The organism is Verrucomicrobiia bacterium, assembly GCA_035946615.1.
Classification (GTDB): domain Bacteria; phylum Verrucomicrobiota; class Verrucomicrobiia; order Limisphaerales; family UBA8199; genus DASYZB01.
Genome location: DASYZB010000096.1, coordinates 1 through 43,635 on the forward strand (window position 1 = coordinate 1; position 43,635 = coordinate 43,635).

The 43,635-nt window shown below is 58.3% G+C and carries 35 protein-coding genes and 2 pseudogenes; 14 read left to right on the plus strand and 23 right to left on the minus strand.

The window, feature by feature from the left end; all coding sequences use genetic code 11:
- Nucleotides 1-869: 869 nt before the first annotated feature.
- On the plus strand, nucleotides 870-2,657 hold the full coding sequence (locus VG146_13640; protein ID HEV2393390.1) for a malectin domain-containing carbohydrate-binding protein: 1,788 nt from the start codon (nucleotides 870-872) through the stop codon (nucleotides 2,655-2,657).
- Between the two features lie 30 nt (nucleotides 2,658-2,687).
- Nucleotides 2,688-4,208: an alpha-L-arabinofuranosidase C-terminal domain-containing protein gene (locus tag VG146_13645; GenBank protein ID HEV2393391.1), complete on the plus strand. Its 1,521-nt coding sequence runs from the start codon at nucleotides 2,688-2,690 to the stop codon at nucleotides 4,206-4,208.
- A gap of 174 nt (nucleotides 4,209-4,382) precedes the next feature.
- Here the strand turns inward: VG146_13645 and VG146_13650 are convergent, their stop codons facing one another.
- The 5 genes from VG146_13650 to VG146_13670 form a co-directional block, all read right to left on the minus strand.
- On the minus strand, nucleotides 4,383-4,736 hold the full coding sequence (locus tag VG146_13650) for a hypothetical protein (GenBank protein ID HEV2393392.1): 354 nt from the start codon (nucleotides 4,734-4,736) through the stop codon (nucleotides 4,383-4,385).
- Between the two features lie 243 nt (nucleotides 4,737-4,979).
- Nucleotides 4,980-6,257 (minus strand): Gfo/Idh/MocA family oxidoreductase, encoded by a 1,278-nt coding sequence (locus VG146_13655; protein HEV2393393.1) that lies wholly within the window; start codon nucleotides 6,255-6,257, stop codon nucleotides 4,980-4,982.
- A 118-nt stretch (nucleotides 6,258-6,375) separates the two neighbouring features.
- The gene (locus VG146_13660; protein ID HEV2393394.1) at nucleotides 6,376-7,575 is read right to left on the minus strand and encodes a hypothetical protein; all 1,200 of its coding nucleotides are present in this window, start codon (nucleotides 7,573-7,575) and stop codon (nucleotides 6,376-6,378) included.
- A 1-nt stretch (nucleotide 7,576) separates the two neighbouring features.
- On the minus strand, nucleotides 7,577-9,178 hold the full coding sequence (locus VG146_13665; protein HEV2393395.1) for an MBOAT family O-acyltransferase: 1,602 nt from the start codon (nucleotides 9,176-9,178) through the stop codon (nucleotides 7,577-7,579).
- Between the two features lie 34 nt (nucleotides 9,179-9,212).
- Nucleotides 9,213-10,148 carry an SUMF1/EgtB/PvdO family nonheme iron enzyme gene (locus VG146_13670; GenBank protein HEV2393396.1) on the minus strand — a complete coding sequence of 312 codons (936 nt, stop codon included), beginning with the start codon at nucleotides 10,146-10,148 and terminating at the stop codon, nucleotides 9,213-9,215.
- Between the two features lie 137 nt (nucleotides 10,149-10,285).
- On the opposite strand from VG146_13670, the gene VG146_13675 reads away from it, so the two are divergent.
- The 4 genes and pseudogenes from VG146_13675 (at nucleotide 10,286) to VG146_13690 (ending at nucleotide 14,852) form a co-directional block, all read left to right on the plus strand.
- A complete protein-coding gene (locus tag VG146_13675; protein ID HEV2393397.1) occupies nucleotides 10,286-11,362 on the plus strand; it encodes a hypothetical protein in 1,077 nt (358 codons plus the stop codon).
- 49 nt (nucleotides 11,363-11,411) lie between these two features.
- The gene (locus tag VG146_13680; GenBank protein ID HEV2393398.1) at nucleotides 11,412-13,319 is read left to right on the plus strand and encodes a hypothetical protein; all 1,908 of its coding nucleotides are present in this window, start codon (nucleotides 11,412-11,414) and stop codon (nucleotides 13,317-13,319) included.
- A gap of 2 nt (nucleotides 13,320-13,321) precedes the next feature.
- Nucleotides 13,322-14,209: a formylglycine-generating enzyme family protein gene (locus VG146_13685; GenBank protein HEV2393399.1), complete on the plus strand. Its 888-nt coding sequence runs from the start codon at nucleotides 13,322-13,324 to the stop codon at nucleotides 14,207-14,209.
- Nucleotides 14,210-14,234: 25 nt separating this feature from the next.
- Nucleotides 14,235-14,852, plus strand: a pseudogene (locus tag VG146_13690) (HipA domain-containing protein).
- Between the two features lie 27 nt (nucleotides 14,853-14,879).
- On the opposite strand, the gene VG146_13695 reads toward VG146_13690, so the two are convergent.
- The 4 genes from VG146_13695 to VG146_13710 form a co-directional block, all read right to left on the minus strand.
- Complete coding sequence (locus VG146_13695) at nucleotides 14,880-16,607, minus strand: GAF domain-containing protein (GenBank protein ID HEV2393400.1); 1,728 nt, start codon at nucleotides 16,605-16,607, stop codon at nucleotides 14,880-14,882.
- A gap of 7 nt (nucleotides 16,608-16,614) precedes the next feature.
- Nucleotides 16,615-17,718, minus strand: a complete 1,104-nt coding sequence (locus VG146_13700; protein ID HEV2393401.1) for an LptF/LptG family permease — start codon at nucleotides 17,716-17,718, stop codon at nucleotides 16,615-16,617.
- 227 nt (nucleotides 17,719-17,945) lie between these two features.
- Nucleotides 17,946-18,815: a TIM barrel protein gene (locus VG146_13705; GenBank protein ID HEV2393402.1), complete on the minus strand. Its 870-nt coding sequence runs from the start codon at nucleotides 18,813-18,815 to the stop codon at nucleotides 17,946-17,948.
- A gap of 47 nt (nucleotides 18,816-18,862) precedes the next feature.
- Nucleotides 18,863-19,252, minus strand: a complete 390-nt coding sequence (locus tag VG146_13710) for an RbsD/FucU family protein (protein ID HEV2393403.1) — start codon at nucleotides 19,250-19,252, stop codon at nucleotides 18,863-18,865.
- Between the two features lie 130 nt (nucleotides 19,253-19,382).
- On the opposite strand from VG146_13710, the gene VG146_13715 reads away from it, so the two are divergent.
- Nucleotides 19,383-21,758 (plus strand): transferrin receptor-like dimerization domain-containing protein, encoded by a 2,376-nt coding sequence (locus tag VG146_13715; protein HEV2393404.1) that lies wholly within the window; start codon nucleotides 19,383-19,385, stop codon nucleotides 21,756-21,758.
- A gap of 38 nt (nucleotides 21,759-21,796) precedes the next feature.
- On the opposite strand, the gene VG146_13720 is transcribed toward VG146_13715, so the two are convergent.
- Nucleotides 21,797-22,066 carry a DUF4190 domain-containing protein gene (locus VG146_13720; GenBank protein HEV2393405.1) on the minus strand — a complete coding sequence of 90 codons (270 nt, stop codon included), beginning with the start codon at nucleotides 22,064-22,066 and terminating at the stop codon, nucleotides 21,797-21,799.
- A gap of 398 nt (nucleotides 22,067-22,464) precedes the next feature.
- A complete protein-coding gene (locus VG146_13725) occupies nucleotides 22,465-24,048 on the minus strand; it encodes an ATP-binding protein (GenBank protein HEV2393406.1) in 1,584 nt (527 codons plus the stop codon).
- A 614-nt stretch (nucleotides 24,049-24,662) separates the two neighbouring features.
- Between VG146_13725 and recQ the strand changes: the two genes are divergently transcribed.
- Nucleotides 24,663-26,846 (plus strand): DNA helicase RecQ, encoded by a 2,184-nt coding sequence (gene recQ / locus VG146_13730; protein HEV2393407.1) that lies wholly within the window; start codon nucleotides 24,663-24,665, stop codon nucleotides 26,844-26,846.
- A gap of 106 nt (nucleotides 26,847-26,952) precedes the next feature.
- Here recQ and icd read toward each other — a convergent pair whose 3' ends face one another.
- The 4 genes from icd to VG146_13750 all read right to left on the minus strand — a co-directional run bounded on the left by icd (nucleotide 26,953) and on the right by VG146_13750 (nucleotide 30,910).
- Nucleotides 26,953-28,206 (minus strand): NADP-dependent isocitrate dehydrogenase, encoded by a 1,254-nt coding sequence (icd, locus tag VG146_13735; protein HEV2393408.1) that lies wholly within the window; start codon nucleotides 28,204-28,206, stop codon nucleotides 26,953-26,955.
- Between the two features lie 110 nt (nucleotides 28,207-28,316).
- The gene (locus VG146_13740; GenBank protein ID HEV2393409.1) at nucleotides 28,317-29,546 is read right to left on the minus strand and encodes a hypothetical protein; all 1,230 of its coding nucleotides are present in this window, start codon (nucleotides 29,544-29,546) and stop codon (nucleotides 28,317-28,319) included.
- Between the two features lie 242 nt (nucleotides 29,547-29,788).
- The gene (locus tag VG146_13745) at nucleotides 29,789-30,337 is read right to left on the minus strand and encodes a hypothetical protein (GenBank protein ID HEV2393410.1); all 549 of its coding nucleotides are present in this window, start codon (nucleotides 30,335-30,337) and stop codon (nucleotides 29,789-29,791) included.
- A gap of 117 nt (nucleotides 30,338-30,454) precedes the next feature.
- Entirely contained in the window at nucleotides 30,455-30,910 is a 456-nt protein-coding gene (locus VG146_13750) for an acetolactate synthase (protein ID HEV2393411.1), read from the minus strand.
- A 256-nt stretch (nucleotides 30,911-31,166) separates the two neighbouring features.
- Between VG146_13750 and VG146_13755 the strand changes: the two genes are divergently transcribed.
- From VG146_13755 to VG146_13775, 5 genes are all read left to right on the plus strand, one after another.
- Nucleotides 31,167-32,441: a type II secretion system F family protein gene (locus VG146_13755; protein HEV2393412.1), complete on the plus strand. Its 1,275-nt coding sequence runs from the start codon at nucleotides 31,167-31,169 to the stop codon at nucleotides 32,439-32,441.
- Between the two features lie 5 nt (nucleotides 32,442-32,446).
- A complete protein-coding gene (locus VG146_13760) occupies nucleotides 32,447-33,082 on the plus strand; it encodes a type II secretion system protein (protein ID HEV2393413.1) in 636 nt (211 codons plus the stop codon).
- The gene (locus VG146_13765) at nucleotides 33,079-33,513 is read left to right on the plus strand and encodes a hypothetical protein (protein ID HEV2393414.1); all 435 of its coding nucleotides are present in this window, start codon (nucleotides 33,079-33,081) and stop codon (nucleotides 33,511-33,513) included. The genes VG146_13760 and VG146_13765 overlap by 4 nt, the downstream gene beginning before the upstream one ends.
- Nucleotides 33,510-34,331 (plus strand): prepilin-type N-terminal cleavage/methylation domain-containing protein, encoded by an 822-nt coding sequence (locus VG146_13770; GenBank protein ID HEV2393415.1) that lies wholly within the window; start codon nucleotides 33,510-33,512, stop codon nucleotides 34,329-34,331. Before VG146_13765 ends, VG146_13770 begins: the two co-directional genes overlap by 4 nt.
- An 89-nt stretch (nucleotides 34,332-34,420) precedes the next feature.
- A complete protein-coding gene (locus VG146_13775; GenBank protein HEV2393416.1) occupies nucleotides 34,421-35,500 on the plus strand; it encodes a general secretion pathway protein GspK in 1,080 nt (359 codons plus the stop codon).
- Here the strand turns inward: VG146_13775 and VG146_13780 are convergent.
- The 3 genes and pseudogenes from VG146_13780 to VG146_13790 all read right to left on the minus strand — a co-directional run bounded on the left by VG146_13780 (nucleotide 35,485) and on the right by VG146_13790 (nucleotide 37,676).
- Nucleotides 35,485-35,940: a hypothetical protein gene (locus VG146_13780; GenBank protein HEV2393417.1), complete on the minus strand. Its 456-nt coding sequence runs from the start codon at nucleotides 35,938-35,940 to the stop codon at nucleotides 35,485-35,487. The genes VG146_13775 and VG146_13780 overlap by 16 nt on opposite strands.
- Nucleotides 35,941-36,274: 334 nt before the next feature.
- Nucleotides 36,275-37,465, minus strand: a complete 1,191-nt coding sequence (locus VG146_13785) for a nucleoside-diphosphate kinase (GenBank protein HEV2393418.1) — start codon at nucleotides 37,463-37,465, stop codon at nucleotides 36,275-36,277.
- A gap of 70 nt (nucleotides 37,466-37,535) precedes the next feature.
- A pseudogene (locus tag VG146_13790) lies at nucleotides 37,536-37,676 on the minus strand (DUF5679 domain-containing protein).
- Nucleotides 37,677-37,968: 292 nt separating this feature from the next.
- On the opposite strand from VG146_13790, the gene frr reads away from it, so the two are divergent.
- Entirely contained in the window at nucleotides 37,969-38,523 is a 555-nt protein-coding gene (gene frr / locus VG146_13795) for a ribosome recycling factor (protein HEV2393419.1), read from the plus strand.
- Between the two features lie 38 nt (nucleotides 38,524-38,561).
- On the opposite strand, the gene phoU is transcribed toward frr, so the two are convergent.
- From phoU to pstS, 5 genes are all read right to left on the minus strand, one after another.
- The gene (gene phoU, locus VG146_13800) at nucleotides 38,562-39,242 is read right to left on the minus strand and encodes a phosphate signaling complex protein PhoU (GenBank protein HEV2393420.1); all 681 of its coding nucleotides are present in this window, start codon (nucleotides 39,240-39,242) and stop codon (nucleotides 38,562-38,564) included.
- A gap of 6 nt (nucleotides 39,243-39,248) precedes the next feature.
- On the minus strand, nucleotides 39,249-40,061 hold the full coding sequence (pstB, locus tag VG146_13805) for a phosphate ABC transporter ATP-binding protein PstB (protein ID HEV2393421.1): 813 nt from the start codon (nucleotides 40,059-40,061) through the stop codon (nucleotides 39,249-39,251).
- 74 nt (nucleotides 40,062-40,135) lie between these two features.
- Nucleotides 40,136-41,005, minus strand: coding sequence for a phosphate ABC transporter permease PstA (gene pstA, locus VG146_13810; GenBank protein ID HEV2393422.1), 870 nt, complete (start codon nucleotides 41,003-41,005; stop codon nucleotides 40,136-40,138).
- Entirely contained in the window at nucleotides 41,002-41,973 is a 972-nt protein-coding gene (gene pstC, locus VG146_13815) for a phosphate ABC transporter permease subunit PstC (GenBank protein HEV2393423.1), read from the minus strand. Before pstC ends, pstA begins: the two co-directional genes overlap by 4 nt.
- Complete coding sequence (gene pstS, locus VG146_13820; GenBank protein HEV2393424.1) at nucleotides 41,973-42,983, minus strand: phosphate ABC transporter substrate-binding protein PstS; 1,011 nt, start codon at nucleotides 42,981-42,983, stop codon at nucleotides 41,973-41,975. The genes pstC and pstS overlap by 1 nt, the downstream gene beginning before the upstream one ends.
- Nucleotides 42,984-43,635 lie beyond the last annotated feature (652 nt).

Here is a 43,635-nt window from a genome sequence, read left to right on the forward strand (position 1 = left end):
GGTTCTTCAGATCCTTCGGAAAACCGAAGGTTCACGCTCGAATTTTGTCGCTTGTGGGATGCCAGTGTACCGTTTTTGCAATAATTTGCCATGAAAACCCTGCGTATTGGTACCGGACTATGCCACTCACAGTGGTCCTCAAAGAGCCCGGAATGGTACCTAGTGTCACCTAGTGTCACGAAGCATTCGGTTCAAGGCTGTTTCGAATCCCTTCGCTCGCTCCACTCCTGTATAGCGGTTTTCTCACCAACACCCCCGTGGCAACACGGTGGCAACAGGCACCCCCCTCCCGGCGCCTGCGTCCTGACCCGCCTCCGGGTTCGCGTCCAAGCATTTCCTTCTCTGACGCCTTCGTGCCCCCCGGTGCGGTGGTGGCCTCATTTTTCGCAAAGAAAGTGAGGGCCGCTGCTTGAATTCGAAACAAAAAGCCTTCAGATCAAGAGTGGCGACTGGTGCCGAAAACGGGAATGAAGGAAACAAAGTTGCTGAGATCAAAAAGGGCTCAGTAGTCATCAACGTTTTTAAATCCCAGAACAGCCGCAAGTTTCCCAAGGAGCCGGTCGCCGGGACGATGGCCGCTGAATGAATGTCCAAAAGCCGCATTTTGCCGCAAGTACCACTAAAGTCCGACGAATGTCACTAAACCCAACTCGTCGCTTGGATTCAAGCGTCGCGCACAATCGCTTACTGTGCTGTGTGCCTGCGAAGGGCCGGGGCAGAGCCGTATTTGGTTCTTGTGGGGTTTGTTCCAGGCACTCCGCACCGACTCAGGGCTTGACCTGGTGCAGCTTCGGATGTAGCCCACCGCAATTACCGTAAGACACCAACGGCCCTGAAGAAATGACCACCACCCATAACCTCACAATTCTATGAAAAAAGAACCATGCTTCGTGCTCGTGGCGTGCGCCTGCTTATTCATTGGTACCGTAAGCAACGTGCTCGCGGCCGATGTCACCGGCACTTGGAAATCCGAGTTCGATTCACAAATCGGTCACCAGAACTACATCTTCACGTTCAACCAGGATGGTGGGAAGTTGACCGGGAAAGCCAATTCAGAGGCTGGCGACCGGAAGCGCGAAGCCGAGCTGAAGGAAGGGAAGGTCGAGGGCGATACGATTTCGTTCGTCGAGCTATTGAGTATCCCGGATCGAGAAATTCGCATCAGCTACACGGGCAAGCTCTCGGCTAACGGCAATGAAATCAAGTTCACACGCGAGGTCGGTGACTTTGCCAAAACGGAAATTGTGGCCCAACGCGAGCCGGCGTTGCGTTCCGAAACTGCGCCGACGGCGAAGGATATCCGCATCAAAGCTGGCAAATCCGAGCCCGTCAAAGATGCTGAGGGTAATGTCTGGTTAGCCGACCAAGGCTTCGAGGGCGGCCAAACCATCGAGAGGCCCGATATTCAGATTGCCAACACCAAAAGCCCGGACCTCTACCGAGCGGAACGCTACAGTATGGATGCCTTTTCGTGGCCGGTGCCCAACGGGAAATACCTGGTGAAACTGCATTTCGCAGAGACTTTCGACGGCATCACCGGACCAGGCCAACGCGTGTTTTCCTTCAATGTCCAGGGGCGCGAGTTTAAGGATTTCGACGTCTGGGTCAAAGCCGGCGGGCCTTTGAAGGCCTATATTGAGGCGGTCCCGGTTGAAGTGACCGACGGCAGGATCAAGGTCACCTTCACCCCGAAGGTCGAGAACCCTCAAATCTGCGCGATCGAGATTATTCCCCAGGGAGGTGGTGAGGCAGCCAGTGCTCCAGCGCAAGCTGGGGGACTCGGCCCGCGCACAGGAGGAGGCCGCGGCGGATTTGGCGGTCCGATCGAGTTGGGACCTGACGACAAGCCAGCGTTTCCCGAGCCGCCGGCTGGGTTTAACGCGAGGCGTGACAACGTTCCCCATGGCGACGTGATCCTCATCGAGTACGACTCCAAGACGCTCGGCACGCGTCGGCAGATGCGTGTCTATACGCCGCCCGGTTATTCATCCGGTCGGAAATACCCGGTGCTGTATCTCCTCCACGGCATCGGCGCCAACAACCGCCAATGGCTGGAAGGTTGCCGCGCCGCCAACGTGATAGACAACCTGTTGGCCGATGGAAAGATTCAGCCCATGGTCATGGTTTTTCCCAATTGCGATGCCAATATCAACGCCACCAACGCCGCAGCCAGTGCGCGCCCGCGAGATGGGGGCAGGCGCGTCGGTTTTGAAGGCTATGGCGCGCCTTTCGAGAGCGACTTGCTCAACGACATCATCCCCTACATCGAGTCCCATTATTCCGTGTTCGCCGACCGCGAACACCGCGCCTTGGCGGGACTTTCTATGGGTGGCGGCCAATCTTTAAACATCGGCCTCTCGCACGTCGAGACGTTTGCGAATATCGGCGGCTTTTCCTCCGCGCCCAATACGTATGAATTCGGCGGGCTCTCTCCCGACACCAAGCTCCTGGCTGACCCGGCAGATGCCAAAGAGAAGCTGAAGGTGCTGTGGATCGCTTGCGGGAACAAGGATGGCCTGATCCGGGTCAGCCAGGGCGTTCACAAGATGCTCAAGGAGAATGGCGTCCCGCACGTCTGGCACGTGGATTCACACGCACACGACGACCCCGAATGGTCAAGCAACCTTTACCTTTTTGCACAACACATCTTCAAGTAAAGACGGAAACGCCCGGACCACTTCGTGCCAATGAAAACGCCAAAGCTTCTTCTCAGTTGCGTAGTTCTCACCGCTTTGATGACCCTGACTCTCCGGTCACAGCCGCGGGCGGTCATCAAGGTTGATCTGGACCGCAAGATCGCGCAGATCGATCCGAACATCTACGGCGCCTTTGTGGAGCCCATCCGTACCGTGGTGTATGGCAGTATTTACGATCCCAAGTCTTCCTTTGCTGATGAGAACGGATTCAGAAAGGATTTTGTCCAACTGGTCAAGGAGCTCAAGATTCCCGTGGTCAGGTGGCCCGGCGGAAATTTTGTGTCGGGCTATAACTGGGAGGACGGGATTGGCCCCAAAGATCAGCGGCCAGCCAGACTCGACCTCGCATGGCACCAGGTCGAAAGCAATCGGATGGGAACCGATGAGTACGCAAAACTATGCAGCCTCATCGGAGCCGAGAATTTCATCTGTATCAACGCCGGTTTGGGCACGCTGGATCAGGCGAGAGACTGGGTCGAGTACTGCAATTATCAGGGCGGAACCTATTACTCGGATCTCCGCAGGAAATACGGGAACGAAAAGCCTCTCAACATAAAGTACTGGGCGCTGGGCAACGAGATTGATGGGCCGTGGCAAATGGGGCAGAAAAGCGCCGAGGACTACTGCAAATTTGCCTTGGAGGCGGCCAAGCTCATGCAGTGGGTGGACAGGGATATCAAGCTCATCGCCTGCGGCGCCTCAAATTACGGGCGTGGCACCAACAATGCCTGGATCGATTGGAACGATTATGTGTTGGAACACATGATCGGCAAAATCGATTATCTCTCAGTCCACAGATATGTCAGGGAGGTCCTGGGAGGCGAAACAAATTTCCCTGCGATAATGTCCCGCGGACTGGACATTGATGAAAAGATCGAAATCGTGAAAGCCCTGATTAAGAAAGCCACGGCGAAGTCCGGCTCCGCCAGGCCGGTGTATATCTCTTTTGATGAATGGTCAGCCGGAGGCCCCGGTGCAGGCAGCACTCTCCTCGGCTCACTGATGGTGGCCCAGCACCTGAATTCATTTATCAGACACGCCGACATTGTCAAAATGGCGAACATCACCATGCTTTCGAGCCTGGTGGGGAATTCACCGGAAGGCGATTTCAAGAATGCGTTGTACCAGGCATTTTATTTATATTCGAATAACTCGCGCGGCACGGCTCTGGACGTGTATGACGAATGCGAGAGGTACAGCAATCGGGCGTTTCATGACATTCCTTATCTCGATGTCACCGCTGTATTGAGCGAGTCCGCCAAAGCAGTGGTTTTGAATGTGGTAAACCGGAATGAAAAGAATCCCATCACTAGCGATGTTATTTTGCAGAGCGGGGCATGTACGGGGAGTGCTACTGTAAAAGAGATTAACGCTGAAAGTGTGGATTCGAGCAATTCCAGGACCAGGGAAGGCGTAGCAATCACCTCAAAGGAGATTCAGTTTCAGGGCAGTTCCATCAATTACAGCTTCCCCGCGCATTCCTTCACACAAATGATGATCCCGATAAAATAGCCGGCGCAACCCACGAAGCGTTTCCCCAATCGAAGTACATCATGAAGATTCTTCGGCTTTCTTTGCCTCCAGCTCCAAATCCCCCAGCGGATACCCTGGGTTGATGCATTCCTGTGACAAATGCAAAGTTCTTGGGCCAGCACTGGTTTTGCAGGAACTCCTGCGCGTGGGCTTTCAGGTCCTCTGCCGGCCCGGGATAAACCATGAGCACTTGTGCTTTTTGCGCGGCGAAAGCGTCGGCGGGAGCAATGAAATCGCCAAGTTGCCGTGTGCAATGGGGCATTGGTAGCCAGGCCACCCGCGCAAAACAACTACTACGACAGGTTTGTTTGCGTAAAGCTGCTTCAGTTCAACCGGCTTGTATTCCAGCGTTTTTAATGTGAAATCCGGCGCGGCATCTCCGGGCTCCGGAGGGGTCGCGGACCGGCCAATGCCCGCCGTAAGCAGGGTTAGCATAATAGCCGGGCACAAACACACGAATGCGCTCGTCTTAGGTGCGGAAGGTTTAACCGAGATCTTGCGTTTCATCGATTTGTTCCTCTTAATTCAAAGACCAGTTTGATCACCCACTTCGGTTTCCAAAAGCAAACTTGCGAGCGCGGTGGGTTGGTCGTGATGTGCAACTATTCCGCGAGCAGCGTCCGACGGGGCGCCAATTGAAAATCATCTCTCTGAGGCCGTCCCCCGCCCGAAGTGCGCCTGGCGCCCTCGAAAGACATAGGAACAGCGAAGGGGTCCTGATAATAACCAAGACCTTATCGCTAAGGGCAGCTATGGATGCACCCAAGGCGCGCGGTAGTCGCGTTTGAGGAGACGGGCTGCCTCGGCATTGCCGGGAATGGTTTCAGTCTGGGCATCCCACGCGATCTTGCAACCGGTATCATAGGCGATCATGGCGAGCTTCACCGCAGCCGTGGAGCGGTACGCATCTTCGATCATGCAACCGGCGGGTTGGCGGGTGCGCGCGGCATTCAGGAATTCGGCCATGTGGAGGCCCCCCATATCGGCTCCGGCTTCATAGGTGTGGCGTTCCTTGTTTTTGCCCCGCGGAATCACTTCGTAGCGATCGTCAGTGACGAAAATGGTTTCCTTCTCGCCATATAAAGTGATGCCGTTCGAGATTTGCGGATTGTATTCTTCGGCTCCCCAAATCCGATGGTGCCAACTAAGCGGACAAGAAGCGAAATCGAAATGCGCGGCGAAGACGTCCGGGGTTGTGATGCCTTTCAGGCCATAGAGGCCGCCTGCAGCGCTGACCGTTTGCGGCAGGCCCTCGCCGAGGATCACGCGGGCAGCGTCGATGAGATGAATGCCCCAATCCACGAGGTGCCCTTGGCCGCTGGTTTTTTCGAGGCGCCAGTTCATGTGGCCGACCTGCGGGCTGTACGGGATCTTGGGACCCGGCCCGCACCAGAGGTCCCAATCGAGCGAGGCGGGTGGTGGTTGCGGGGTGGGGTCTTTCGTGCCGGCAGAATAGTTGATAGTGGCTTCGGCGCAAACGATCCGGCCAGGATCGCCGGCCTGCACCCGCTGGCGCACGGTCTGGAAGGCGGGGCTTTGGCGGCGTTGAAAGCCGACCTGAATGATGCGCCCGCTTTCCTTGGCAGCCTCGACCATCGCGCGGCCTTCACGGATGTCATAGCTGAGCGGTTTCTCCTGGTACACATCTAACCCATGATCGAGCGCTGCGAGGAATTGCAACGCGTGCCAATGCGGCGGGGTGGCAATGATCACGGCATCCAGGCCGCCGGCCTTGAGCATGTCCTCATAGAGCTTGAAGGTCTGCGGGCGTTTGCCCTGGAGCTTCTCGACATCGTTGGCGCTTTGCTGGAGATGGTCGCTATCGACGTCACACAGCGAGATCACGTCGATGCCACCGCACTTGACCGCGGCCTTTAGGTCAACCATCCCGTACCAGCCGCACCCGATTAGGCCAAGCTTGATCTTGCGGTCGGGTTCGGCGGAACGGAGCAGGGCGGGCAATTGGGAGAGGGCCACAGCGCCAACGGTCGTGCTTTGGAGAAAATGACGGCGAGTGCTTGCGCTCATGCGGCGACAATGCCCGGAAGGCAGCCAAATTGCAATTCCGTTTAAGTCCGAGGGCGCAGAGAGAGGCGAAACATCGTTCGTCGTCTGTGGGATTGCCGGCAAGATGCCACGGGAGCGCTCATGGGTGGGGCGACTCCAGCCAATTCTGGAAAGTGGCATTCGCGAGGAGTCGTTTGGCTAGTAATTCGTAGCCCGCGGTCAACGGGTGGCTGGCATCCGCGTAAAGAGCGCTGGGCAAGACCTCAGGAATAACCACCGGCGTGCCTTCCTGCCGGAGCCAGGCCGCAATACCGGCGCGAATTTCCCGATAGGGCTCCAGATTGTCCTCCGCCACCATGTGCTCGTTGAAGGGGCCCAGCACGACCAGTACGTCGTTCCCTCTGGCGCGCAACCTGGCGACGACTCGCTGGAAGGCGCGCCACTGAAGCGAGCGGTCGAGGCCCACCCACTCAAAACTCGTTGTGCCCCGGCCCTCAGAAGACCAGGGTTTGTGCCGCGGGCTGTCAGGTCCGCGTTGCGGGTCGTGCGCCGGCGCCGAGGGCACGCGGAATGTGATCTGGGTGAGCGGATTCTTCCAGCAGTGCGGGTAGTGCGGTGGATACGCACCATCGTCCTCAAGTGTCCAGTCCAGGATGCTCTTCTGTCCGAAATAGGCGTCCTGGAGGTGGCCGACCCAGGAAAGGAATTCCACATGGCGCTGCAAGACCGCGCTCAAGCGTTCGTTGGCGTCCGCCCGATAGCAGGGAATGCGCGGATAAAACTGCGGCACAAGGCGCGAGTGGTTGAACTGTTGCTCCTTGCCGGCACTCAAATCGGCTTTCGGACTGGTCATCCAGAGCACGTTGCAGTGGAGGACCACTTTTCGGTTCCGAAGCGAGGCGGCGTAATGGTCGATGAGGCCCTCCTGGGCCAGTGGGAAAAGACCGTTCAGGCCGCCATTAACGAAGCGATTGGTTTCAACCGTGGTCACATTCAAAAAATGCGATAACGTGCCGTTCGGAAGCACGTATTCGCCCCAGACCACGGAGTCGCCGAGTACGACGATCTTGGCCGGTTGGGCCGCATGGCGGAGCCACCGGCTGTACAGCCAGTAATCCTTGCTGAGCTGGTAAGTGATACGGTAGTCGGGGCCGGTTTCAAACCGTTCGATCCTTTCCCACACCCGGGGCGTCAGCAGCACGAAGAGGCCCGTGATGAGCAACGTGAACACCCATTGGCGGCGGTTCAGCCTTACGTCGTTCACCCCCAACGGGGGTTCCTTCTCCGCTCCAACCTGGTGGCGGACGGCGGGCGCTGCGGCGATGGGCGGGGTTTCCATGCTAGAACTGGAAGTAGATGAAGGCGCCGCCCCCTGAGGAACAAACGCAGAGGTACAGCAGCATGCAGACGGCCACCCCCACGCGAACCAGACGTGTCTGCAAAATATCCCGGAACCTGGATTCGTACACAAACTCGTAGAGCCACACCAGCGCCACCATGGCCAGCATCAAGGCCGGGATCTGCGGGTCATGCCAGGCCGCAGTGCAGAGCCGCCGCACGATCAACAGAGCGTCGGCCAGCGAATCGGCGCGGAAGAATATCCACGTGAAAGTAACAAACAGAAATACCCCGCCTTGCTTCAGGATTTTCGGCACTCGCTCCCGGTACACCGCGGAGCGCTCCAGTTCGCGTGTCACCAGCACGCCCAGGCCATGCAACGCGCCCCAAATGACAAACGTCCAGGCAGCGCCGTGCCAGATGCCGGAGATGAAAAACGTGAGGAACAGGTTGCGATAGGTATTGAACGCGCCACGCCGGTTGCCGCCCAGCGGGATATAAACGTAATCCCGGAACCAGGTGGAGAGGCTGATGTGCCAGCGGGACCAGAAGTCGCCCAGCCCGGTGGCGAGGTACGGGTTGTTGAAGTTCAGAATCAGGTTGAAGCCCATGAGCTTGGCCACGCCGCGCGCCATGTCCGTGTAGCCGCTGAAGTCGAAAAATATCTGCCACCCAAACGCGACCGTGGCCAGGAAGAGCGCCGGCGCGCCGAACTCCCCCGGGTTGTCGTACACGCGTTCGACGTAGAAAGCCAGGTAGTTGGCCAACGCCAGCTTCTTGAACAGGCCCACCAGGAAAAGCGAAGCCCCATCGGTGAAGTTTTGCAGGCGCACCGGCGGGAATTGGGCGAACTGCGGCAACAGGTGCCGTGCGCGCTCGATGGGCCCGGCCATGAGCTGCGGGAAAAAGCAGACGAAGGTGGCAAAGCGCAAAAAGTTGCGCTCGCGCTGACACTTGCCGAAATAAAAGTCGATGGTGTAGCTGAGCGACTGAAACGTGAAAAAGGAGATGCCGACCGGCAGGAGGTACTCGAATCCCAGAGGCATCAGGACGGAAGGATCGGACAATCTGAAGGGCAGATGGACCCAGGCCAGGACGGCATTCAGGTTGGCCGCCACGAACCGGGCATACTTGAAGAAAAGCAGCAGCGCCAGGTTATTGACCAGGCTGATCAGCAGCCATATCCGCCGGCTGCCATAGAGCGCGCCCAGGCTCATGAGCAGCACGATCACTCCCAGCATTCCCATCGCGGCGCGCAGCGTCCTGGGACCGAACGCCGCCACCAAAGCAATGCCGACTGTTGCCGTGGCGCAACTCAAGAATGATGTCTTGAGCACGCGATCCTCAAACTCCAGTCGAAACAGACGGTGAAAAACGTTGACCTTCGTTCCCTCGCGCGGACAGTGATCCATCAGCGCCACCAGGCAAAAGTCCAGCACCGTCGAGTACAGAACCAGGAACAGGTAGTAAGGATTCCACCACCCGTAAAAGAAATAGGATGCCAATGTCAGCCACGGCAACCACAGCCCCGTTTTGCGCAAGGCGAAAAACACCGGCAAAACCACCGAGAGAAAAATCAAAAAGGGCCAGGTATGGAAAAGCATGCGCGCGGGTGGCTCAGGGTGAAGAAAATCGGTTTTATCCGGGCCGCGAAGACTTCCGCAGCTCCTCCAACTGACCCGGGGCGGCCCGGCGCACACAGCGGAAGCCGCAAAAGTCTGTCGAAAAGCACGCGTCGGTATCGCCGGTTCGTTCGCCCTGGCGCGCCGTCGCGCGGCATTGCTCCGCGCTGGATTTCCAACTCCCGCCGCGGATGACCCGCTTGACATCCTTGCCGGAGCTGGGGGGGCCGAGCGGATCGGTCAGCGGGCTGGCTTTATAGTAGATGGGGCTATAGACGTCTTCGCACCATTCGGACACATTGCCGTACAAATCGCAAATCCCGAACCCGTTTGGTTTTTTCTGGCCCACGATGTGGGTCATCCGCTCGGAGTTATCCGCAAACCAGGCATACTGCCGGAGTTTGTCGGGCCGCTCAAAATCGTAATCGCCGCTCGTCCCGGCGCGGCAGGCATATTCCCACTCCGCCTCCGTTGGCAGGCGGTACCCATTGGCCGAGTAGTTGCACTTCCAGTCCGGCGTCTTTTCGTTGTAGCAGGGTTGGAGTTGCTCGAGCAGCGAGCGCTCGTTGCAGTACCGCTTGGCGTCCAGCCAGCGTACCTGCTCGACCGGTTGCTGCGGGTTTTGCTGCCAATGAGACGGATTGGGCAACTGCGCCTCTTTGAACATCGCCTGTGTCACCTCGAATTTATCCATGAGAAAGGGGCTCACCCGAACCTTGTGGGCGGGCGCCTCGTCGGGATTGCCGCGCTCCGAGCCCATCAGGAATTCTCCTCCCGGCAGGTAGATCATCCGCACCCCCGATCGGGTTGTGACGTCGAGCGGTCCGGACTCGCTTGCTTTGCCTTCCCCGCTTGCCGTCGTGGTGTCTTGGGAGGTCGCCGGCCCTGCCTTTTCGCAGGCGACCAGACCACTCAACAGGGTGCTCAACAGGAGCAAACGGACAAGGAGCATATACGATTTATCCCCATCCTAAGCGCATGAAGCCGCGCCCGGCAATCTCCGAATGCCCGCAGAGCCTGGAGCGAATTGCCTGCGCACCGAATCTCTTCAGGCTTGTAAAACAGCGCTCGCCCTTTAGGCTGCCCCTCATGCACGCATCTGCTTTTCGAGCGGGGGCTTTTTCCCGCGCTCTGCGCTGGTCCGGGCTTTGGGTGCTCCTGTTTGCCGTTTCGACCCTCCGTGCCCAGTCGCCTTTTGCCAAGCAACTCAAGACCCTGCCTTTCAAGATCGCCTATGAGTGCTATGTCAATAACAACTGGGAAATCTTCGTCATGAACGCCGACGGTTCAAACCCGGTGAACCTTACTCGTACACCCAACGTGCATGAGCATTACCCGCAGATCTCCCCGGACGGGCGGAAAATCTGCTTTTGTGTGGACGAAGGCGAAGGCCGCGACGCGGTCCGGAGTCTGTACGTCATGGACATTAACGGCAAGCGGCGCAGAAAGCTCGTCGATCATGCGCGGGAACCATTCTGGAGCCCGGACAGCAAGGTGATTGGTTTCCTGCCACAGGAATTTCCGAAGTTCAACGTGATGGACTTTTACACGAGTGGAATGAGCTTTTATCATCTGGCTACCGGGCAGATCGAACCGCAGGTCAATAGCACCAATCTCCACCACCTCTATAACCCTTCCTGGTCGAGAAACGGGAAGTGGATCGTCGCGACCGTGCACGCCGGGATGGGTTTCGAGCATACCATCCTCGCCATCGAGGCGCACGGCACCAACATTATCAATTTGAAGATACCCGGCTGCCGGCCTTGCCTCAGCCCGGATGGGGAGCAGATCGCCTGGGGAGCGGGCGACCACGAAATCGCGACCGCCCCGATCAGCCTGGATTCGGCGTGCCCCGCCGTGGGCGAGTGGGGCCTGCGAGTAAAAGACGAGACCAACAAAATCTACCACGTGGATTGGTCGCCGGACAACCGCTTCCTCAGTTTCAGCCGGGGACCGGATGGGGAGGGCGATCCAAACCTGCCGGGAACGTTTCAGGCCGCCTGCGAAATCGTCGGCGTGCGCGCCGAGGGCTGGAACCTTTGCGCCGTGTCCGCCGAACGGCAAGGCGTGCTGGATATGAACAACCCGGCGGAGACCGGTTTTCTGATGCTCACCACCAACGGCTGCAGCAACAAGGAACCCGCGTGGTTCCGCCCACGCCGGTAGCTTGTCCGCTTCCGGTGGTTTCGGTAATGATTCGGACCGCGCTCAATTCATGAACTCACCTCGATTCAAGTGGGGGGCCTTTTTGACGCTTGGCATCCTTTCCCTGGCCGCGGCTGCCGGCGTTCAGCCAGCCGCACCGGGAGAACCCGTCCAGCCCCGGAACTCTCAGCAAGATACACCCATTGCCCGGAACCGGGCAGCTTCCCCGCCCTCACCAAGCGCCGTTTCCCGAAACCTCACGCTCTGGGACACGTTTTCACCGGCATCTGACAACTTTGATCCGGAGAGGCGAGTGGGTTGGAACGTCGTTCCCGGTGATTTGCTCCTGTTGGAAAAGGATCGCCTTAAAGCCAGTTCAGACCCGGGCTATTATGGCCGGGACTATTCCTTCAAGGGGGATGCCGTTGTGGAAACCCCTGCTCTGATCGCCGCGTTCTGCTCCATCAAAGGGTGCGTAAGGCTTTTCGCCAAGGCGGGCGGCGGTCGAATCAGCGAACTCTCGCCCGTCCCAGCCGCGGGCGCCGCCATTACCATCAGTCGGGTTGAAATCGTGCGCAATGCCGACGATGACATCGTCCTCGAGGCCACCTTCTCCGGTGCGGGGCCACTCGAAAGCACCTGCATCTTTTCCTTCGACCGGACCGGTATCCTCGAGATCAAGCTCGTCGCGAACCTGGATCATCTGCGACTGTCGGCTCCCATTGCCTACGGGGTCTTCCCCGCGTTCATTGGTGACGACCTCATCTACGGCGGCTCGGAGGGTCTGGGCACCAACACCGCGGCGGTCCCAGCTGAGAACATGTTCCTGGGATTGCTCAGGGGAGAGGACACTGAGCTGGTGCTCACGTGGCCGCAGGGCGAACAACGCGTCAGCCTCCAGCTCGCTGAGGAGCAGGGAGAAGAGGTGATCCAGTCCATTGACTTCAACGGTGGCGGCCAAAACCTCTATCTGGCAGCGCTGAGCGCGCCGGGAATTTGGCACAAGGAAACCTTGACTCCCGACTTCCTCGAGAGGGATGTCCGGATTCAGTGGCGTCCCCCCTTCGCCGCCAGGTGGAAAACGCAGCTGTACGAAGAGGACCTCAAAACCTCCTATGCCTTTCGGGAGTCCAAAGGCACTATCTGGCGGGGCGTGGCCGGCTCCTATGATTATCCAGTGTGGTTCACCGCAGAGGGGGCCTTTTACCATTTGAGCAAGAAAGTTCAGCCCAAGGGCGAGTCCATTATTTATTTCCTGGAAGGCCGGGACACGCCATTGACGGTTTCAACTCCCGCGGAGCTCCTCAACCAAACGCTGGGCTGGCAGGCCGCTGAGCCGATTCTCGATCTGGCTGGCCGGAAGCTTCGCACGCATCACCGCCGAGGCGCCGTAGGCGTTCGCCGTGCCTGCACCTGCGGATGCACAGAGGCGATCCAGGCCATCTTCGAGGCGGGCGAAGAGGCTCGACAAAAGGATGAAATCCAGGGTGAGCTGGACGACATGATCTATTTTGTCCACCGCCATGTGGACCGGATTAACCAGTACCGGCAGTTCGCGGCCAGCCTCTTGAAGCTGCTCGACGAGAAAAAGCGATCAGCCCCGGAACTCGAGCCGTTTATCGAGCGCGTTGAGGAAATCGCCCGGCAAATCCCGCAGGAGTGCGAGGTCCAAAAGGAGAACATGAAAGACTTTGGGTACGCCGACGAGCTGTCCCGCAAGACCATGGCCTTGACCGCCGGCAAGGACCCCGCCCATCTGGGGGCCTACATGGAATTGCTCAATGCCTGGAGGGCGATGGGCGGCGCGCAGGATTACGTTCTGGCCAAGTGCCACACGATTACCCGCGGTCTCTGCCAAGAGGCTGGTTATGGGTGCGCGGCGATGCCTGGCGCAGTGCCTCTTGCCCGGCAGGTCCGCGCGGATTGCCGGCACATGCTGCGCAACCCGGACGGCTATGAAATCTGGCCTGATTACTGACCATGGCCTCCCCTCATCTTAGGCCCGCGATCCTGTGCGTCTGGGCGGTGTTGTTCGTTGCCGCCTGCGAACGGGCCCCGCGCGCCGATGAGCCAAAGCCCAGGAGCCCCGGCTCCGTTCAGGCCGCCGCGCCGGGCGCCAACGGCCCGCTCACGCCCACGAACATGGTTTTGATCCCCGGAGGGCAATTCCAGATGGGAGACAAGGAGCAAGCCGATGCCAAACCGCATCTCGTCCGCATTAGCCCCTTCTTCATCGACCGCACTTTGGTGACGCAGGACCAATACACCCGAGTGATGGGCGACAACCCTTCCCGCTGGAAGGGGGGGAACAACCCGGTCGAACAGGTGCGCTGGTCCGACGCGGTGCGGTTCTGCAACAAACTCTCCGAGTCGGAAGGCCTGCAACCTTGCTATGATTTGAAAACATGGAAATGCGACTTCACTGCCGGGGGCTACCGCCTGCCCACCGAAGCGGAATGGGAATATGCCTGCCGCGGCGGAACTTCCACCACCTTCTTTTTTGGCGATAATCCTGCGACGCTCGGCCAGTACGCCTGGTTCGACAAGAACTCGGGCGCCCATCCCCACCCGGTCGCCCAGAAACGGCCCAACCCTTGGGGCCTGTACGACATCTGCGGCAACCTCGGGGAATGGTGCAACGATTTTTACAAGGTGGACTATTATCGCAACTCGCCCGCCACAGACCCAACGGGGCCCGGCGTCGGTGAAACCAAAGTCGTCCGCGGCGGCGCCTGGCGGTTCAGCGCCGAACGCTGCCGCTCCGGTTACCGCTACAATGAGAACCCCGGCTACGCCGACGTCTGCTTCGGGTACGACATTTACGGCTTTCGCTGCGTCAGACGGTCCATCCAACGAGGTCCTTCATAGCCGATTCCGATGACAGCTTGCAAGGACATCCGGGTTGCGGGTGGCGGAAGCCCGATTGGTGGACAGTGACGGCGTGTCGGTCGCGCTGATTCGGCGATTTGACCGAATGGCTGATGGCGGGCGAATTCCGTATGTATCAGCGGCAACGCTTCTGGGAGCTGACCCGGCTGACGCGCAGGAACATTCTTATACCGAGATTGTCGATGGCCTGCGGGTCCACGGTGCGAACGTCCAACCCGACCTGGAGGAGCTTTGGCAACGCATGGCTTTTTTCATCTTGATTACCAATGTGGACGATCATTTGCACAACCATGGATTTCTTCATGTGAGCCACGGACAGTGGCGACTGGCTCCTGCCTTTGACCTCAACCCTTTCCCGGAGCATATGCGTGAACTGAAGACTTGGATTTCCGAGGAAACCGGCCCCGAGGCCACCATCGAGACGCTCCTGTCGGTCTTGGCCTACTTCCAGATTTCACGGACCAGGGCGAAGGAGATTTTGGGTCGGATTGAGCATGCGCTCTCTAAATGGCGTGAAGCCGGCGCGGCTCTTGGTATGACGAACCAGGAATTGGATCAATTCGCTGACGCGTTTGAGCATCCCGAACGCGAAGCCGCACGAAAAGCAATACGGGAAACGTAGGGGCGGTTTCCGTCGGTTCGCAAAGGCCTACAGCGGCAGGAGCATGGTAACGGTAGTACCCTGACCTGGACGCGACTTGATCTTGAGCTTGCCGCTGTGGGTGTCAACGATGCGGCTGACGATCGCCAGCCCCAAGCCTGTGCCTTTGGGTTTCGTTGTTGTGAGAAGAGACGAAAAGGCGCCGCGCCGTTGCTCGGGCGTCATGCCAAAACCGGTATCCCGAAATTCGACGGCGACATGGGTGGCCAGAGCACTTCGACGGGGCGAACGGACGGAGCGGGAAAGGACAGTGATGGTGCCGCCTTGCGGCATCGCCTCGGCGGCATTGAGGATTAAATTGAGAAAGGCTTGTTCGAGCTGGCCGCTTTCGCCCATGACCGGCGGCAGCCCCGGTTCGAGTTGCTGTACCAGCCGGACATTCTGATGCTGCAGTTTGTGGCGGACGAGCAAAGCGAGCTCGGCCATCAGCTCATTGAGATTGACGGGGGCAAATTGTGGTTCGGTGGTGCGGGCAAAGTCCAGGACCTGATCGACGATCTTGTTCAGGTGCTCGATTTTCTCGTCGATAATGCGGGCATCCTTTCCGCGCGGGTCGCCAGCGGGGAATTGCAAATCCAGTGAATGATACAGCATTTTGAGCACGGTCAGCGGGTTGCGTATTTCATGAGCAACCTCGGCAGCGAGCAGGCCCAGGGCCGAGAGCTTTTCGTTCTGACGCAATTGCTCTTCCACGTCAACAACGCGTTCATAGAGCTGGGCCTTTTGGATGGCAATTGCCGATAACTCAGCAAGCGCGGCCAGTGTGCGTATCTCTTCATTTGAAAAGCTGTAGGGCTGACCTGTGTAAACGCTCATGGCGCCCAGCGTTTCGCCCTGAAAAAGCAACGGCACGCTCAGCAGCGCCACCAGCCCTTCGCGCCGGGCAGTCTCAACGTTTTGATAGCGGCTCGAGGTTTGGACGTTTTCGATCTGCATCGGTTTCTTACGCCGCACGACAATCCCCACGAGGCTGTCCTCGACGCTCAGGCGGGGTTTGCGCAGGTAGGCCTCGCCGGCGCCGAAACTGGAGCGCAGGTCGAGCCATTGCCGGCTCTTATCGAGCAACATCAGCGAGCACATCCTGGCCTGCATCAATACACAGGCCTCGTGGGTGATGACGTTCAGGGCGTCGTCGAGGTTGAGGGTCGAATTGATAGCGCGGCTGACGCTGACGAGCGATTCCAGCAGACGCGCCTTAAGGCGCAATTGCTCATATAACCAGGTTTGGTGGATGACATTAGCGGCCTGGGCCGCCAGGGCTTCGAGCAACTCCTGGTCCTGGACGCTGAAGGCGCTCACTCTGTCCGCATCGACGTTAAGGACGCCCCGGACCTCGCCCTGGACCTCCAAAGGCACGGCCAATTCGGAGCGGACCTCGCTGCGAATCTGGACATAGCGCGGGTCGGCTGTCACATCATCGACCCGGGCCGCCTTGCCTGTGCGGGCGACCCAGCCTGTGACCCCTTCGCCGATGCGCAGCTTCAGTTCGGCGGCCTCGGGCGGGAGGCCATACGAAGCATGAATCTCCAGCAAACCGTTAGTTGGGTTGAGCAAGATCGCTGAGCCGCTTGATGCGCGCATGAGGCGCACCGCCTCCTGCAGGATCAAGCGCAGCGCTTCCTGCGGGTCCAGCGTGGAATGGATGACGTTGCCAACCTGGCACAACAAGTTTAACCGTTCGTAACGGCCCTGTAGTTCTCCCAGTGGATCGCTCATTGCAGGGCTATCGCACTCGCGCGGTTAAATACAGGCCCGTCAGGCCAAACGCCGCGTTGGGAAACCAGCCGGCAATCCAGGCAGGAATGTAACCCCCCGCCCCTGAGGCCAGGCAAACTTGTTGGAGCACATAATAGGCAAAAAAGATCAAGATGCTGCTGGCTACCCCGACGAAGACATTGCGGCGGCCAGAGGGGGCGCCGAAGGGAATGGCAATCAGAACGACCACCAGGCACGTCCAGGGCGTAGCCAGGCGACCGTAGAGCTTCGTGTAAAGAGCAGCAGCTTGGGCTGGGTGTGGGTGCAATCGCAGATAATTGATGATTTCCTTAATGGGCAAATCCGCTTGGCGGACCGTGCCGAGTGTTTTGGGATTGCTGATGCGGAGTTCGCTGCGGATTTCCTCGGGCGTCTCCGTAAAAGCCGGCTGGACTAAAACGTTTGTGCGCAGCAGGAGAAAGGGCAGCAGGTCCGGTTGTGCCGGTTCTTTGTGTTCCTCGGAATTATAAAAAACCCAAACCCCGTTTCGGCGCACCGCGCGGTCCGCGTACAAAGTGATGCGTGAGCTGTCCGGCTGGGTTGAAATGACGATTGGCTTGATCATTTCACCGGTGCGCGGGTCGTACAGACCAATGCGCCAGATGCGTTGGTCGCGCGAGTTGACAAACTCGACGTCACGGGACCGGCTGGCGGTCACATGCGAGCGGCGGTTGCGGATTTGCTCGGCGCGATCGGAGCTGTCCGGCACATAGAACTCGTTGAGAGCAAACAGGGCGAGGCTGGAGACAAAACCCACCGCCAGATACGGAACACACAAGCGCCAGAGGCTAACGCCCGCCGCCCGTATGGCGGTGATCTCGTGATGCCGCGCCAGGTTGGTCAGTGTGTAGAGCAAGGCCAGCAACAGCGCCACCGGCAAACCCAGCACGAGAAACCCGGGCGCCTCGACCAGGTAGTATTCTGCAATATCGCCTGGGCGCAGGTTGCGCGCTTGAAAACCGCCCAACTCATTCACCAGATCGACTGTGATCCACAACAGCAAAAAGCCGCTGAGGCAGTAACCCAGCGGCACAAGCAACTCGCGTAACAGGTAACGGTCCAGCAGCCGCATCGCCGTTCAGCCTAACTACCGAACCGGTTCAAAGCAAGGCAAGGGCGCAGGCCGTTCCCGTCCCTCCGGGCCCGGGGCTAATGACAGAGTCGAAGCAACCCAGCCGCCATTCGTCCTCGTGGTCGTCCTGGTTCTCGAAAGACTGAAAAATCGAGGACGAGGAGGAACGGGAGCCGTCCATTTTCAAAACACGCTCTTAGCTTCTGTGCCGAGATTCTTGTATGCAGCTACACCTCGCAAATCCGCATCATTCTATCCAGTGTACCCAGCGGGTCCTTTGTGGGTGTGTATTCGTGCGCGATGAAGCCCTCAAAACCGGTTGAGGCGATTCCTTTGCAAATCCCGGCGTAATTCATTTCCTGGGTATCATCGAACTCGTGACGGCCCGGGTTTCCCGCTGTGTGAAAATGACCGAGGTACTGCATATTATTTTTTATGGTGCGGATGATGTCTCCTTCCATAATCTGCATGTGATAAATGTCGTAGAGCAGTTTCACACGAGGGGAGTTGACCCGCTTGCAGAGTTCCACGCCCCAGGCCGTGTGATCGGCCATATAACCCGGGTGATTGACCTTGCTGTTGAGCAACTCCGTGCAGACCGTGACGCCCTGATCCTCCGCCAGGGCCTTAATGTTGTTCAGGAAAATCACGCAGTTGTCCATCCCTTCCTCGTCCGAGATGCCTTTCCGGTCGCCGGCTAGGGCGATGACATTGGACGCCCCTGCCGCAGCGGAGGCCTTAATATTCTCCTGCATCTTGCGTCCCATTTCTGCGTGGTTCCTTTTGTCGTTCATCCCGCTTTTGATCTGGGTGCCACCATGGACCATGGTGGGTATCAAGCCGTACTTCTTGAGAACGGGGAAATCCTTCGGGTCCACCAGGTCCACGCCCCAAGAACCCAGCCGCGCCGCCTCGCGGCACATCCCCTCCATGTCCAGGCCGCTCCCTCGGAAAACGCCCAGAGTGACCGATTGTTTTAAACGTCCTTTGCGTGGCTCGGCCTGGGCGGCGGTGGATGCGTTCAAAATGGAAAAAGCCGCCAAGCCCCCGAGTGTAGCCAGGAAACTGCGGCGCCGAAGGGGAAGGGTACTATTCATGATGTGAGAGTAAGCGTTCCTTTATGGTCAACTCAAGCTTTTGCAACTCAGCCGGAGATGAGGATCATATTGGCGTATTGGGTTGTATCGGCTGTGCGGATGAGGCCGATGGCATCGGGGACGGCTTTCTTAAAGGTCGCGTGGGGCTGGTGTGTGATGGGGATGCCCTCGATGGCCTTGGCGAAGCGGGTCCGCACAGAGGCGGTATTGTGTTGCAGGAATTCGCTGGCCATAAAGGCATGGGCAGGCTGGAAATGGTGGCGAATGGCCGCCAGGACTTGCAGGACGGTTGGAACATCGTCCGTGAGGGAGAGATCGATGGTCTCGATTTGCGGCCAGAAAGGAAAGCCGCGATCAGCAATGACCAGCGAGTTGGTGTGGCGCACGCGGGCCAGCAGCGAGAGGATGTCTGGGTTCAGGATTTTTGTGGTGAGCATAAGCGGGTTGGGTTTGTTTTGCGCCGATCTTGAGCCAATTGTTTAGCCACGGATTGGACGGATTGCACGGATGAAATGGAAGCCTAAAACTCCTTTGCCCGCCCGGGCTCCTGCGTTAGGCTGTTTGCCCATGCGCACGTTGGTTGTCCCGCAAAATATCGATTCCTGCCGGGTTCGAAGGAACCGCCTCCCGGTCACCGCCTCGTCGCCCATACTCTCCTTCCTGCTTGGCGGTTTCCTGGCGTTCGCATGGGGTGCGGCCTGCGCGGGGGATTTCAGCGGGAAGAATCTGCTGGGCTTCAGCGCCGGGAATTCGGCAAAGGAGCGGGCGTTGGAGGACCAATTCGATACCCAAATCAATCCCGATGAGCAACGGGAATGGCTGCAGCAAATGTCGGCAGAGCCCAACCAGGTGGGGTCGGCGCACGACCGAGCCAACGCCGAGTTCATGCTCGAGAGATTTCGCGAATGGGGTTGGGATGCTGGGCTCGAAACCTTTTACGTCCTGTATCCCACGCCCAAAAAAGAGGTCCTCGAACTGGTCGCCCCCAACCATTTTGTCGCCCGCCTGTTTGAGCCTCCTGTGCCAGGGGACCAAACCTCCGCCAGAACCAAAAACGCCCTGCCTCCATACAACGTCTATGGAGCGGATGGGGACGTGACGGCCGAGCTGGTGTATGTGAATTACGGGATGCCTGATGATTACAAGGAACTCGCGCGGCATGACCTCAACGTCAAAGGCAGAATCGTCATCGCCCGGTACGGCGCCGGCTGGCGCGGTCTAAAGCCGAAGCTGGCCTACGAGCACGGCGCCGTTGGTTGCATCATTTACTCCGACCCGCATGAGGATGGTTACGCCGCAGGCGACGTTTACCCCAAGGGAGGCTTCCGTCCACCCGATGGGGTGCAGCGCGGTTCTGTAGCGGACATGCCGGTGGCCCCGGGCGACCCATTGACGCCCGAAATCGGGGCAACCAAAGATGCCAAGCGCTTGCCCTTGGCGGAGGCAAAGACGGTTTTGAAAATCCCGGTTTTGCCGGTCTCGTATCGAGACGCCCAGCCGCTGCTTGAGGCCCTCGCGGGACCGGTCGCCCCGCCCGGCTGGCGCGGGTCCTTGCCGCTTACCTATCATCTCGGGCCGGGGCCGGCTCGGGTGCATCTGGCCATCGCTTCGAATTGGGACCAAAAACCGATTTACGATGTCATCGCGAAAATGAAAGGCAGCGAAACGCCGGATGAGTGGATTCTCCGCGGCAACCATCATGATGGATGGGTCTTTGGGGCATGGGACCCTTTGTCGGCCAACGTGGTCTTGATGGCCGAGGCCAAAGCCATCGGGGCACTGGTCAAACAGGGTTGGCGTCCAAAGCGCACACTGGTCTATGCGGGCTGGGATGGGGAGGAGCCCGGGTTGTTGGGCTCGACCGAATGGGTCGAGACCCATGCCGAGGAATTGCGCCGGAAGGCTGTTCTCTATGTGAACTCGGACTCGAACGGTCGAGGGTTCCTCGATGCGGGCGGCAGCCAAAGTCTTCAATGGCTTGTCAACCAGGTCGCCGCTGAAATCCGCGATCCGGAAACCGGCACTAACGCCCTGGCACGCTTACGCGCCAAACTACTGGTTGAAGCCAGCGGGAGGGGCGCTCGAACGGCGGTCCAGGAAGCGGCCAAACTTCTCGAAGCGGGCCGTGTCCCAGCCCTGCAGGCGCTTGGGTCCGGCTCGGATTACACGCCGTTTTTGCAACACCTGGGGATAGCCTCGCTGTCCATCGAGTATGGCGGCGAGGACAAGGAGGACGGTATTTATCATTCTGCCTATGATTCATTCGACCATTACGTGCGGTTTGGTGACCCGGGATTTGCCTATGGAGTGGCGCTGGCGCAAACGATCGGTCATCTTATGCTGCGGGTTGCCGATGCGGACGTTCTCCCGTTCGAATTCAAAGAATTTGCCGATGCCATCGAGCGATACTCCAAAGAAATCCACAAGCTCGCCGATGACATGCGCGAGCAAACCGAGCAAGAGCGCCGGCTGCTCGATGAGAATGCCTTCAGCCTGGCAGCCGACCCCACCGAACCCCACTTCGCGCCGCAACGCGAGGCCAGCGTGCCGTTCCTCAACTTCGCGCCTCTCGATAACGCCGTGCTGCGGCTGAAGAAAAGCGCCAAGGCATGCGATGAGGCCCTCGAACGGGTCTCCGCCCCCGACACCAGGATGAGCGACGCCCAGGCCGCCGAGGTGAACAGCCTGCTGCAAGACATTGAGCAGACCCTCACCTATTCCCGGGGGTTGCCAGGCCGCGAGTGGTTTCGCCACATGATCTACGCGCCCGGGTTGCAGACGGGCTATGGCGTCAAGACGCTGCCGGGAGTGCGCGAGGGAATTGAACAGCGCCACTGGCGTGAAGTCGCCCAGTACATGGAAGTCGTAGGGAGGGCGCTCAATGCCTATTCGAGCCAACTGGACAAGATCACCTCAGCACTGGGGCCTGCATCCCAAAACTAGATGGAGCCTCTCTCCAATGTGCGTCATCAAACCAGTCCCTAATGGTGCATGCCCTTCATCATGCTGAAGGCAAAAATGAGAGCGAGCGGAATCCCGATGACGAGCTGCAAGATAAACAGGATCGTCCCGATGATTCCACAGATACGACCGGCATTGGTGAGTGAACGGCCACTGGGGTCCATCGTTCCGGCATCTATTTGTTTAAGGTCGCCGTTGCCCATCACCCATGCCGCTATCCCAAATGGCTGGCAAATCGCTATACTGAGAATGCCAAACACAAGAATGAGGTTGCCTCGATGCGGTTTCATATAAGGTGATGACTGTGCTGTTTGAATAGGCCAATCGGCAATCTCGCGCAACAATTAAATGAGCGCGAAAAAACTTCAAGGCGGAGTGACAAAGTCGCCGATTATCAGTCGCCAGGCGCAGTAAAAGCGCCTGGGCGTGGGGGCAAGGTAAAGGCCCCTCCTCTCCCCTGGCCTCTCCTCCAAAGGATGAGTATCTGTTTAGCCCGCTCGCGTCGGCGCTTCGTGGCGCAGCGCACATGGAAAAATGTGGGTAGTGACAAGAGCTTCCAACCTGGGGAGAAGGGGAATGCTCGGCAGCATACGGTTGTAGCACGTGTTGGCCTCGCACCGGTTGGATGCCGCGCTGGGATGAAAGTCCAGGCGCGCTGCCTCTGTCTGTACTTTTGCAGGGGCCCCGCCTAACCCGTTACCGGCTCGGGGTCGCATGCCGCGCTTGCATCCGGCACTGCCACTAATCCTGCCGCGGGTTTGCGGGAAGCCACCGCCGGGGCGCAAGGCAAAAAGACGGCAAATTGCGAACCTGCTCCCGCTTGGCTGTTGACCTCGATCCAGCCCGAATGCTGTTTGATCAGCCCATGAACCGTCGCCAGGCCAAGCCCGGTCGCTTTGCCGGGCTGCTTGGTGGTGAAGAATGGGTCGAACAGGCGGGCCTGGATGTCCGGCGTCATCCCGCACCCGTTATCGGCGACGCTGAGGCAGACATAAGTTCCTGCACGCGCATCCTCGACCGTCCGCGCATGGGATTCTTCGACACGCACCGCGGCGGTCCAAAGCCCCAGCACTCCCCCTTTGGGCATGGCATCCCGCGCGTTGAGAGCCAGATTGCGCACTATCTGTTCGACCAGGCTCGGGTCGGCCATAATGGGCGGGAGGTTGGGCCAAAAGCTCTTTTGGATAGTAATCTTGTTCCCCATGAGCCGGCCAAGGACCCCGGCCTGGTTCTCGATGAGTTTATTTAAATCCAGGGCCTGAAGCCGCATGGGATGGCGGCGCACCAGGGCCAGCAGTTGGCGCGTCAGGCCAGCCGCCCCCGCTGCAGTGGCTGCGATTCGCTTGAGCGCCTCCGCTGCCGCCACGTCCTGGCAAGTCTGCACCTGCACAGTGGCTTCTCCCTCGATAACGGCAATGAGCCGGTTGAAATTATCCGCTACGCCCCCGGCCAATTGGGAAGTCACTTCCATCTTTTGGGCTTGCAACAATTGCTTTTGGAGCAGGCGCTGCGCCGTCACTTCGTTGGTCAGCACCAGCCGGGCCGGGCACCCGCCGTACACCAGGTCCAGCGCGATGAGTTCCACCTCGATGATAGCCCCGTCCTTCTTGCAGTGCCGCCAGAGCCGGCGCGTTGGCACCCCGGTGCTGCCCTGGATACCGTCAGCGGCGAAGCTCTCCGCTTCCCCCGCCACAAAGAGGTCCTTGGCCGTCAGTTCCCTGAATTCTTCGCTGCCATAGCCATAGTGCCGCAGGGTGGCGGTATTAAAGGCAAGGAACCGGAACGATTTGAGGTCGAATATCCACATCGGCTGCGGGTTCTCATCAAAAAGGAACCGGTACTGTTCCTTGGATTTTCTCAGCTCCTCCTCACCCTGCCTGCGCAGGGAGATTTCCTGTTGCAACTCCTCGTTGGTTTTGTCCAAATCCGCTGTGCGGTCTTTGACTTGTAATTGCAAGGCCTGACGCAAGTGCCTCTCCTCAACTTCCAATTGCAACCGTTCTTTGAACAGGATTTCGATATGCACCATGCCAATGAGTAGCAACACGGGCACAAACACGTTCAGCAGGTCCAGCGTCAGTCCCGCATCCATGCCCACCCCCATCGGATGCCAGGAGCGAACCAGTTCCAAAAGGGCCAGCAAAGAAAAAACTGCAAAAAGCATCCAGCCGACCCGCTGGGTGCCAAAAAGGCGATTCAACCGCAGGGCATAGGGTGGGATGAGGCATGGCAACAGGCTCAAAACCATCTTGAGAACAGGCGCGTGACTCATAGCTGTCCTCCTGGCCCGGGGTGTCCATGAATGCAACAACTGTTGTTGCTACTTGAGACACCGCGCTGCGCCCTGGGGCGCCCCAGCACCGGCACTGCGACTTGGCTTCGAGCTAAAATCATTCAGACCCTTCTGAGCACTTGTCAGGCCAGTTGCTGGCCTTAATTCTCGCCTACCGGGAAGGCTTCATACCCCTCGCAGTAGCCCCAACCTCGGGACCCCCATCAGACGCATGCTTCCGTGGATTACCTGCGGACACACGCAGGGCTTGGTCAGGATTGCTCCGAGGGCTTGGACCGCAGACCCGTCGTCAGGAGCGGTAAGACCGTAAAGTGCCCGGCGTCCTCGTGGACGATCACGTATGACGCGTTGGGTGGCAGCCAAATATAATCGGAATGCGGCTCTGCATACTCTTTGCCGTCCGCCATACGCAGGGTAAAAGGAGTGCCGCTCTCAATCGCGCTGGCGCGGAGGGTTGAGCGGCGGCGCGGCAGCCACTGGCTTCCCCCTGCGCGGCCGACACGACGCCTGCGCCTTCGTCAGTTCACGCACTTTTCGCAAGAGAGCACTGCGAATTTCTTTCAATGAACCAGTTGTCCGAATAAATTAGCCCGGTGCAATCCGCCACGCAGGACTTGTTGCCGCTGCTGAAGCAATTCTTCGGCTTTGCAAGTTTTCGTCCTTTTCAAGAAGAGATCATCCGCGACGCGCTGGAAGGCAAAGACGTGTTCGCCCTGCTGCCGACCGGCGGGGGCAAATCGCTTTGCTTCCAGTTGGCGGCGATGGCGCGAGGGGGTCTGACGGTGGTGGTGTCGCCGCTGATAGCCCTGATGAAAGACCAGGTGGATGGGCTCCAGGCGAGCGGCGTGCCGGCGACCTTTCTCAATTCCTCTTTGGCAAGCGGCGAGGCGCGCGAGCGGTTGCGCGCGTTGCGCCAGGGAGAATATCGGTTGCTGTATGTCGCGCCGGAGCGGCTGATGCTTTCGGGTTTTTTATCCGATTTGCAGCGGCTTCAGGTCAATCTGCTGGCTATTGATGAGGCCCATTGTATCAGCGAGTGGGGACATGACTTCAGACCCGAGTACCGCCAACTGGCCACGTTGCGCGAGTTGTTCCCTTCGGCCCCGTTGATGGCCTTGACGGCGACGGCGACTGAACGGGTGCGCGGGGACATCATCGGACAGCTTAAGCTGCGCCAGCCGCAGTGTTATGTGGCCAGCTTTAACAGACCCAATCTGACCTACCGCGTTTTTGCCAAGCTCAAGCCTTACGCGCAGTTGCTCGAATTCGTTCGCAGACGGCCGCGCGAAAGCGGCATCGTTTATTGCCAGGCGCGCAAAACCACCGAGAGCCTGGCCGAACGGCTGAATGAGGACGGGGTCCTGGCGAAGGCCTATCACGCGGGCCTGACTGCCGGTGAACGCACCCAAAACCAGGAGCTGTTCCTGCGGGACGAGGCGCGGATCATTTGCGCGACGATTGCCTTTGGGATGGGCATCAATAAACCGAACGTGCGTTTCGTTATCCATTACGACCTTCCCAAGAACCTTGAGGGTTATTACCAGGAAACGGGCCGGGCAGGCCGGGACGGGTTGCCGAGCGAGTGCGTGTTGCTCTTTAGCGCCGGGGATGTGATGAAACAACGCAACTTCCTCGATGAGAAACCGCCCCATGAACGGCAGATCGCCCGCCAACAGCTTGAACAAATGGTCCATTATGCCGAAAGCGCTATCTGCCGCCGGCGGGAGATGCTCGAGTATTTCAGCGAGGCGTACCCAGAGGAAAACTGCGCCGCTTGCGATAATTGCCTGAGCCCGCGCGATACCTACAACGGGACGGTAGTTGCCCAAAAGTTTCTTTCCTGCATTTATCGCATCCGCCAGCAGAGCGGGTTTGATTTTGGCCTTAACCAGGTGGCCGAGGTCCTGACCGGGGCCGATACGGAAGGTGTCCGCAAATGGAACCATCAGCAGGTTTCGACTTACGGCATCGGCAACGAGCACACCCGTCCCGAATGGAAGGCGATTGGACGGGAGTTGATCCGGCTGGGCCTGGTGCAGCAGGCCGCCGACAAATTCAGCGTGCTATCGCTCACGCCTGCGGGCTTGGCCCTGCTCAAGCAGCGTCAAACGGTGACGCTCACCAAGCCCGTTACCGCTCCCGAGCCACAGACCCATCGGGTCGGAGAGATTGCGTGCGACGAGGTGCTATTCGAGCGCCTGCGCAAGCTGCGCAAGCAACTGGCCGACCAGCGCGCCGTGCCGCCTTACATAGTTTTTTCCGACGTGGCGCTGCGGCTCATGGCCCGGGACTATCCTTCCAATGCCGTGGAATTTACGCGCATCAGCGGCGTCGGGGAAAAGAAGCTGCGTGAATTTGGCCAGGTTTTCCTGGCCGAGATAGCCGCTCACTTACGGACCTGCCCACGGCAGATTTTTGCGGACTCCTTTGCGCCTGGCGCAAGCATCCCTGCTCGCGCGCGCCTGAGTGATACCGCCCGGGAAAGTCTGCGTCGATTTCAGGCTGGAGAAAGCCCGGAGCAGATCGCCTCGCATCGGAGCCTGGCGGCCGGGACGATTTATGGGCATCTGGCAGACGCTATGATGGCCGGGGAGCAAATCGATGTGAACATCTTTCTGACCGCCAGCGAACAGGACGAGATACGAGCTGTGCTCCAGCGGGTGGGTTCAGTGAATCTCGGGCCGGTCTTCCAGGCGCTGGGTGGCCGCTATGATTATGGCCGGCTCAAGCTCATGCGGGCTGCCATGGCCCGCGCGCCCGTCTCAAAAGGCATTTGAAGCCTCTGATCGTTGAGGGAATGGAAGACCATATCCACATTTGTTGCATTGAACGATGACGGCGGGGCTTTCAAGCGTCGCTACGCGACGGGTCACTCGCTGAGCCTTACATGTGTTGGATAATATTATCCCCGAATTCAGAGCATTTGATTTCGGTCGCCCCCTCCATCTGCCGCGCAAAATCATACGTCACGCGCTTGGAACCAATCGCCCCATTGAGTCCCTTGAGGATCAAATCGGCGGCCTCCGCCCAACCCAGGTAGCGAAACATCATCTCGCCACTGAGCACCACGCTGCCGGGATTGACTTTATCCTGGTTGGCGTATTTCGGGGCGGTGCCGTGAGTGGCCTCAAAGATGGCGTGACCCGTGATATAATTGATATTGCCGCCCGGGGCGATGCCGATGCCCCCGACTTGCGCGGCCAGGGCATCGCTGAGGTAATCGCCATTGAGGTTCAGAGTGGCAATGACGTCAAAATCCTCCGGGCGGGTCAGGACTTGCTGGAGCGTTATGTCCGCGATGGAATCCTTAATGACCACACCCTCGGGTGTTTTGCACCAGGGACCGCCATCCAGTTCCACGGCCCCAAACTCGCGTTTGGCCAGCTCGTAACCCCAATCCCGAAACGCACCTTCGGTGAACTTCATGATATTGCCTTTATGGACCAGGGTGACGCTCTTGCGTTTTTGGCGGACAGCATATTCGATGGCGGCTCGTATCAGGCGCTCGGTCCCGGGCTTGCTGACCGGTTTGATCCCGATGCCGATCTGGTCGGCTGCCTCTTTGCTGAACCGAATTTTTTTGAGGGCGGCAGGCAATTCACGCTCCATGAATTCGAGGAGCTTCCTGGCCTCGCTGCTGCCGGCCTGGTAGTCGATTCCGGCATAGATGTCCTCCGTGTTCTCGCGAAAGATGATCATATCAACCTTTTCCGGACGTTTTACCGGCGACGGAACGCCACGGAAGTACTGGACTGGGCGCAGACAGACATACAGGTCGAGCATCTGGCGCAAGGCCACATTCAGCGAGCGAATCCCGCCGCCGACCGGCGTGGTCAGCGGTCCTTTGATGCCGACAAGGAATTCTTTGAAAGCTTCAATCGTGTCATCCGGCAGCCAGTTATCAAATTTCTCCTTGGCAGTCCCGCCGGCAAAGACTTCGAACCAGGCGATCTTGCGCTGGCCGCTAAAGGCCTTCTGGACGGCGGCGTCAAACACCCGCTGGCTGGCGGCCCAAATATCGGGCCCGGTGCCGTCGCCGCGGATAAACGGCAGAATCGGATTATCGGGAACGGTAAGCCTGCCATTTTTAATGGAAATCCGGCTGCCTTGGGGCGGAGTGATGTCTTTGTAGGCCATGGTAAATCGTGATTCTATTTTCCAGATTTAAATTCAGGCGAGAGATAACGGCAAGCCCCAGGAAAGCAAGCACGATTCGATTCTGTCGTGCGCCCTGACCCTTTTGGGGCCTACAATTCCCGCCAATCGTCGGCGCCGTAGCCCTTCATTGGCCCCGCGTTGAGCAGATTCTCGTCGTAATGGAAATTGAAATGGCCATTGATGCTGATGGTGTTCGCAACGACTGAGCCGACAACGTTGTAGGTGCTGCTTCCGCCCCCACCGAGACTGAAGGCAGCCTCCGGGGCGTAGAGAGTCCCGGTAAAGGAGGAATTGCCGCTGAAATTAATCGAGGTGTTATTGGTGGTTCCGAAATAATTGAGGTTGCCGGCGTTGCCCCCATCGACCGTGCTGGCGCCCGAAAGAGTAAAACTGGGACCAGCCATATAGATGACGAGATGACCCGCATCAGTCCCTGGACCAGCGACACGGATGTTACTGGGGCTGGCATTGCCCGTCAGCAAAAGCCGGACATCGGAATTGGTGCCGACATAGAGGTTGCCGGTCAGGTTGTTCACTTGGTAATCGCCGCTGCTGACGGTGATGACGTATTGATAGCTGACGCCATTGATGACGGAGGGGACGCCGAGGGGCGCCAGGGGCAGCCAGGTCGTTTGCGGAAGCGCGACGTCGCCGAAATCCGCGTTGAAATTGTAATAGACGTCGCCGGTGATCGTTCCATTTTTGCTGATACTGTTGGTGCCCGTGGGGCTCAGATACACGTTGCCGTTCACATTGCCATTGTTGACGTTGATGATGCCCTCGGAGCTGGCAATGTCCCCATTCGTGCTGGTCTTGGCGGGGTCATAGAGACCGCCGGTGCTCAGGTTTGTATTGGCCGAATTGAAGCTGTCGGTATTAACACCATTGCCATTAAAGTTGATATTGTATTTGGCAGCCATCGCAACGGTGAACAAAGGAATATTGGTGGTGGTCACGAGTAACGTGCGGCTCAGGGTAGCGGCTAAAGAAGCTACCGCGACATAACCTGTCGAGTAAATGACCGGGCAGGAATCGGTGGTGTACTCAACACTGTAGGACCCGCTGCTCAGGGCGCGCGACATGGGCCCGTAAATCCCGCCCGAGGGTTGCCCCCAACCATTGGCCGCGCGGTCGATCACCGGCTGGGGCGTGGCGGGGTTTAGTTGAGCTAAAGCCTCTTCCACTCCCGACTCGGCGATGCCCAGGGCTGAATTCCAGGCCTGCGAGCGCGCCAGCATGTTGCGTTGGGTGCGGCTCAGGTTCAGGTAATAAAACAAAAACAGACCCAGAGCACCGGCGATTACAAGAGTAAGGATCAAAACATTCCCTTGCTCTGAAGATCGAAATCCAACTGTTCTTTTCATGCCACAATCCAATTTCTCCACGCTTGGCTCCGCCTGGATTGAGCCAGCGCAGGTTCCAATGCAGGCGCCAATAGCTGATCTGTCCCGCTTATTAATCTTGAAGCAGCAAGTGCAATGCCGAAGACAAAAGAAAACTGAGGGAAAAAGGGGTACTACTGGGCACTCTTGGTGGTTTACCAGGGCGGCTGCAGGGAGTTTTACTGGACGCTTTTTTCGGCTTTATGGGCGTCGCTCCGTTTACCCAATCCGCCTGGGCGCCCAATCCCGAGATAGGGGCGCCCGAGACCCACAGTGGACTGACCAATACCGATGGTGGACTGGCCGATGCCGATCGTGGACTGGCCAATTCCGATGGTGGACTGCCCAATACCGATCATGGACTGGCCGATGGCGACATTGGATAATGGCCGGGTTCCCTGAGTCTGCTGGGAGCCAGTCCAGCCCTGCCAGGCCCCATGGTTTCTCAAGCGGCGTTGGCCTGTACCGAACAGGGGACGAATTCCTCCGGCAGTATTATCAGGCTGAGAATCCGAAACAGCTACCGGGGCCGCGATGTCAGTGGGACCGTTAACGAAGGGGCTGTAGGGGACCCAGATTCCGTTCTGATAGGTCTGCCATTGATTATCGTGCCAGAAGACTGTGGGTTGGCCGATAATAGTAGATTGTTCGCTTCCCGCGCGGCTTGCCGATGAGCCGAGCACAAAGATAGCAGCCAGAACACTCAGCCGTAGAATCGAGCAACTCATAATTTATGCTGATAATATAACACGGATCATTCGGTTATCCAAAGCAATCCAGGCCAGTATTTGTTCGGATAATCGGAGCCTCCTGACGTCCGCTCCTACAAAGGCGCTCGAGGCTGTTCAGCGGGAGATATCGGTCTGGCGCAGCGTGCGGAACTGGTTGCGGCGGAGGGTCTGCTCGGCCATTTCATTATCCTCAACGCTCAGGCCGATGATGGATTTGCCCTGCGGGTGGGGAATGAAGGTATAGAGATAATTAATGTTCAATTCCGCCTGCAACAACGCGGACATCAGCCGGCGCAGGTCCGTGCTGTCGGCTTCGACCGCCACCAGCTTGCTTTCTGAAAATGGAAAACCCTCTCGAAAGAGCAGCTCCCGGGCCTGTTCCGGATCGTCCACCACCACCCGGATAATGGCGCTATCGGTGGTGTCCAGCACGGTCAGCGCCAGGACGTGGACGTTGTGGGCTGCGAAAAGGCCGATCAAATCATGAAGACGCCCCAAGCGGTTTGGGGTAAAAACCGAGAATTGGACAATGGCGTCGGGCCGCCTGCCCTGTGTTGTCTCGAGCGGCATAACTCCTCATATTACCACAAAACCAGGCACACTCCACCGGCAACAGGGCCACAGGCGTAATCGGTTAGTGACGGCGGGCGCTGCCGCCTAAAGGCGGCGTTCCGCGCGTCCGGAACGCCGGCTTCAGCCGGCAACCCCGCAGTCACTGAGGCATTACCCACAGGCGGTCTCGGGACATTGGGACATTTAAAAAAGCAGCTTGGAATAACGCAACTTTCCGCTAAATTTGTGGTTTAAGTAAAAGAAGCTAATTTGTATGCCACAGTTTTCCTACAAAGCGCGCCGCCGTTCCGGCGAGGTGGTCGAAGGCATGATGGAGGTCGCCGACCGCTCGGCGGCTTTGATCCAAATCGAACGCCTCGGCTTGTTTCCTGTTGCTGTGGATGCGGCTAAAGGGGCTGCTCTAGCAATACCCGACCGGCCAGGCCGGCAGAAAACCGATTGGCGCGCTCTGCTGCCTCCGGCCTTGCGCACCGCTCTGACGCAGAAACGCAAACCCAAGCTGCAGGAATTAGCCACTTTCACCCAGCAATTAGCCAACCTGCTGCACTCAGGCATGCCGCTGACGGTTGCCCTCAACAGCATGACACATCTGGAGACCCGCGGTATTCCGGCTGATGTGAGCCGCGAATTGCGCCAGGACGTCATGGAGGGGCGCAGTTTGTCCGATGCAATGGCCAAGCAGCCGCGCATTTTCTCCGACCTTTACATAAACATGGTGCGCGCCGGTGAATCCAGCGGCGCCCTGGTCGAGGTCCTGCGCCGCATGGCCGACCATTTCGAGCGCTTTGCCCAAGTCCAGGCCAAGTTTACATCCGCCCTGATTTACCCGGCCTTTGTCACCGTTATCGGTGTTGGCATCATGTTCTTTTTCATGACTTACATGCTGCCCAAGTTCATGACCATTTTTCAGGGAATTAACGTGCCGTTGCCCGTGATAACCCAGATGCTCATCAGCATCAGCCATTTGTTCTCCGCTTATTGGTGGCTCATGCTGATTGTCATCGCGGCGGTGGTGATTCTGTTTAAGCGATTCCAGGCCACCACCGAGGGCCGGCGCAAGCTCGATCAATGGAAGATGAAGGCCCCCGTGTTTGGGAAGGTGGTCAAGCTGAACATCTTCGGCCAGTTCGCGCGGACGCTCTCGACCTTGCTGGAGAACGGCGTGCCGGTGCTCACCGCGCTCAAGATTACCGAGCAGATCATCCCCAATTCAGTCGTCAAAGAGGCTATTGCCAAAACGCGCGAGGAGGTCACCGATGGAAAGACAATCGCCCAGCCTCTGGCGCGCAGCAAAATCTTTCCCCAATTGATGGTCGATTTGGTGAAGATTGGGGAGGACACCGGGGATGTGCCCGGCGCGTTGAAGAATGTGGCTGATACGTATGAGAATGAACTCAATATCGCCCTGCGGGTGATGACCAACATGATCGAGCCGGTGATGATCATTGTCATGGCCGCGGGCGTTGGGTTCCTGCTCCTGGCCGTCCTCTCGGCGATGTTTGCCATCACCGCTAATATTGCGAGGTAGGCTGCATGAGGCGATTGCTCAAGCTCCAAAGGTCTTGCGACCGGCTGCCGGCCCAGGATTCGAAACGGAGCGCGTTGGAAGGGCGCGGTGCGTTCACGCTCATCGAAATCATGGTGGTCATCGGCATCATGGGCATCCTGCTTGCCTTGGGTGTGCCGCTCGTTTACAACGTCCGCCATCGCGCACCCATGGTCCAGGCGCTGCGCGACGTGCAGGAGGTCCTGAGCAACGCGCGAGCACGGTCCATTTTGCAGGGACGGGAAGTCGATGTGCTTTTTTTCCCCAAGGAGCGGCGTCTGGAGGTGGCTGCCGCCGTGGGAATGACCAACGCCGCGCCTGTGGTCGATGGGGCGGACAACCCGGTAGCCGTCAACGCTGCTCCGGTAGCCTCCGGTTCCGGCTTGTCGGCTCAGATTTCTGACCGGGTGGCGATTGACATGCTGGATATAAACCTGACTGAGTACAAGGACGCCGAACGGGCGCGAGTGCGGTTCAATCCCAACGGCACGTGTGATGAGATGACCCTCATCCTGCGCTCAGAGAAGAACGAGCAGGAAGGCATCAGCCTTGAGATTACCACCGGTCTGGCCTCGGTTCTCAATCAGGAGGACCTACAGAATCTGCGCTCGGGAAAGTTATGAGTCGAATACAAAAACGGGACGGCGGGCAAGCAGGCCGGGGAACCACCGCATTTACTCTCCTGGAGGTGATGATTGCCTGCGGCATCTTTTTTATGGTCACCTTCACCATCCTGGCCCTGGTCTCCAGCACCTTGCGCAATGCCCGGGCCTTGCAGCGCACGGATGTCGATGCCGGCATGGCCGCTGCCCAGATTTTCGAGACCATGAAAACCAACCGCCAGGACTCCGGTTCGCTCTCAGGCGATTTCGGCGATGCCTATCGGGATTACTCATGGGACGCCCAGTGGCAACCCTATGACACCAATGGCCTGCTCGAAGTCGATATTACCGTAAACCGGCATGGCACCCCGGCGCCCGTCGATTCGCTCGCCATCCTGGTTTATGATCCTAACGCCAAAGGCCAGTACGGGGTGAGGCCGTTTCAACCATGATTCTTGCGTTATTCAGCCGCCCCGCTGCCCGTGGCCAAACCACGTGCGGCGCCGGCGCCCCTTCCAAGTCCCGTCGAGGCGCTGGCTTTACGCTGGTTGAAATCCTGATTGCGATGGGCATTCTGAGCATGGTCCTGGCCGCCATTTACTCGACTTGGACGTCGATTTTACGAGCTACAAAGGTCGGCTTGGACGCTGCGGCAGCCGTTCAACGCGCGCGGATGGCCGCGCGAACCCTCGAAGAATCCCTTGGCTCAGCCCAATCCTTCGCGCTCAATCAGGACCTCTACGGATTCGTGGCACAAAATGGGAGTGACGCCTCGTTGAGCTTTGTCGCGCGCTTGTCCCAATCGTTTCCACGCAGTGGCAAGTTCGGCGCTTTTGATGTGCGGCGCGTGACCTTTTCACTCCAGCAAGGCGCCGATAACAGTTCCGAACTGGTTCTTCGGCAAAACCCGCTCCTGATGGACCCGGACATCGACGAAAAGGAACATCCGATTGTGCTGGCCAGGCACGTGAAGGAATTCAAAACCGAATTCTGGGACCCGCGCCTGCAGGATTGGACCGATGAGTGGCCCCAAACCAACCAGCTTCCGACCATGGTGCGGGTCTCTCTGCAACTGGCCGATAACGCCCATACCAGCATTGTGGGGCAGGAGGTCACGCGGGTCGTCAGCCTGCCCGCTGTGACGGTTCAACCGGGCTGGCAAATGCCCATGCAACCCCCGGGCGTGCCGCCCGGCGCCTTGCAAAACGCAAATCCAAATAGCAACCCGCAGAATACGCCGCCGTTGCAGAATCCGCCTGTGCTGCGATGAAGCTTTGTCCTATCACTTCCAGAGGTTGCGAGGTGTCAAGCCGGCATCAGATTGGGTTTGCTGCTCCGGTTGGTGTTCCACCCTGTCCTGTGGCCCATGGTTCTCGACAGGGCATCGCCCTCATCATCGTGATGATTTCGGTTTTCGTGTTGATGGTCCTCGCGGGCGGCTTTGCCTATTCGATGAGGGTCGAAACACGGCTCGCGCGCAACACCAGCAGCGAGACTGAATTGGAATGGATGGGGCGTTCCACAGTCGAATACACTCGCTGGGTTCTGGCTAATTCTCTGCTCGACCCCCAGAGGCCATGGGACTCTTTGGACCAACCCTGGGCTACGGGCCATGGGTTCCTGGGGCCGTCCAATGCCCCGATTGCCCAGGTCCAGAATCCGCTTCCGTTCAGGAAAGGAACGGCTACCTGGAAGATAACCGACCTCGAGAGCAGAATTAATATCAACCAGGCAAACGAGCCTCTGCTTCAGCAGTGCCTCATGGGCATGGGAGTGGACGCCGGCCAGATGACGCCCATCGTCAACTCGATTCTCGATTGGATTGACCGCGACGACCAGCCTCACGTCGAAGGCGCCGAGAGCGAGTACTACCAAAGCCTCAGCCCGCCTTATTACGCGAAAAACGGGCCTATCGACGACCTTTCCGAGTTGCTGCTTATCAAGGGCGTCACGCCCGATCTCTTCTGGGGGCCTGCCTCGACGAACCACGCTCCAGGAATTTTTTTGCCGCGGATTGACCGCTCAGCCGCTCCAAATGTGCCCGCCGGCTATCCTTTCGGCCTTGTCGATATCTTCACGCCCCTCTCGACGGGCAGAGTCAACATCAACACCGCCTCGGAACCCGTCCTCCAGGTTCTATTAAACGGGGATGCGATGGCCGCTCAACGTTTGATGGAGGTCGTACGTTCCAATACAGGCGCTGATGGCAACGCCATGCCCGTCGGCAGCCCCGGCTTCGGTGTTCCGGACGCCCTGGTCAGCGCCGGTTTGAGCCGGCAGGCCGCCATGGCCGCCAGCATGTACTTCGTCACCCGCAGTTCGACTTTTAAGGTGACAGTGGATGCGGAAATCAACGGCTACCACCGCACTTTCGTAGCTATCCTCGGCCGAATGAACCAGAACGATGTGAAGGTTTTGAACTTCTACTGGAAGGACTGAGAACCAAAATCATCTTCATCACCGGCGCAGATACGGGGGTCGGCAAGACTTTGCTGACATCGCTGCTCCTGGCTCATTTGCGGTCCCTTGGCGGGCAGGCCTTGGCCATGAAACCCTTTTGCTCGGGCGACCGGGCGGACGCCAGGCTGCTCCGTTCCCTTCAGGGCAATGAACTCACGCTCGATGAAATCAATCCTTTCTATTTCCGCCAGCCGGTCGCCCCATGGGTTGCTGCGCGAAATCATAGCCGCGCAATTGCGCTGTCTGAGGTCCTGAAGCCCATTCGACGCATTCAGGCTCGTTGCGATTGGCTTCTCGTTGAGGGGATTGGTGGGGTGCTGGTGCCGTTGGGCGAGGACTTTAGCGTGCTGGACCTCATCGGCTCGATGGCCGGCGATGTTCTGGTGGTAGCTCGAAATCGGGTCGGAGTCATTAATCATACCCTTCTTACCATTCGAGCGCTCAAAACCGCCGTTTGCGCCAACCGACGCACTCAGGTGATCCTGATGGGGACACGGAAACCAGACGTTTCCTCACGCACCAACGCGGAGGTTCTTTCCTCACTGCTACCCAGAGTCCCCATATTCTGTATTCCATTCCTGGGTGCGCAGTGTCGTTCCGCGCGGTCCGACAGGACCGTAAGCCATCAAATCCAAGAGACTCTTTCCCGAATTCTTGATCACCCATTGGGGGCGCACCAAGCCGTTTAGAGGAGAGACTCCTTACGTCGTCTCCTACACTCAGGAATGGCGGCTCGTTGCTTCGACTCTGTCATTAGCCCCGGCCAGCCTCTACCGGGCGCCCGTAGAACTGTTCGACTATGTGGCGGAAACCATTCTCGCCCATCTTTACAATCTCTATCTCACGGCGAGCGTTTTCTTCCGAGTCGCTCGCGTGGGCGGCGTTGACCATGATAGTCTGGCCAAATTCGCGCCGAATAGAGCCCGGCGGGGCCTTCGAGGGGTCTGTGGGGCCAAGAATATCGCGGATTTTGCGCACCGCTTCCACTCCTTCATATACCAGCGCAATGCACTTCTCGGTACCCGGTTTTTTCTGTTCTTCAGGAGTGGTTTCGGAGGGGGCGCGTCCGGACATAAACCGGACGATATTTTCGAACTGCGCATCGCCGAAAACGGGGCCCACCACGTTGCCGAGCTGTTGTTCCTGCTCCGGCCCGAGCCGCAGACCCATCTCCTTTTCAATCGCTGCTCGGGCTTTTGCGCCAACCACATCCTTCAGTTTGGTCCGCAGGACTTCACGGACCGGTCCATAGAAATCGACAGCCTGAGCCACGCTCATGCGATGCAGCTTAACTGCAATGATAAACAACCCGCTGCGGGAGAAAAAATCGATCATATTGCCGGGCCGCCCGGTTGGAAAACGGAAATTCTCCGGCTTAATCAGCACCAGGGTTCTCTGGGGCTTATCGTTGGGCTGATAAGCGTTTACGTTTTCGAGAATGCCGCCGTCCTTATCGGAATAGCGGGCCCAGATTCGCAGCTTCGCTTCGGCCTCGTCGGGAGTTGGGGCGGCCAGTACTGCCGGCTCGAAATAACGGACCTGGCCGTTTTCATCCATGATGAGGTCGCCGTAGGTATCGCGGATGGTCTCGCCACCGCGCCGGTCCGCGCTGATATTGCCAACGACCGAGCGGGTCTTGCGCACCGCGTCTTCGCCCTGAAAGAGCAACATCATAACGCGCCGCCGCCGACCGGACTTGGGATCGGCTGAAAAGTTCTGGAGGATGTACCTGTAAATCAGCTCCTGGATTTGCCGGTCCTGGGGGTCATTGGCTGAGATGGTCTGGTCCGAGTATTCCTTCACCAACTCGGGGCTGGGGGCAAACATGCGCGCCCCCACCATTTCCAGGCCAGTCCGAGTAATCAACCGGCTCAGAATGCCGCCGGTGCGCGACTTGTACAACGAATAGGGCGTTATGATGACGTAGGCGAGTTCCTGCGGCATACTCTTACTTGGCCGAGGAAGGCTTTGCCGGTTCCGGGCTGGCGGACGAGGGGTGGGGTGCGGCCGCTTTGCCGCCAAGGATTTTAAACATCACCGTGCCGCAGGTGGGGCATTTGCCTTTAATGGCTTTGCGCCCATTCTTCATCGTTTCCTCGACCCCATCGATGATTTCCTTTTTGGCTTTGCACTTGACGCAGTATCCTTCTGGCATAGAAAAAATGGCTGCCCGGCGCTTCATGCTCCGTGGCAGTTACGGGCAATACCTTATGGGGGGGGTATCCTCAGCGTCAACTGTGAAAGCGACAGCGGGATTGCCCTGGTGTATCCGTGTAAATTGTAAGTGACTTTCACACAATTGATTATATTGATTGCTCAGCGCTCCTATTTGGCAACTAACGGCTACTCATCAGGCACCAATTCAAGGCCGTTTCGGATGGTTTTCATCGTCTTATTGCCCTATACAGCTCCTGGCGGCTTTGCTAATGTCTGTCTCACCTATGGCACTGGACGACTTTCTACTGGATGCGGAAGACAAGATGAACAAGACCGAACTGGTGGTGGTCAATGAGTTTACGGGCGTCCGCACGGGCAAGGCCTCTCCGGCGCTAGTGGAGAATATCATGGTGGAAGTCTATGGGGCGCAAATGCGCATCCGCGAGCTGGCTGGCATTACGACTCCCGAACCGCGCACGCTAACCATTCAGCCCTGGGACGCCAACTCCCTCCACTCGATAGAAAAGGCAATCCAAAAAAGCAATCTCGGGCTCACTCCCTCGATTCAAGGGCGCGTCATTCGCTTGTTCTTTCCTGAATTGAGCGAGGAGCGGCGCCAGGAATTCGTCAAGATCGTGCGCAAATTTGCCGAGGACGGGCGAGTGGCTATCCGCCACGTGCGACGGGATGCCATGGAGCAGCTTAAAAAGCACGCGCACGACAGTGGCATCACCGAGGATGATGTCAAGCACGCCGAGAAAGAGCTTCAAAAGCTGACCGACGAGTACATCGGCAAAATTGATCAGCACCTGGGCAGCAAGGAAAAAGAAATCATGACAGTTTGAGAGCGCCAGTTTGAGAGCGCTACAGACTCTCTGAGGGCCTATTCCTGCCTCTCGGTTTGAACCGCTGCCGCTGTGCCGGAGTGCCGAATGTCCTCGGCTTCACAAAGGTACACGACTTCCTCGGCGACGTTTTTGGCATGATCGGCGATGCGTTCGAGGCTTTTAACCGCCACCATCCAATGCAGGCACCGGTTGACACTATCGGGGTTTGTGATCATGTAATCGGCCAACTGCCGGTGGATGTCTTTGTTCATTGCATCGACCTCTTTGTCTCGGGGAATCAATGCCCGGGCCATGGGGGCGTCCTGGTTGACAAAGGCATCCAAAGAACTTTGAAGTAATTGGAGGGCCAGTTGCGCCATTTGAGGCAGGGGGATGACGAGCTTCAAGGGAGGCTCCTGGCTCAGGTCGCGCGCGCGCTTGGCAATCTTGGTCGCTTCGTCGCCAACGCGTTCGAGGTTCTGGGAGATTTTCATGACGACGGCAATGAGGCGCAGGTCGCTGGCAAGGGGGGCTTTGGCCAAAAGGCGAATGGACATTTCATCGACATCGATTTCGAACCGATCGATGACAGTGTCATCAGCCCGAACGCGCAGAGCCAGATCGTAATCGCGTTTGACGAGCGCCTCGACAGCCTGTTTGACCGCCAATTCCGCATGGCTGGCCATCGTCAGCAGCAGGTTTTTCAATTCAGCCAATTCCTGGTCAAAGCGCAGCATATATCCTTAGCCGAAGCGCCCGGTGACGTAATCCTCGGTCTGTTTTTTCCCCGGGTTGGTGAAGATTTTCGGCGTGCTCCCGTATTCGATCAGTTCCCCCAAATAAAAGAACGCCGTGAAATCGGAAATCCGGGCCGCCTGCTGCATGTTATGCGTAACGATAATAATCGTGTAATCCTTTTTGAGCTCAAGAATCAAGTCCTCAATTTTTGAAGTCGCCAGCGGGTCGAGGGCTGAAGCCGGTTCATCCATGAGCACCACCTCGGGTTGGACCGCCAAGGCCCGGGCAATGCACAAGCGCTGCTGTTGGCCGCCCGAAAGGCTCACCGCAGGAGCCCCGAGCCGGTCCTTAACCTCGTCCCATAAGGCGGCCATCCGCAAAGCGTGCTCCGTGCGCTGGGTCAGGATGGCCCCATTGCGCACGCCATTGAGGCGCAGCCCAACCGTTACATTGTCGGCGATGGACATCGTGGGGAAGGGATTGGATTTCTGAAAGACCATGCCCACACGGCGCCGGACAATCACCGGCTCGACTTCGCGGCCATAGATGTCCTGGCCAAAGAGCCGGATTTCACCCTCCAACCGGGCGGTGGGGACCAATTCATGCATGCGGTTGAGCGAGCGCAGGAAAGTCGATTTGCCGCAACCACTCGGCCCGATGATGGCGGTGACGGCGCGCGCGGGAACATCCAGAGAGACCTGCCGGAGGACCTGGTTCTTTCCAAAGAATACGGAGAGATTGCGCGTAGTAATGGCCGGGATAGCAGGATTGGGCGCAGGGGTTTCCCCGCGGTGAGGGGGCGCTGGCCGGGGAGGCATGGCCGAGGAGGGTCTAGCTTCCTCGCTTGGAGTCGTCATAATCGTACCGTCCATTTTAGTCGCTCGATGCCATCTTAGGTTGGTTGAGCGAACCTGTCACGGGTTAGAATGCGGACGCTCACGTTGACAAGGGCGACTAAAAGGAGCAGGACCAGGGCGCCGGCCCAGGCCTGGCGAATCCAATCCGGGTAAGCGGATTTAGCATAATTAAAAATCTCGAGCGGGATGGCTGCGACGGGCTCGGAAAGGTTATGGTTCCAAAACTGATTACCAAGCGCGGTAAACAGCAAGGGCGCCGTTTCACCGGCTACCCGGGCCAGCGCCAGGAGGATGCCGGTGATAATCCCTTTGAGGGCAGTGCGGGCGACAATGCTGAGAACGGCGCGCCAGCGAGCGATGCCCAGCGCCAGGGCGGCCTCGCGGTAACCGCTGGGCACCAGCAAAACCACCTCCTCGGTGGTGCGCATCACCAGTGGAATCATAATCATGCCCAACGCCATGCCGCCCGCCCAGGCCGAAAAGCTGCGGCTTGGCACCACTACCAGGGCCCAGACTACCATTCCCCATATAATCGAAGGCACCCCGTTGAGGACGTCGGCGCCGAACCGAATCCACCAGTTCAACCGCGATGCGCCGTATTCGGCAAGGTAGATACCGCCCAAGACGCCGATTGGCACACCAATCAACGAGGCCAAACCCACCAACTCGAACGTGCCGACAATAGCGTTGGCCATGCCGCCGCCCGATTCGCCGACCGGCTTGGGCAGTTGCGTCAAAAAACCCAGGTTGAGCGACCCGAGGCCGGATTTGAGCACGTGAAAAAAGATCAAAACCAGAGGCGCCACCACCAGCAAGGCGCAGGCGCAAGTGATGGCCTGCATGCAGGCGTTTTTGAACTTGCGCCACGCGTGGAACGAGGTGCCTTTCATGGATTTGGGGTTCATGGTTGCTGCCGGAGCGAGGGGCCGGCAAAGGTTTTTAGCAGGACCTGGGCGAGGGCGTTGACGAGCACTGTTACCCCGAGCAACACCAGGCCGATTTCGAACAGGGCGCTGAGATACATGTCCGTCGTGGCCTCGGTGAACTCGTTGGCTACCACGCTGGCCAGCGTGTAGCCCGGTGCGAAGAGGGATGCAGCAATTTCGGGGCGGTTGCCGATGACCATGGTGACCGCCATGGTTTCACCTAGCGCGCGGCCCAGGCCCAGAATGATTGCGCCAAAGAGTCCCTTTTTGGCGTAGCTCAACACGGCAATCCTGGTGACTTCCCAGGGCGTGGCGCCGAGGGCATAAGCCGCTTCGCGCTGGAGGCCTGGGACGGCCCGCAGGATTTCGCTCGAAACCGAGGTGATAATGGGCAGGATCATGATGGCAATAATAATCCCGCCCGCCAGCATGCTGACCCCGTAAATTGGCCCCTGGAACAGAGGCAGAAAACCCAGCGTGTGACGCAGCCAGGCAAACAGATGCGTCCGGCACCAGGGCACCATGACAAAAATGCCCCACAAGCCCAGGATCACGCTGGGCACTGCGGCGAGCAGTTCGATAAAGAGCCTCAGCACCTGGCGAGCCCATGGCGGCGCTACTTCGGTAAGGTAAACGGCTGTGGCGATGCTCAGCGGCACTGCGATCAACAAGGCAACCGCCGAGGAAACCAGCGTCCCGAAAATAAACGGTAGCGCGCCGAATTGTTCGCTTACCGGGTCCCAATTGGAACTGGCAATAAAGCGCCAGCCGAACTTTCGGATAGCGAGCTGCGAGCCGTGGGCCAGCTCGTAGCCGATGAGCCCAATCAGCACGAATATCGATAGTGCCATCAGGAGCGTCAGCCACTTAAAGGACTGGTCGCCCAAGGCGCGGCCCGGCACGGTTTGGGGTTTGGTAAATAATCGGGTATCAGTCGCGAGGTTCATTAGTATTTGATTGTCGCGATGCGCTGGAGCACCCGGGCTTTCAACCCCTCCGGCAGCGGCGCGTAATCGAGCGCTGCAGCCATGGCTTCTCCCTTGCGCATGGCCCACTGGAGAAACTCGACCAGCTTCTTGCCCCTAATCGGGTCCTTCTGTTGTTGATAGACCAGCAGCCAGGTCGCCCCAGCGATGGGATAGGCCTTCGCCCCCGGCGGGTTGACCATTGAAAAGCGGAAGTCGTCGGGGATTTTAGCCGTTGCGAGCGCCTCGGTGACACTTTCCAACGAGGGCGCAATGAAATTGCCGGAGGCGTTTTTGAGCAAGGCGAAAGGGAGTTTATTCTGGTGGGCATAAGCCAGTTCCACATAGCCAATCGTGCCCGGCAACTGTTTGACCTGGCCGGCTACGCCCTCGTTGCCTTTGGCCCCGAGCCCGGTGGGCCATTTGACCGAGGTATTGCGTCCGACATGGGTTTCCCAATCTTTGCTCACGCTGCTCAAGTAATCGGTAAAGATGTAAGTCGTGCCGCTGCCATCCGAACGATGGACGACGATAAGGTCCATATCGGGTAAATTGACCGCCGGATTGAGGCTCTTAATTCGAGGGTCCTTCCAGGTGGTTATTTTGCCTTGAAAAATGTCTGCAATGAGCGGTCCATCCAATTTGAGGGTTGGCTGGCCCGGCAGGTTGTAGGTGACGACCACGGCGCCGGCGACCGTGGGGATATGAAGAATCTTTCCAGGGGCTTTGGCAAGGTTCTCATCGCTCATCGGGCCATCCGAGGCGCCAAAATCAACGGTTTGTTCGAGGATTTGCTTCTGGCCCCCCCCTGAGCCGATGGATTGATAATTAAACCGGACCGATGGATCGACTTTGACGTACTCGTCGAACCATTTCGAATAGAGCGGATTGGGAAAGGTTGCCCCCGCCCCGTTGATGAGCATCTGCGCCCGCGCGCCTGGTTGCCCGCACACCAGCCCGGCTGCCAAAACCATCAGACTGAGTTTTTTCATCTATTTTGACCCTTTAGCTTCGAATTGCATGTACCGTACAGCCATTTGGCCGGATTGTGCTACGGTTTCGCGTCAAGAACGTTACAGTTCTGTTACAACCCGTGCGGCGGAGGTTGCCGCGAAGGAACGCAAAGAAAGAAGAAAGTCGGGGGGGAGACAAACCACAGGCACGGAGGTACGGAGAAAGAACGAAGGGGGTTCTTGCAGTCGCTCTCTCTTACTTTGTGTTGAAAAATGAACAGCACGGAAAGGAGGGACAGCAGGGAAACTGAAGTATTGGAAAATAGCGTTAGTTACCGTTATTTACCGTTTATCTAGCGATATGGAGGAGCAGTCAGCTGGGGAAGGTGAAGGAAACTGAGATAGCTCCGGTTGACTCCGGTTGGCTCCGGTTGACTCCGGTTTTTTGGGGAAGAGCAGACTGGGGGAAGGCAATGGCCAATAACCAATGGCCGATAGACAACGGAAGGGGTGGGGCAAAATGAGCGAAGTGCAATTTGGCGCAACCGGCGACCGGTGGGCGGGTCGGTGGGAAGACTGAACAGGAGGGGACTAAACCACGGGGGCACGGAGGAAGAGGACGGTTGGGCTATCGGGACCGCCGCGGGTTGCAGTTACATTTGGTGAGATTTGGTTTGATTCAGTTCGGATG

Bases quoted from the DNA above. Each gene is read 5' to 3' on its own strand.
- VG146_13745 (HEV2393410.1), bottom strand. From the start codon at position 30,337: ATGAGTTGCTCGATTCTACGGCTGAGTGTTCTGGCTGCTATCTTTGTG.
- VG146_13785 (HEV2393418.1), bottom strand. From the start codon at position 37,465: ATGCCGCAGGAACTCGCCTACGTCATCATAACGCCCTATTCGTTGTAC.
- VG146_13665 (HEV2393395.1), bottom strand. From the start codon at position 9,178: ATGCTTTTCCATACCTGGCCCTTTTTGATTTTTCTCTCGGTGGTTTTG.
- VG146_13650 (HEV2393392.1), bottom strand. From the start codon at position 4,736: ATGAAACGCAAGATCTCGGTTAAACCTTCCGCACCTAAGACGAGCGCA.
- VG146_13695 (HEV2393400.1), bottom strand. From the start codon at position 16,607: ATGAGCGATCCACTGGGAGAACTACAGGGCCGTTACGAACGGTTAAAC.
- VG146_13755 (HEV2393412.1), top strand. From the start codon at position 31,167: ATGCCACAGTTTTCCTACAAAGCGCGCCGCCGTTCCGGCGAGGTGGTC.
- VG146_13680 (HEV2393398.1), top strand. From the start codon at position 11,412: ATGAACTCACCTCGATTCAAGTGGGGGGCCTTTTTGACGCTTGGCATC.
- VG146_13640 (HEV2393390.1), top strand. From the start codon at position 870: ATGAAAAAAGAACCATGCTTCGTGCTCGTGGCGTGCGCCTGCTTATTC.
- pstC (HEV2393423.1), bottom strand. From the start codon at position 41,973: ATGAACCTCGCGACTGATACCCGATTATTTACCAAACCCCAAACCGTG.
- VG146_13655 (HEV2393393.1), bottom strand. From the start codon at position 6,257: ATGAGCGCAAGCACTCGCCGTCATTTTCTCCAAAGCACGACCGTTGGC.
- VG146_13660 (HEV2393394.1), bottom strand. From the start codon at position 7,575: ATGGAAACCCCGCCCATCGCCGCAGCGCCCGCCGTCCGCCACCAGGTT.
- VG146_13725 (HEV2393406.1), bottom strand. From the start codon at position 24,048: ATGAGTCACGCGCCTGTTCTCAAGATGGTTTTGAGCCTGTTGCCATGC.
- phoU (HEV2393420.1), bottom strand. From the start codon at position 39,242: ATGCTGCGCTTTGACCAGGAATTGGCTGAATTGAAAAACCTGCTGCTG.
- pstB (HEV2393421.1), bottom strand. From the start codon at position 40,061: ATGCCTCCCCGGCCAGCGCCCCCTCACCGCGGGGAAACCCCTGCGCCC.
- pstS (HEV2393424.1), bottom strand. From the start codon at position 42,983: ATGAAAAAACTCAGTCTGATGGTTTTGGCAGCCGGGCTGGTGTGCGGG.
- VG146_13685 (HEV2393399.1), top strand. From the start codon at position 13,322: ATGGCCTCCCCTCATCTTAGGCCCGCGATCCTGTGCGTCTGGGCGGTG.
- VG146_13720 (HEV2393405.1), bottom strand. From the start codon at position 22,066: ATGAAACCGCATCGAGGCAACCTCATTCTTGTGTTTGGCATTCTCAGT.
- VG146_13670 (HEV2393396.1), bottom strand. From the start codon at position 10,148: ATGCTCCTTGTCCGTTTGCTCCTGTTGAGCACCCTGTTGAGTGGTCTG.
- VG146_13700 (HEV2393401.1), bottom strand. From the start codon at position 17,718: ATGCGGCTGCTGGACCGTTACCTGTTACGCGAGTTGCTTGTGCCGCTG.
- VG146_13710 (HEV2393403.1), bottom strand. From the start codon at position 19,252: ATGCTCACCACAAAAATCCTGAACCCAGACATCCTCTCGCTGCTGGCC.
- VG146_13675 (HEV2393397.1), top strand. From the start codon at position 10,286: ATGCACGCATCTGCTTTTCGAGCGGGGGCTTTTTCCCGCGCTCTGCGC.
- VG146_13750 (HEV2393411.1), bottom strand. From the start codon at position 30,910: ATGCCGCTCGAGACAACACAGGGCAGGCGGCCCGACGCCATTGTCCAA.
- pstA (HEV2393422.1), bottom strand. From the start codon at position 41,005: ATGAACCCCAAATCCATGAAAGGCACCTCGTTCCACGCGTGGCGCAAG.
- VG146_13760 (HEV2393413.1), top strand. From the start codon at position 32,447: ATGAGGCGATTGCTCAAGCTCCAAAGGTCTTGCGACCGGCTGCCGGCC.
- VG146_13645 (HEV2393391.1), top strand. From the start codon at position 2,688: ATGAAAACGCCAAAGCTTCTTCTCAGTTGCGTAGTTCTCACCGCTTTG.
- VG146_13765 (HEV2393414.1), top strand. From the start codon at position 33,079: ATGAGTCGAATACAAAAACGGGACGGCGGGCAAGCAGGCCGGGGAACC.
- VG146_13780 (HEV2393417.1), bottom strand. From the start codon at position 35,940: ATGATTAATGACTCCGACCCGATTTCGAGCTACCACCAGAACATCGCC.
- VG146_13770 (HEV2393415.1), top strand. From the start codon at position 33,510: ATGATTCTTGCGTTATTCAGCCGCCCCGCTGCCCGTGGCCAAACCACG.
- VG146_13715 (HEV2393404.1), top strand. From the start codon at position 19,383: ATGCGCACGTTGGTTGTCCCGCAAAATATCGATTCCTGCCGGGTTCGA.
- icd (HEV2393408.1), bottom strand. From the start codon at position 28,206: ATGGCCTACAAAGACATCACTCCGCCCCAAGGCAGCCGGATTTCCATT.
- VG146_13705 (HEV2393402.1), bottom strand. From the start codon at position 18,815: ATGAATAGTACCCTTCCCCTTCGGCGCCGCAGTTTCCTGGCTACACTC.